Annotated in this window: 65 protein-coding genes and 1 pseudogene (1 of these 66 running past the window's edge); 56 read left to right on the forward strand and 10 right to left on the reverse strand. The window is 72.3% G+C overall.

Annotated elements, in window-relative coordinates; genetic code table 11:
• Together AB6N23_RS00885 and AB6N23_RS00890 are read right to left on the reverse strand one after the other, a co-directional pair.
• A pseudogene (locus AB6N23_RS00885) lies at positions 1-415 on the reverse strand (hypothetical protein); the annotation flags it as partial.
• Positions 412-819, reverse strand: a complete 408-nt coding sequence (locus AB6N23_RS00890; RefSeq protein WP_378207491.1) for a DUF4383 domain-containing protein — start codon at positions 817-819, stop codon at positions 412-414. The gene AB6N23_RS00890 and the pseudogene AB6N23_RS00885, both read right to left, overlap by 4 nt.
• A gap of 515 nt (positions 820-1,334) precedes the next feature.
• Here AB6N23_RS00890 and rpoB point away from each other — a divergent pair.
• The 8 genes from rpoB to AB6N23_RS00930 all read left to right on the forward strand — a co-directional run bounded on the left by rpoB (position 1,335) and on the right by AB6N23_RS00930 (position 15,247).
• On the forward strand, positions 1,335-4,841 hold the full coding sequence (rpoB, locus tag AB6N23_RS00895; RefSeq protein WP_412863873.1) for a DNA-directed RNA polymerase subunit beta: 3,507 nt from the start codon (positions 1,335-1,337) through the stop codon (positions 4,839-4,841).
• Positions 4,842-4,968: 127 nt separating this feature from the next.
• Positions 4,969-8,838 carry a DNA-directed RNA polymerase subunit beta' gene (locus AB6N23_RS00900; RefSeq protein ID WP_378207497.1) on the forward strand — a complete coding sequence of 1,290 codons (3,870 nt, stop codon included), beginning with the start codon at positions 4,969-4,971 and terminating at the stop codon, positions 8,836-8,838.
• 437 nt (positions 8,839-9,275) lie between these two features.
• On the forward strand, positions 9,276-9,644 hold the full coding sequence (gene rpsL, locus AB6N23_RS00905; protein ID WP_013117883.1) for a 30S ribosomal protein S12: 369 nt from the start codon (positions 9,276-9,278) through the stop codon (positions 9,642-9,644).
• Between the two features lie 5 nt (positions 9,645-9,649).
• Complete coding sequence (gene rpsG / locus AB6N23_RS00910) at positions 9,650-10,120, forward strand: 30S ribosomal protein S7 (RefSeq protein ID WP_089798424.1); 471 nt, start codon at positions 9,650-9,652, stop codon at positions 10,118-10,120.
• Between the two features lie 93 nt (positions 10,121-10,213).
• Positions 10,214-12,316 (forward strand): elongation factor G, encoded by a 2,103-nt coding sequence (gene fusA, locus AB6N23_RS00915; RefSeq protein ID WP_378207500.1) that lies wholly within the window; start codon positions 10,214-10,216, stop codon positions 12,314-12,316.
• Between the two features lie 121 nt (positions 12,317-12,437).
• Complete coding sequence (tuf, locus tag AB6N23_RS00920) at positions 12,438-13,631, forward strand: elongation factor Tu (protein WP_378207503.1); 1,194 nt, start codon at positions 12,438-12,440, stop codon at positions 13,629-13,631.
• Between the two features lie 235 nt (positions 13,632-13,866).
• Positions 13,867-14,475, forward strand: a complete 609-nt coding sequence (locus AB6N23_RS00925; protein WP_412863877.1) for a recombinase family protein — start codon at positions 13,867-13,869, stop codon at positions 14,473-14,475.
• 319 nt (positions 14,476-14,794) lie between these two features.
• Complete coding sequence (locus AB6N23_RS00930) at positions 14,795-15,247, forward strand: hypothetical protein (protein ID WP_412863879.1); 453 nt, start codon at positions 14,795-14,797, stop codon at positions 15,245-15,247.
• Positions 15,248-15,357: 110 nt separating this feature from the next.
• Here the strand turns inward: AB6N23_RS00930 and AB6N23_RS00935 are convergent, their stop codons facing one another.
• Positions 15,358-15,771, reverse strand: a complete 414-nt coding sequence (locus AB6N23_RS00935; protein WP_412863881.1) for a hypothetical protein — start codon at positions 15,769-15,771, stop codon at positions 15,358-15,360.
• Complete coding sequence (locus tag AB6N23_RS00940; RefSeq protein WP_412863883.1) at positions 15,768-16,100, reverse strand: PadR family transcriptional regulator; 333 nt, start codon at positions 16,098-16,100, stop codon at positions 15,768-15,770. Before AB6N23_RS00940 ends, AB6N23_RS00935 begins: the two co-directional genes overlap by 4 nt.
• Positions 16,101-16,460: 360 nt before the next feature.
• Here AB6N23_RS00940 and rpsJ point away from each other — a divergent pair, with 360 nt between their 5' ends.
• The 37 genes from rpsJ (at position 16,461) to AB6N23_RS01125 (ending at position 40,064) form a co-directional block, all read left to right on the forward strand.
• Positions 16,461-16,769, forward strand: a complete 309-nt coding sequence (rpsJ, locus tag AB6N23_RS00945) for a 30S ribosomal protein S10 (RefSeq protein WP_129336914.1) — start codon at positions 16,461-16,463, stop codon at positions 16,767-16,769.
• A 23-nt stretch (positions 16,770-16,792) separates the two neighbouring features.
• Positions 16,793-17,452, forward strand: a complete 660-nt coding sequence (rplC, locus tag AB6N23_RS00950) for a 50S ribosomal protein L3 (protein ID WP_378206725.1) — start codon at positions 16,793-16,795, stop codon at positions 17,450-17,452.
• 5 nt (positions 17,453-17,457) lie between these two features.
• Positions 17,458-18,147: a 50S ribosomal protein L4 gene (rplD, locus tag AB6N23_RS00955; protein WP_378206722.1), complete on the forward strand. Its 690-nt coding sequence runs from the start codon at positions 17,458-17,460 to the stop codon at positions 18,145-18,147.
• Positions 18,144-18,446, forward strand: a complete 303-nt coding sequence (gene rplW / locus AB6N23_RS00960; protein WP_378206719.1) for a 50S ribosomal protein L23 — start codon at positions 18,144-18,146, stop codon at positions 18,444-18,446. The genes rplD and rplW overlap by 4 nt, the downstream gene beginning before the upstream one ends.
• Positions 18,447-18,469: 23 nt before the next feature.
• Positions 18,470-19,306 carry a 50S ribosomal protein L2 gene (gene rplB, locus AB6N23_RS00965; RefSeq protein WP_135973043.1) on the forward strand — a complete coding sequence of 279 codons (837 nt, stop codon included), beginning with the start codon at positions 18,470-18,472 and terminating at the stop codon, positions 19,304-19,306.
• Between the two features lie 12 nt (positions 19,307-19,318).
• A complete protein-coding gene (gene rpsS, locus AB6N23_RS00970; protein WP_136519176.1) occupies positions 19,319-19,600 on the forward strand; it encodes a 30S ribosomal protein S19 in 282 nt (93 codons plus the stop codon).
• A 53-nt stretch (positions 19,601-19,653) separates the two neighbouring features.
• Positions 19,654-20,031: a 50S ribosomal protein L22 gene (gene rplV, locus AB6N23_RS00975; RefSeq protein ID WP_135973041.1), complete on the forward strand. Its 378-nt coding sequence runs from the start codon at positions 19,654-19,656 to the stop codon at positions 20,029-20,031.
• The gene (gene rpsC / locus AB6N23_RS00980; protein WP_412863887.1) at positions 20,031-20,867 is read left to right on the forward strand and encodes a 30S ribosomal protein S3; all 837 of its coding nucleotides are present in this window, start codon (positions 20,031-20,033) and stop codon (positions 20,865-20,867) included. The genes rplV and rpsC overlap by 1 nt, the downstream gene beginning before the upstream one ends.
• A 3-nt stretch (positions 20,868-20,870) precedes the next feature.
• Complete coding sequence (gene rplP, locus AB6N23_RS00985; protein ID WP_412863889.1) at positions 20,871-21,287, forward strand: 50S ribosomal protein L16; 417 nt, start codon at positions 20,871-20,873, stop codon at positions 21,285-21,287.
• The gene (gene rpmC, locus AB6N23_RS00990; protein WP_140457303.1) at positions 21,287-21,523 is read left to right on the forward strand and encodes a 50S ribosomal protein L29; all 237 of its coding nucleotides are present in this window, start codon (positions 21,287-21,289) and stop codon (positions 21,521-21,523) included. The genes rplP and rpmC overlap by 1 nt, the downstream gene beginning before the upstream one ends.
• 7 nt (positions 21,524-21,530) lie before the next feature.
• Entirely contained in the window at positions 21,531-21,818 is a 288-nt protein-coding gene (gene rpsQ / locus AB6N23_RS00995; RefSeq protein ID WP_378206708.1) for a 30S ribosomal protein S17, read from the forward strand.
• A gap of 178 nt (positions 21,819-21,996) precedes the next feature.
• On the forward strand, positions 21,997-22,365 hold the full coding sequence (gene rplN, locus AB6N23_RS01000; RefSeq protein ID WP_013770175.1) for a 50S ribosomal protein L14: 369 nt from the start codon (positions 21,997-21,999) through the stop codon (positions 22,363-22,365).
• Positions 22,366-22,367: 2 nt separating this feature from the next.
• Positions 22,368-22,709 carry a 50S ribosomal protein L24 gene (gene rplX, locus AB6N23_RS01005; RefSeq protein ID WP_378206705.1) on the forward strand — a complete coding sequence of 114 codons (342 nt, stop codon included), beginning with the start codon at positions 22,368-22,370 and terminating at the stop codon, positions 22,707-22,709.
• On the forward strand, positions 22,709-23,281 hold the full coding sequence (gene rplE, locus AB6N23_RS01010; RefSeq protein WP_378206702.1) for a 50S ribosomal protein L5: 573 nt from the start codon (positions 22,709-22,711) through the stop codon (positions 23,279-23,281). Before rplX ends, rplE begins: the two co-directional genes overlap by 1 nt.
• A gap of 1 nt (position 23,282) precedes the next feature.
• A complete protein-coding gene (locus tag AB6N23_RS01015; protein ID WP_135973034.1) occupies positions 23,283-23,468 on the forward strand; it encodes a type Z 30S ribosomal protein S14 in 186 nt (61 codons plus the stop codon).
• Positions 23,469-23,545: 77 nt separating this feature from the next.
• Positions 23,546-23,944: a 30S ribosomal protein S8 gene (gene rpsH / locus AB6N23_RS01020; protein ID WP_378206697.1), complete on the forward strand. Its 399-nt coding sequence runs from the start codon at positions 23,546-23,548 to the stop codon at positions 23,942-23,944.
• Between the two features lie 24 nt (positions 23,945-23,968).
• Complete coding sequence (gene rplF, locus AB6N23_RS01025) at positions 23,969-24,508, forward strand: 50S ribosomal protein L6 (protein ID WP_378206694.1); 540 nt, start codon at positions 23,969-23,971, stop codon at positions 24,506-24,508.
• A 3-nt stretch (positions 24,509-24,511) separates the two neighbouring features.
• Positions 24,512-24,883 carry a 50S ribosomal protein L18 gene (gene rplR, locus AB6N23_RS01030; RefSeq protein ID WP_155376666.1) on the forward strand — a complete coding sequence of 124 codons (372 nt, stop codon included), beginning with the start codon at positions 24,512-24,514 and terminating at the stop codon, positions 24,881-24,883.
• A 34-nt stretch (positions 24,884-24,917) separates the two neighbouring features.
• Complete coding sequence (gene rpsE, locus AB6N23_RS01035) at positions 24,918-25,559, forward strand: 30S ribosomal protein S5 (protein ID WP_378206689.1); 642 nt, start codon at positions 24,918-24,920, stop codon at positions 25,557-25,559.
• Entirely contained in the window at positions 25,559-25,741 is a 183-nt protein-coding gene (gene rpmD, locus AB6N23_RS01040) for a 50S ribosomal protein L30 (protein ID WP_013117860.1), read from the forward strand. Before rpsE ends, rpmD begins: the two co-directional genes overlap by 1 nt.
• 2 nt (positions 25,742-25,743) lie before the next feature.
• Positions 25,744-26,415, forward strand: a complete 672-nt coding sequence (rplO, locus tag AB6N23_RS01045; protein WP_412863958.1) for a 50S ribosomal protein L15 — start codon at positions 25,744-25,746, stop codon at positions 26,413-26,415.
• Positions 26,416-26,926: 511 nt separating this feature from the next.
• The gene (locus tag AB6N23_RS01050; RefSeq protein ID WP_412863895.1) at positions 26,927-28,852 is read left to right on the forward strand and encodes a prealbumin-like fold domain-containing protein; all 1,926 of its coding nucleotides are present in this window, start codon (positions 26,927-26,929) and stop codon (positions 28,850-28,852) included.
• Between the two features lie 101 nt (positions 28,853-28,953).
• Positions 28,954-29,622 carry an alternate-type signal peptide domain-containing protein gene (locus AB6N23_RS01055; protein WP_412863897.1) on the forward strand — a complete coding sequence of 223 codons (669 nt, stop codon included), beginning with the start codon at positions 28,954-28,956 and terminating at the stop codon, positions 29,620-29,622.
• A gap of 107 nt (positions 29,623-29,729) precedes the next feature.
• The gene (locus AB6N23_RS01060; protein WP_412863899.1) at positions 29,730-30,386 is read left to right on the forward strand and encodes a signal peptidase I; all 657 of its coding nucleotides are present in this window, start codon (positions 29,730-29,732) and stop codon (positions 30,384-30,386) included.
• On the forward strand, positions 30,383-31,003 hold the full coding sequence (locus AB6N23_RS01065; RefSeq protein ID WP_412863901.1) for a hypothetical protein: 621 nt from the start codon (positions 30,383-30,385) through the stop codon (positions 31,001-31,003). The genes AB6N23_RS01060 and AB6N23_RS01065 overlap by 4 nt, the downstream gene beginning before the upstream one ends.
• Complete coding sequence (locus AB6N23_RS01070) at positions 31,000-31,764, forward strand: hypothetical protein (RefSeq protein ID WP_412863903.1); 765 nt, start codon at positions 31,000-31,002, stop codon at positions 31,762-31,764. Before AB6N23_RS01065 ends, AB6N23_RS01070 begins: the two co-directional genes overlap by 4 nt.
• The gene (locus AB6N23_RS01075) at positions 31,761-32,597 is read left to right on the forward strand and encodes a hypothetical protein (protein ID WP_412863905.1); all 837 of its coding nucleotides are present in this window, start codon (positions 31,761-31,763) and stop codon (positions 32,595-32,597) included. The genes AB6N23_RS01070 and AB6N23_RS01075 overlap by 4 nt, the downstream gene beginning before the upstream one ends.
• 227 nt (positions 32,598-32,824) lie before the next feature.
• On the forward strand, positions 32,825-34,123 hold the full coding sequence (gene secY / locus AB6N23_RS01080; RefSeq protein WP_378202407.1) for a preprotein translocase subunit SecY: 1,299 nt from the start codon (positions 32,825-32,827) through the stop codon (positions 34,121-34,123).
• On the forward strand, positions 34,120-34,701 hold the full coding sequence (locus AB6N23_RS01085; RefSeq protein ID WP_378202410.1) for an adenylate kinase: 582 nt from the start codon (positions 34,120-34,122) through the stop codon (positions 34,699-34,701). Before secY ends, AB6N23_RS01085 begins: the two co-directional genes overlap by 4 nt.
• A gap of 4 nt (positions 34,702-34,705) precedes the next feature.
• A complete protein-coding gene (map, locus tag AB6N23_RS01090) occupies positions 34,706-35,548 on the forward strand; it encodes a type I methionyl aminopeptidase (protein ID WP_412863908.1) in 843 nt (280 codons plus the stop codon).
• 284 nt (positions 35,549-35,832) lie between these two features.
• Positions 35,833-36,054 carry a translation initiation factor IF-1 gene (gene infA, locus AB6N23_RS01095; RefSeq protein ID WP_012877432.1) on the forward strand — a complete coding sequence of 74 codons (222 nt, stop codon included), beginning with the start codon at positions 35,833-35,835 and terminating at the stop codon, positions 36,052-36,054.
• A gap of 65 nt (positions 36,055-36,119) precedes the next feature.
• Positions 36,120-36,233 carry a 50S ribosomal protein L36 gene (rpmJ, locus tag AB6N23_RS01100; RefSeq protein ID WP_013117849.1) on the forward strand — a complete coding sequence of 38 codons (114 nt, stop codon included), beginning with the start codon at positions 36,120-36,122 and terminating at the stop codon, positions 36,231-36,233.
• 171 nt (positions 36,234-36,404) lie between these two features.
• Positions 36,405-36,785, forward strand: a complete 381-nt coding sequence (gene rpsM, locus AB6N23_RS01105) for a 30S ribosomal protein S13 (RefSeq protein ID WP_378202416.1) — start codon at positions 36,405-36,407, stop codon at positions 36,783-36,785.
• A 77-nt stretch (positions 36,786-36,862) separates the two neighbouring features.
• Positions 36,863-37,264 (forward strand): 30S ribosomal protein S11, encoded by a 402-nt coding sequence (gene rpsK, locus AB6N23_RS01110; protein WP_013117847.1) that lies wholly within the window; start codon positions 36,863-36,865, stop codon positions 37,262-37,264.
• A gap of 211 nt (positions 37,265-37,475) precedes the next feature.
• Positions 37,476-38,489: a DNA-directed RNA polymerase subunit alpha gene (locus tag AB6N23_RS01115; RefSeq protein WP_378202419.1), complete on the forward strand. Its 1,014-nt coding sequence runs from the start codon at positions 37,476-37,478 to the stop codon at positions 38,487-38,489.
• Positions 38,490-38,550: 61 nt separating this feature from the next.
• Positions 38,551-39,087 (forward strand): 50S ribosomal protein L17, encoded by a 537-nt coding sequence (gene rplQ / locus AB6N23_RS01120; protein ID WP_412863912.1) that lies wholly within the window; start codon positions 38,551-38,553, stop codon positions 39,085-39,087.
• Between the two features lie 179 nt (positions 39,088-39,266).
• On the forward strand, positions 39,267-40,064 hold the full coding sequence (locus AB6N23_RS01125; RefSeq protein WP_412863914.1) for an alpha/beta fold hydrolase: 798 nt from the start codon (positions 39,267-39,269) through the stop codon (positions 40,062-40,064).
• A gap of 66 nt (positions 40,065-40,130) precedes the next feature.
• On the opposite strand, the gene AB6N23_RS01130 is transcribed toward AB6N23_RS01125, so the two are convergent.
• The 3 genes from AB6N23_RS01130 to AB6N23_RS01140 form a co-directional block, all read right to left on the reverse strand.
• Positions 40,131-40,628: a hypothetical protein gene (locus AB6N23_RS01130; RefSeq protein ID WP_412863916.1), complete on the reverse strand. Its 498-nt coding sequence runs from the start codon at positions 40,626-40,628 to the stop codon at positions 40,131-40,133.
• Between the two features lie 20 nt (positions 40,629-40,648).
• Positions 40,649-41,017: a hypothetical protein gene (locus AB6N23_RS01135; RefSeq protein WP_412863918.1), complete on the reverse strand. Its 369-nt coding sequence runs from the start codon at positions 41,015-41,017 to the stop codon at positions 40,649-40,651.
• Between the two features lie 299 nt (positions 41,018-41,316).
• Positions 41,317-42,081 carry an ROK family protein gene (locus tag AB6N23_RS01140; protein WP_378202433.1) on the reverse strand — a complete coding sequence of 255 codons (765 nt, stop codon included), beginning with the start codon at positions 42,079-42,081 and terminating at the stop codon, positions 41,317-41,319.
• Positions 42,082-42,221: 140 nt separating this feature from the next.
• Between AB6N23_RS01140 and AB6N23_RS01145 the strand changes: the two genes are divergently transcribed.
• The gene (locus tag AB6N23_RS01145) at positions 42,222-43,121 is read left to right on the forward strand and encodes a tRNA pseudouridine synthase A (protein WP_412863960.1); all 900 of its coding nucleotides are present in this window, start codon (positions 42,222-42,224) and stop codon (positions 43,119-43,121) included.
• Between the two features lie 37 nt (positions 43,122-43,158).
• Here AB6N23_RS01145 and AB6N23_RS01150 read toward each other — a convergent pair whose 3' ends face one another.
• Positions 43,159-43,659 carry a DUF5709 domain-containing protein gene (locus AB6N23_RS01150; protein ID WP_412863920.1) on the reverse strand — a complete coding sequence of 167 codons (501 nt, stop codon included), beginning with the start codon at positions 43,657-43,659 and terminating at the stop codon, positions 43,159-43,161.
• 94 nt (positions 43,660-43,753) lie between these two features.
• On the opposite strand from AB6N23_RS01150, the gene AB6N23_RS01155 reads away from it, so the two are divergent.
• The 8 genes from AB6N23_RS01155 (at position 43,754) to AB6N23_RS01190 (ending at position 51,312) form a co-directional block, all read left to right on the forward strand.
• A complete protein-coding gene (locus tag AB6N23_RS01155) occupies positions 43,754-45,436 on the forward strand; it encodes an ABC-F family ATP-binding cassette domain-containing protein (protein ID WP_412863922.1) in 1,683 nt (560 codons plus the stop codon).
• Between the two features lie 210 nt (positions 45,437-45,646).
• A complete protein-coding gene (gene rplM / locus AB6N23_RS01160; protein WP_378202442.1) occupies positions 45,647-46,090 on the forward strand; it encodes a 50S ribosomal protein L13 in 444 nt (147 codons plus the stop codon).
• A 46-nt stretch (positions 46,091-46,136) separates the two neighbouring features.
• Positions 46,137-46,625, forward strand: a complete 489-nt coding sequence (rpsI, locus tag AB6N23_RS01165) for a 30S ribosomal protein S9 (RefSeq protein WP_378202446.1) — start codon at positions 46,137-46,139, stop codon at positions 46,623-46,625.
• A 178-nt stretch (positions 46,626-46,803) separates the two neighbouring features.
• Positions 46,804-48,150: a phosphoglucosamine mutase gene (gene glmM / locus AB6N23_RS01170; RefSeq protein ID WP_412863925.1), complete on the forward strand. Its 1,347-nt coding sequence runs from the start codon at positions 46,804-46,806 to the stop codon at positions 48,148-48,150.
• The gene (locus AB6N23_RS01175; RefSeq protein WP_412863927.1) at positions 48,147-48,824 is read left to right on the forward strand and encodes a peptide deformylase; all 678 of its coding nucleotides are present in this window, start codon (positions 48,147-48,149) and stop codon (positions 48,822-48,824) included. Before glmM ends, AB6N23_RS01175 begins: the two co-directional genes overlap by 4 nt.
• Before the next feature lie 41 nt (positions 48,825-48,865).
• Positions 48,866-49,669 (forward strand): glutamine amidotransferase, encoded by an 804-nt coding sequence (locus AB6N23_RS01180; RefSeq protein WP_412863929.1) that lies wholly within the window; start codon positions 48,866-48,868, stop codon positions 49,667-49,669.
• 93 nt (positions 49,670-49,762) lie between these two features.
• Positions 49,763-50,473, forward strand: a complete 711-nt coding sequence (locus AB6N23_RS01185; protein ID WP_412863931.1) for a DedA family protein — start codon at positions 49,763-49,765, stop codon at positions 50,471-50,473.
• Positions 50,474-50,694: 221 nt separating this feature from the next.
• Positions 50,695-51,312, forward strand: a complete 618-nt coding sequence (locus tag AB6N23_RS01190) for a hypothetical protein (protein WP_412863933.1) — start codon at positions 50,695-50,697, stop codon at positions 51,310-51,312.
• A 48-nt stretch (positions 51,313-51,360) separates the two neighbouring features.
• Here AB6N23_RS01190 and coaA read toward each other — a convergent pair whose 3' ends face one another.
• A complete protein-coding gene (gene coaA / locus AB6N23_RS01195) occupies positions 51,361-52,320 on the reverse strand; it encodes a type I pantothenate kinase (protein WP_412863935.1) in 960 nt (319 codons plus the stop codon).
• 119 nt (positions 52,321-52,439) lie between these two features.
• Here coaA and glmS point away from each other — a divergent pair, with 119 nt between their 5' ends.
• On the forward strand, positions 52,440-54,296 hold the full coding sequence (glmS, locus tag AB6N23_RS01200) for a glutamine--fructose-6-phosphate transaminase (isomerizing) (protein WP_412863937.1): 1,857 nt from the start codon (positions 52,440-52,442) through the stop codon (positions 54,294-54,296).
• Positions 54,297-54,372: 76 nt separating this feature from the next.
• Positions 54,373-54,729: a holo-ACP synthase gene (locus AB6N23_RS01205; RefSeq protein ID WP_412863939.1), complete on the forward strand. Its 357-nt coding sequence runs from the start codon at positions 54,373-54,375 to the stop codon at positions 54,727-54,729.
• 376 nt (positions 54,730-55,105) lie between these two features.
• Here AB6N23_RS01205 and AB6N23_RS01210 read toward each other — a convergent pair whose 3' ends face one another.
• On the reverse strand, positions 55,106-55,208 hold the 3' end of the coding sequence (locus AB6N23_RS01210) for an LLM class F420-dependent oxidoreductase (RefSeq protein ID WP_412863941.1). 884 nt of this gene lie beyond the right edge of the window; only the last 103 of its 987 coding nucleotides appear in the window; its start codon lies beyond the right edge, outside the window — the gene reads right to left on this strand; the stop codon is at positions 55,106-55,108.

The following is a 55,208-nucleotide window of genomic DNA, read 5'->3' on the forward strand; positions in this document are numbered from 1 at the left end:
CGCCCAGGCCCAGCGCCGCGAGCTCGGCGGTGCCGGCCTGCGCGGTGGCCAGGCCGACCAGGAGCGCGGCGGCACCGGCCGCGGCGACGAGCGGGCCGCCGACGAGCAGGTGGCGCCCGGACCCGCGCAGCGCGAGGACGGCCGTCGCGAGCGCCGCGGCGCCCAGCGGCAGCAGCAGCGCGGAGGCGGCGGCGTGATGGCGGAGGTGCTCGGCGCCGAGGCCGATCAGCACGAGACCGGTGCCGAGGGCGGCGACGGCGCCCCACGTCCGCGCCACGAAGGCGGCGGTGCGCTCCGCCGGCCACGCGTCGTGCCCCCCTGCCGGACGGCCCGCCGTCCCCGCGGGTGCGGGGGCGGCGGGCCGGCGGTGGGTCGACGCGTGCCGGGGGAGCGGGCTCGCCCCGGCGGTGCTCACGCGGTGCGCGTGCGGTCCGCGGCGGCCTTGTCGGCCGTCAGGGCGACGCCGAGCAGGATGATCGCCGTACCGAGGTGCAGCACGTTGTCGGCGCCGTTCAGCGCGAGGATGTTGGCCTCGCTCTCGATGATGAACAGGCCGAGGATGCCGACCAGCAGGTAGACCGCACCGACGACGATGTTCATCCGGCGGGCCGAGGCCACCGTGCGCGACGAGGCGAGCAGGGCGATGCCGATGGCGAGGTGGACGATGTTGTGCAGCGGGTTCACCTCGAAGCCGAGCAGCGGCTCGCCCTCCTGGCCGGCGAACGGCACGCCGCCCGTCACCAGGAAGCCGGCGAGGCCGACGAGCGTGTAGACGGCACCGAAGATGGTGGCGACGAGACGGTTCGGGGACTGCGACATGGGTTCCCTCTCTCCCGGGGCGCCTGCCCCTGTCGTCCGGCTGTGACCAGCCGGGACGCCACCGGAACCGGTGACGTCGCTGTGCGTTGGGAGCGTACGAGCGGGCCCCGCGGACCGCACGGCGAACGGGCGGACCGGGGGTCGGCACGCGGTGCGCGGCGCGCCGCCGGGCGGCCCGGCTTCCCGCCGCCGCGTGGCGTGTGCCACCATGTGACCGGCGACGACGGTGTCGCGGATCGGCGGCACGCTCTCCCGCACGGGGCGCGTGGCGTCGCACGAGGACCTCGGGGTCGACCCGGCGGCGACGGAGCCGCGCAGGCGTCGGCTGTGGGGGGTTTACTTGGCACGCCCGGGCGGGTATGCTAGCGCTTTGCGCTGGCCTGTGTCCGCGACCCCGTATAACCCGAGCCCCTCCCCGTCGTTCGTGCGCGACGAGGACGGGCTCGCACGGCCGGGGGGTCGCGACCAGCCGGGTCACGCGCAGCGTGCACTCCATCCGCAGGGAAGGACCCCCCTTGGCTGCCTCGCGCACCCCTTCTGCTCCGTCCGCCGACGCGATCGCGAACCGCACCGCATCCCGCCGCATCTCCTTCGCCAAGATCTCCGAGCCGCTCGAGGTCCCGGACCTGCTGGGTCTGCAGACCGAGAGCTTCGACTGGCTCCTCGGCAACGAGCGCTGGCAGGCCCGTGTCGCGGCCGCCCTCGAGGCGGGGCGCACCGACGTCCCGGAGACCGCCGGCCTGGAGGAGATCTTCGAGGAGATCTCGCCGATCGAGGACTTCGGCGGGACCATGTCCCTCTCCTTCCGCGAGCACCGCTTCGAGCCGCCGAAGTACACGGCCGAGGAGTGCAAGGAGAAGGACTTCACGTACGCCGCGCCGCTGTTCGTCACGGCCGAGTTCGTCAACTACACCACCGGCGAGATCAAGTCGCAGACCGTGTTCATGGGTGACTTCCCGCTCATGACCGAGCGCGGCACGTTCATCATCAACGGCACCGAGCGCGTCGTCGTGTCGCAGCTCGTCCGTTCGCCGGGCGTCTACTTCGAGCGCGTCGCCGACAAGACGTCGGACAAGGACGTGCTCACCGCCAAGATCATCCCGAGCCGTGGGGCGTGGCTCGAGTTCGAGATCGACAAGCGCGACAACGTCGGCGTGCGCGTCGACCGCAAGCGCAAGCAGAACGCGACCGTGCTGCTCAAGGCGCTCGGCATGACCGAGGGCGAGATCCGCGAGGAGTTCGCCGACTACCCGGCCGTGCTCGACACGCTGGACAAGGACCACGTCCAGACGCAGGACGAGGCGCTGCTCGACCTCTACCGCAAGATCCGCCCGGGCGAGCCGCCGACCGTCGAGGCCGGCCGCGCGCTGATCGAGAACTTCTACTTCAACCCCAAGCGCTACGACCTCGCCAAGGTCGGCCGCTACAAGCTGAACAAGAAGGTCGGCCAGGACGCGCCGCTCAGCGACTCGGTCCTGTCGCGCTCGGACGTCGTGGCGACGATCAAGTACCTCGCGGCCCTGCACATCGACCGCACGTCGCTGCCCGGCACGCGCGGCGGCGAGGCGATCGAGTTCCGCGTCGAGACGGACGACATCGACCACTTCGGCAACCGCCGCATCCGTGCGGTGGGCGAGCTCATCCAGAACCAGGTCCGCACCGGCCTGTCCCGGATGGAGCGCGTCGTGCGCGAGCGCATGACGACGCAGGACGTCGAGGCGATCACGCCGCAGACCCTCATCAACATCCGCCCCGTCGTCGCCTCCATCAAGGAGTTCTTCGGGACGAGCCAGCTGTCGCAGTTCATGGACCAGAACAACCCGCTCGCGGGCCTGACGCACAAGCGGCGTCTGTCGGCCCTCGGCCCGGGTGGTCTGTCCCGCGACCGCGCCGGCATGGAGGTCCGTGACGTCCACCCGTCGCACTACGGCCGCATGTGCCCCATCGAGACCCCCGAGGGCCCGAACATCGGCCTCATCGGCTCGCTCGCCACGTACGGGCGCATCAACCCGTTCGGCTTCGTCGAGACCCCGTACCGCAAGGTCGTCCAGGGTCGCGTGACGGACGACGTCGACTACCTGACGGCCGACGACGAGGACCGCTACGTCATCGCGCAGGCCAACGCCCCGCTCGAGGCGGACGGCACGTTCGCCGAGGACCGCGTCCTGGTCCGCACCAAGGGCGGCGAGGTCGAGTTCATCCCGGCCGGCGAGGTCGACTACATGGACGTCTCGCCGCGCCAGATGGTGTCGGTCGCGACGGCCCTCATCCCGTTCCTCGAGCACGACGACGCGAACCGTGCCCTCATGGGCGCGAACATGCAGCGCCAGGCCGTGCCGCTGGTCCGCTCCGAGGCGCCGCTCGTCGGCACCGGCATGGAGCGGCGTGCGGCCGTCGACGCGGGCGACGTCATCGTCGCGTCGAAGCCGGGCGTCGTCACCGAGGTGTCGGCCGACCTCATCACGGTCGCGAACGACGACGCCACCACGTCGACGTACCGCGTGGCGAAGTTCCGCCGCTCGAACCAGGGCACGAGCTACAACCAGCGCGTGCTCGTCGACGAGGGCGCCCGCGTCGAGGTCGGCTCCGTGCTGGCCGACGGCCCGGCGACGGACGAGGGCGAGCTCGCGCTCGGCCGCAACCTGCTCGTCGCGTTCATGTCGTGGGAGGGCCACAACTACGAGGACGCGATCATCCTGTCGCAGCGCCTCGTGCAGGACGACGTCCTCTCCTCGATCCACATCGAGGAGCACGAGGTCGACGCCCGCGACACGAAGCTCGGCCCCGAGGAGATCACGCGGGACATCCCGAACGTCTCCGAGGAGGTCCTGGCCGACCTCGACGAGCGCGGCATCATCCGCATCGGCGCCGAGGTCGCGGCGGGCGACATCCTCGTCGGCAAGGTGACGCCCAAGGGCGAGACCGAGCTGACCCCCGAGGAGCGCCTGCTCCGTGCGATCTTCGGCGAGAAGGCGCGCGAGGTCCGCGACACGTCGCTCAAGGTGCCGCACGGCGAGTCCGGCACGGTCATCGAGGTGCGCACGTTCAGCCGCGACGACGGCGACGAGCTGCCCGCCGGCGTGAACGAGCTGGTCCGCGTGTACATCGCGCAGCGCCGCAAGATCACGGACGGCGACAAGCTCGCCGGCCGCCACGGCAACAAGGGCGTCATCTCCAAGATCCTGCCCGTCGAGGACATGCCGTTCCTCGCGGACGGGACCGCGGTCGACGTCGTCCTCAACCCGCTCGGCGTCCCCGGCCGCATGAACGTCGGCCAGGTCCTCGAGACCCACCTCGGGTGGGTCGCGAAGCAGGGCTGGGACATCCAGCTGGCCGAGGGCGAGGTGCAGTGGACCGAGGGCGTCCCCGAGGTCGCGCACCGCTCGCAGCCGGGCAACCCGGTCGCGACGCCGGTGTTCGACGGCGTGCCGGAGGAGACCCTCACCGGTCTGCTCTCGTCGACGCTGCCGAACCGCGACGGCGAGCGCATGGTCGCGGGCGACGGCAAGGCGCGGCTGTTCGACGGCCGCTCCGGCGAGCCGTTCCCGGAGCCGGTGTCCGTCGGCTACATGTACATCCTCAAGCTGCACCACCTCGTGGACGACAAGATCCACGCCCGGTCGACCGGCCCCTACTCGATGATCACGCAGCAGCCGCTGGGTGGTAAGGCGCAGTTCGGCGGCCAGCGGTTCGGCGAGATGGAGGTGTGGGCCCTGGAGGCGTACGGCGCCGCCTACACGCTGCAGGAGCTGCTCACCATCAAGTCGGACGACGTCCCGGGCCGCGTCAAGGTCTACGAGGCGATCGTCAAGGGCGAGAACATCCCGGACTCCGGCATCCCGGAGTCGTTCAAGGTCCTGCTCAAGGAGATGCAGTCGCTCTGCCTGAACGTCGAGGTGCTGTCCTCGGACGGCGTGTCCATCGACATGAAGGAGAACGACGACGAGGTCTACCGCGCCGCGGAGGAGCTCGGCATCGACCTGTCGCGGCGCCCGAACGCCAGCAGCATCGAGGAGATCTGAGGCCGAGCCCCCGCCCGGTACGCACCGCACCCCTCGGGTGCGACGTGGTCCGGGCGGGGCGCCGACACCCCTGTTGCAGATGTACCGGAGCGCCGAACGGCCCCGGAACGCGTAGGAAGTAGGAACCTTGCTCGACGTCAACGTCTTCGACGAGCTGCGCATCGGCCTGGCCACGGCCGACGACATCCGTGCCTGGTCGCACGGCGAGGTGAAGAAGCCCGAGACCATCAACTACCGGACCCTCAAGCCGGAGAAGGACGGTCTCTTCTGCGAGAAGATCTTCGGTCCCACCCGGGACTGGGAGTGCTACTGCGGCAAGTACAAGCGTGTCCGCTTCAAGGGCATCATCTGCGAGCGCTGCGGCGTCGAGGTGACGCGCTCGAAGGTCCGCCGTGAGCGCATGGGCCACATCGAGCTGGCCGCGCCGGTCACGCACATCTGGTTCTTCAAGGGCGTGCCCAGCCGGCTCGGCTACCTGCTCGACCTGGCGCCGAAGGACCTGGAGAAGGTCATCTACTTCGCGGCCTACATGATCACGTGGGTCGACGACGACGGCCGTGCCGAGGACCTCCCGAACCTCCAGAACGAGATCGACCTGGAGAAGAAGGAGATCGCGGACCGCCGCGACAACGACATCAACACCCGTGCCGCCAAGCTCGAGGCCGACCTGGCCGAGCTCGAGGCCGAGGGTGCCAAGGCCGACGCGCGCCGCAAGGTGCGTGACTCCGCCGAGCGCGAGATGGCGCAGCTCCGCAAGCGTGCGGACGCCGAGCTGGACCGCCTCGAGCAGGTCTGGGACCGCTTCAAGAACCTCAAGGTCGCGGACCTCGAGGGCGACGAGATGCTGTACCGCCAGCTGCAGGACCGGTACGGCAACTACTTCGAGGGCTCGATGGGCGCCGCGGCGATCCAGAAGCGCCTCGAGGCGTTCGACCTGGACGCCGAGGCCGCCTCGCTGCGCGAGACGATCCGCTCCGGCAAGGGCCAGCGCAAGACCCGCGCCCTCAAGCGCCTCAAGGTCGTCAACGCGTTCCTCACGACGAACAACTCGCCGACGGGCATGGTCCTCGACGCGGTCCCGGTCATCCCGCCGGACCTGCGCCCGATGGTCCAGCTCGACGGCGGCCGCTTCGCCACGTCGGACCTGAACGACCTGTACCGCCGCGTCATCAACCGGAACAACCGCCTCAAGCGGCTCCTGGACCTGGGCGCGCCGGAGATCATCGTCAACAACGAGAAGCGGATGCTCCAGGAGGCCGTGGACTCGCTGTTCGACAACGGCCGCCGCGGCCGCCCGGTGACGGGCCCCGGCAACCGTCCGCTCAAGTCGATCTCCGACATGCTCAAGGGCAAGCAGGGCCGGTTCCGCCAGAACCTGCTCGGCAAGCGCGTCGACTACTCGGGCCGTTCGGTCATCGTCGTCGGCCCGCAGCTCAAGCTGCACCAGTGCGGCCTGCCCAAGCAGATGGCGCTCGAGCTGTTCAAGCCGTTCGTGATGAAGCGCCTGGTCGACCTGAACCACGCGCAGAACATCAAGTCGGCCAAGCGCATGGTCGAGCGCGCGCGCCCGGTCGTGTGGGACGTGCTCGAGGAGGTCATCACCGAGCACCCGGTGCTGCTGAACCGCGCACCCACGCTGCACCGTCTGGGCATCCAGGCGTTCGAGCCGCAGCTCGTCGAGGGCAAGGCCATCCACCTGCACCCGCTCGTGTGCGCCGCGTTCAACGCGGACTTCGACGGCGACCAGATGGCGGTCCACCTGCCCCTGTCGGCGGAGGCGCAGGCCGAGGCCCGCATCCTCATGCTGTCGAGCAACAACATCCTCAAGCCGTCGGACGGCCGTCCGGTGACCATGCCCTCGCAGGACATGATCATCGGCCTGTACCACCTGACGAGCGACAAGGAGGACGCGCTCGGCGCGGGCCGCGCGTTCAGCTCGGTCTCCGAGGCGATCATGGCGTTCGACCAGGGCAGCCTGGACCTGAACGCCGTGGTGAAGATCCGCTTCGACGACCTGGTCCTCGGCGAGGGCCAGGAGCCCGAGGGCTTCGAGCCGGGTCAGACGCTGCTGTTCGAGACGACGCTCGGCCGCGCGCTCTTCAACGAGCTGCTCCCGGTCGACTACCCGTACGAGAACGGCGTCGTCGACAAGAAGCGCCTGTCGGTCATCGTCAACGACCTCGCCGAGCGGTACCCGAAGGTCGAGGTCGCCGCGTCGCTCGACGCCCTGAAGGAGGCCGGCTTCCGCTGGGCCACCCGCTCGGGCGTCACGATCGCCATCTCGGACGTCGCCACGCCGGCGGCCAAGAAGGAGATCCTCGAGGAGCACGAGGCGAAGGCCGCGCGCGTCCAGGGCCAGTACGAGAAGGGCCTCATCACGGACGACGAGCGTCGTCAGGAGCTCATCGAGATCTGGACGAACGCCACCGACAAGGTCGCCAAGGCGATGCAGGCCAACTTCCCGGCCCGCAACACCGTCTACCGCATGGTCGGCTCGGGCGCGCGAGGCAACTGGATGCAGGTCCGTCAGATCGCGGGCATGCGTGGCCTCGTCGCCAACCCGAAGGGCGAGATCATCCCGCGCCCGATCAAGGCGAACTACCGCGAGGGCCTGTCCGTCCTCGAGTACTTCATCGCGACGCACGGCGCCCGCAAGGGTCTGGCGGACACCGCTCTGCGGACCGCCGACTCGGGCTACCTCACGCGTCGTCTGGTGGACGTCTCGCAGGACGTCATCGTCCGCGAGGAGGACTGCGGCACCGAGCGCGGCCTGACCATGCCGATCGGCGTGGCGACCGCGGACGGCACGCTGCGCCGCCACGACAAGGTCGAGACGTCCGTGTACTCGCGGACGCTCGCGACCGACATCGAGGTGGAGGGCGAGGTCATCGGCCACGCCGGTGACGACGTCGGCGACGTCCTGCTCGACCGTCTCCTCGAGACGGGTGTCACCGAGCTCAAGATCCGCTCGGTGCTCACGTGCGAGTCGCGCGTCGGCACGTGCGCCAAGTGCTACGGCCGGTCGCTCGCGACCGGCAAGCTCGTCGACATCGGCGAGGCCGTCGGCATCATCGCGGCCCAGTCGATCGGTGAGCCCGGCACGCAGCTCACGATGCGTACCTTCCACACCGGTGGTGTGGCCTCCGCGGACGACATCACGCAGGGTCTGCCGCGTGTCCAGGAGCTCTTCGAGGCCCGCACCCCCAAGGGTGAGGCGCCGATCGCGGAGTTCTCGGGCCGCGTGGCGATCGAGGAGGGTGACCGCTCGCGGCGCATCGTCCTCACGCCGGACGACGGCTCCGAGGAGATCGCGTACCCGATCACCAAGCGCTCGCGCCTGCTCGTGCAGGACGGCGACCACGTCGCGGTCGGCACGCAGCTCGTCCAGGGCGCCGTGGACCCGAAGAAGGTCCTGCGCATCCTCGGCCCGCGTGCGACGCAGAAGCACCTGGTCGACGAGGTGCAGGAGGTCTACCGCTCGCAGGGCGTGGACATCCACGACAAGCACATCGAGGTCATCGTGCGGCAGATGCTCCGCCGCGTGACGGTGCTCGACTCCGGCGAGACGGGCCTGCTGCCCGGTGAGCTGGCCGAGCGCGGTCGCTTCGAGGACTTCAACCGTCGCGCCGTGTCCGAGGGTGGCCAGCCGGCCTCGGGCCGTCCGGAGCTGATGGGCATCACGAAGGCGTCGCTCGCGACGGACTCGTGGCTGTCCGCCGCCTCCTTCCAGGAGACGACGAAGGTCCTCACCGAGGCCGCGATGTCGAGCCGGTCCGACCCGCTGCTCGGCCTCAAGGAGAACGTCATCCTCGGCAAGCTCATCCCGGCGGGTACCGGTCTGTCCCGGTACCGCAACGTCGAGGTGGAGGCGACCGAGGAGGCGAAGGCCGAGCTGTACCCGGCCTTCGGCTACGACGAGATCGACTTCCCCGCCCTGGGCCTCGGCTCGGGCGAGGCGATCCCGCTCGAGGACATCGACTTCGGCGACTACCGCTGATCGAGCTCACGCTCGACCCCGAGGGGCTCGTCGGCTGCGGCCGGCGGGCCCCTCGGGCCGTCCGGGGCGGTTCGGGGCAGTCCGGGGGACGCGCCGGGCGCCGCACGGCGTGGCCGGGGTCTCTTTGACGCCCCCCGACACGCCAGGTAACGTAGGACACCGTGCCCGCGCCGTCGGGCCCTTGTGCGTGCACTCGACCCGAGGTCCTCAGGGACCGGGTCGACGTGGCACCGGGTGGTTCCCCTCCCGTTCGGACCGGCCTCGTGAGGCCGGACGCCGCGCGGGGGAGCGGGGCGACACGCCCGGGCGCGGGGGTCGGTGCGGGACGCAAGACCGACCGGGGTAGTCGTGCGACGGGCGACGATCCGGGGCAAGCCGGCCGTCCAGGGTGACGGGTGCCGGTCAGACCAGAGAACACCGAACAGTTCGGAGACGTAGTGCCTACGATCCAGCAGCTGGTCCGCAAGGGCCGGCAGGCGAAGACGAACAAGTCGAAGACGCCTGCCCTCAAGGGCTCCCCCCAGCGTCGCGGTGTCTGCACCCGCGTGTACACGACCACCCCGAAGAAGCCGAACTCCGCGCTGCGCAAGGTCGCGCGTGTCCGTCTCTCGTCGGGCATCGAGGTCACGGCCTACATCCCGGGCGTCGGCCACAACCTGCAGGAGCACTCGATCGTGCTCGTGCGCGGCGGCCGTGTGAAGGACCTGCCGGGTGTCCGCTACAAGATCGTCCGTGGCGCGCTCGACACGCAGGGCGTGAAGAACCGCAAGCAGGCGCGCAGCCGCTACGGCGCGAAGAAGGGCTGAGACAGATGCCTCGCAAGGGTCCCGCTCCGAAGCGGCCGCTGATCGTCGACCCCGTCTACGGGTCGCCGGTCGTCACGCAGCTCATCAACAAGGTCCTCCTCGACGGCAAGAAGACCGTCGCGGAGTCGATCGTCTACGGCGCCCTCGAGGGCGTCCGCGAGAAGACGCAGTCCGACCCGGTCGTCGTGCTCAAGCGCGCGCTGGACAACGTGCGTCCCTCCATCGAGGTCAAGTCCCGCCGCGTCGGTGGTGCGACCTACCAGGTGCCGATCGAGGTCCGCCCCGTGCGCGCGACCACGCTGGCGCTGCGCTGGCTCACCGACTTCTCGCGCGCCCGTCGCGAGAAGACGATGACCGAGCGCCTCATGAACGAGATCCTCGACGCCTCCAACGGCCTCGGTGCCGCGGTCAAGCGCCGTGAGGACATGCACAAGATGGCCGAGTCCAACCGGGCCTTCGCGCACTACCGCTGGTGACCTCGCGGCCCGACGCCGCGGGCCGCCCGACTCAGGGTGCACGCGGCGTCGGGGCCGGCACCGATCAACAGCCAACCGACAAGGGGCTATCACGTGGCACTGGACGTGCTGACCGACCTCACGAAGGTCCGCAACATCGGCATCATGGCGCACATCGATGCCGGCAAGACCACCACCACCGAGCGGATCCTGTTCTACACCGGGGTCAACTACAAGATCGGTGAGACGCACGACGGCGCGTCGACGATGGACTGGATGGAGCAGGAGCAGGAGCGCGGCATCACGATCACGTCGGCCGCGACGACCTGCTACTGGAAGAACAACCAGATCAACATCATCGACACGCCCGGCCACGTCGACTTCACGGTCGAGGTGGAGCGCTCGCTGCGCGTGCTCGACGGTGCCGTCGCCGTGTTCGACGGCAAGGAGGGCGTCGAGCCCCAGTCCGAGACGGTGTGGCGCCAGGCCGACAAGTACGACGTGCCGCGCATCTGCTTCGTCAACAAGATGGACAAGCTCGGCGCCGACTTCTACTTCACGGTCGACACGATCGTGAACCGGCTCAAGGCCAAGCCGCTGGTCATCCAGCTGCCGATCGGCTCCGAGAACGACTTCATCGGCGTCGTCGACCTGGTCGAGATGCGCGCCCTGGTGTGGCGCGGCGAGACCGCGCTGGGCGAGAAGTACGAGGTCGAGGACATCCCCGCCGACCTCCAGGAGCGCGCCGAGCAGTACCGCAGCGAGCTCGTCGAGGCCGTCGCCGAGACGTCCGAGGAGCTGCTCGAGAAGTACCTGGGCGGCGAGGAGCTCACGGTCGCCGAGATCAAGGCCGGCATCCGCCAGCTGACGGTCTCGTCGCAGGCGTACCCCGTGCTCTGCGGGTCCGCCTTCAAGAACAAGGGCGTGCAGCCCATGCTCGACGCGGTCATCGACTACCTCCCGACGCCGCTCGACGTCCCCGCCGTGCAGGGTCACGACGTGAAGGACGAGTCGGTCGTCGTCGAGCGTCACCCCGACGCGACGGAGCCGTTCTCCGCGCTGGCCTTCAAGGTCGCGGCGCACCCCTTCTTCGGCAAGCTCACCTACGTCCGGGTCTACTCGGGCAAGGTCGAGCAGGGCGCCCAGGTGCTCAACTCGACGAAGGGCAAGAAGGAGCGCATCGGCAAGCTGTTCCAGATGCACTCCAACAAGGAGAACCCGGTCGCCGAGGCGCAGGCCGGTCACATCTACGCCTTCATCGGCCTCAAGGACGTCACCACCGGTGACACCCTGTGCGACCCGGCCGCGCCGGTCGTGCTCGAGTCGATGACCTTCCCGGAGCCCGTCATCGACGTGGCGATCGAGCCGAAGACGAAGGGTGACCAGGAGAAGCTCTCCACGGCCATCCAGAAGCTCGCCGAGGAGGACCCGACGTTCCGCGTCCGCCTGGACGAGGAGACCGGCCAGACCGTCATCGGCGGCATGGGCGAGCTCCACCTCGACATCCTCGTCGACCGCATGCGTCGCGAGTTCAAGGTCGAGGCGAACGTCGGCAAGCCGCAGGTCGCGTACCGCGAGACCATCCGCCGTGCGGTCGAGAAGATCGACTACACGCACAAGAAGCAGACGGGTGGCTCCGGCCAGTACGCGAAGGTCCAGATGACCTTCGAGCCGCTGGACCCGGCCGAGGGCGAGCTGTACGAGTTCGAGAACAAGGTCACCGGTGGCCGCATCCCGCGCGAGTACATCCCGTCCGTCGACGCGGGCATCCAGAGCGCGATGCAGCTGGGCGTCCTCGCGGGCTTCCCGCTCGTGGGCGTGAAGGCGATCCTGCTCGACGGTGCGGCGCACGACGTCGACTCCTCGGAGATGGCGTTCAAGATCGCCGGCTCGATGATCCTCAAGGAGGCCGTCCGCAAGGCCGACCCCGCCCTCCTCGAGCCGATCATGGCCGTCGAGGTCCGGACGCCCGAGGACTACATGGGCGACGTCATCGGCGACCTCAACTCGCGCCGCGGCATGATCCAGTCCATGGAGGACGCGACCGGCGTCAAGGTCGTCCGCGCCCAGGTGCCGCTCTCCGAGATGTTCGGCTACGTCGGCGACCTGCGGTCCAAGACGCAGGGCCGTGCCGTGTACTCGATGCAGTTCGACAGCTACGCCGAGGTTCCTCGGAACGTTGCCGACGAGATCATCAAGAAGACCCGGGGCGAGTAGTCCCACAGGTCGAACCCCGCAGTACCAGCAACACATCCGACCCGTAGGACCGCACGCCGAGCAGGTACCGTCAGGTGGCTGCCGTCGGGCAATCTCTACCAAGTCCTGAGGAGGACACCCAGTGGGCAAGGCGAAGTTCGAGCGGACCAAGCCGCACGTCAACATCGGGACCATCGGTCACGTCGACCACGGCAAGACGACGCTGACCGCTGCGATCTCGAAGGTGCTGCACGACAAGTACCCCGACCTGAACCCCTTCACGCCGTTCGACGAGATCGACAAGGCGCCGGAGGAGAAGCAGCGCGGTATCACCATCAACATCGCGCACGTCGAGTACCAGACGGAGAAGCGCCACTACGCGCACGTCGACGCGCCGGGTCACGCCGACTACATCAAGAACATGATCACGGGTGCGGCGCAGATGGACGGCGCCATCCTCGTGGTGGCGGCGACCGACGGCCCGATGGCCCAGACGCGTGAGCACGTCCTGCTCGCCCGTCAGGTCGGCGTGCCCTACCTGCTCGTCGCGCTCAACAAGTCCGACATGGTCGACGACGAGGAGATCCTCGAGCTCGTCGAGATGGAGGTCCGCGAGCTGCTGTCGTCGCAGGGCTTCGACGGCGACGACGCCCCCGTCGTGCGCGTCTCGGGCCTCAAGGCGCTCGAGGGCGACCCGACCTGGGTGAAGTCGGTCGAGGACCTCCTCGACGCCGTCGACGAGAACGTCCCGGACCCGGTCCGCGACATCGACAAGCCGTTCCTCATGCCGATCGAGGACGTCTTCACGATCACCGGTCGTGGCACCGTCGTCACGGGCCGCGTCGAGCGCGGTCAGCTCAAGGTGAACGAGGAGGTGGAGATCGTCGGCATCAAGGAGAAGGCGATCAAGACCACCGTCACCGGTGTCGAGATGTTCCGCAAGCTGCTCGACTACGCCGAGGCCGGCGAGAACGTCGGTCTGCTCCTCCGCGGCACGAAGCGCGAGGAGGTCGAGCGCGGCCAGGTCGTCGTGAAGCCGGGTTCGATCACGCCGCACACCGAGTTCGAGGGCCAGGTCTACATCCTGGCCAAGGACGAGGGCGGCCGTCACAACCCGTTCTACGGCAACTACCGTCCGCAGTTCTACTTCCGCACGACGGACGTCACCGGCGTCATCACGCTGCCCGAGGGCACCGAGATGGTCATGCCCGGTGACAACACCGAGATCCACGTGAACCTCATCCAGCCCATCGCCATGGAGGAGGGCCTCGGCTTCGCCATCCGCGAGGGTGGCCGCACCGTCGGCTCGGGCCGGGTCACGAAGATCCTCAAGTGATCACCGCCCCTCGGGGCTGATCGCGACGCAGGGCCCGGGAGCCTCGGCTCCCGGGCCCTGCTGCGTCCCCGGAGCCGTCCACGCCCACGGCGCGGCCCTGTCGGTCGGCGGACGACCTCCGTAGGCTCGGTCCCACGTGCACACGCGGCCCGGGTCCGGGCCGCGCGCCGGCCGACGGGGGCCACCCACCGGCCGGTGTCAGGGGGCTGGTGCTCGAGGGGGCGACGTGGTTGTCGTGGGGTACGTACGTGTCGAGACGTCGGAGCAGGAGGCGGCGCGGGAGCTGGCCGAGCTGCGGCGTGCCGGGGCCGAGTTGGTGTTCGTCGACCACGGTGGCGCCGGCCCGGGGCCGTCGCAGTGGGACGTGTGCCTCGAGCGCCTGCGCGCCGGGGACACGTTCCTGGTGTGGCGGCTCGACCGGGCCGTCAGCTCGGTCGCCGGGGCGCTGCGCGTGGTGACGGACCTGCACGACCGGAAGGTGCACCTGCGGTCGCTGTGCGAGCCGGAGATCGACACCGCGGCGTCGCACGGGCCGTCGTTGGTCGCCTTCGCCGCGTCGCTGTCCGCGCTGCACGTGGCTCGGGTGCGGGCCCGGTCCCGCGCCGGGCAGGACGCCGCGCGGCGGGAGGGGAGGCCGCCGGGCAGGCCGACGGTGATGTCGCCGGAGCGGCTCGTCGCGGCGCGGGCGCTGCGGGCGGCGGGGCAGAGCCACACCGCCATCGCCCGCGCGCTGGGCGTGAGCCCGTCGACGGTCGGGCGTGCGCTGGCCCGGGAGGACGACGACGTCGTGCGGTGTCCCGTCATGCGAGACGAGGCGGGCGCGCCCGCAGGCGCCGAGGTGTGACGTGGCTCACACTTGGCTCGGTCGCCGCGAGGGCGACGGGTTCCGCCGATCGCCCGTCCGCGCCACCCGGCGCGGCACGGTTGTGACGCGCCGGTGGCGCGCCCGTCGACGCCGGGCCGCCGGCGGCGGGGCGCCGCCGTGCAGAACCGTCGGTCACAACGGCCGCCCCGGAACCCCGGCGTCCACGTTGTGGGGCGTGCGCACCCTGCGCGGGGCCGCCCGGCACGTCCGGTTCGCCCCTTCCGTACGCCCTGCGGTGCCTGGTCGGCTGTCGCCAGGCCGGTGACCACCGGCCGTCGGGCCAGCCCAGGAGGAACGCATGTCCGTCCGCCGCAAGATCGCCGCAGGAGTCCTCGTCGCCAGCCTCGGTTCCGGCATCGGCATCACCGCAGCCCTGCCGGCGACGGCCGCGCCGGCGCCCGCCGTGGTCGCCGTCTCGTCGGTCAGCACCTCCGGCACGACCGCGCCGGTGCCGCTGCCGGCCCGGTCCGTCGTCGGCCTGACGCCGGGCTCGGGCATCGCCGCCCCCGGTGGCACCGCCGCGACGCCGAACGTCCCGATCTGGATCCGGGTCGCCGTCCAGGCGGCGCTCCAGGTCATCAAGTCGCGGTCCATCGCGACGTACCGCCAGATCATCGCCTACGTGGAGCGCGGTCGGACCGCGTTCGTGTCGTGGTGGAACACGGGCGTCCCGGCGTGGGTCAAGGGCCTGCTCGGCGGCATCAGCGGCAACGCGATCTACGACGCCATCAAGTGGATCCTCGGCCTCTGAGCCGCGTCCTCGCTCGACGTGACGGCCGTCGTCGGTCCCTCGGGGCCGGCGGCGGCCGTCGCCGTGCCGGGCGGTCCGTGCCGGCCGGCGGGGCCCGGGTGCCCCGTCGCTCAGGCGTCAGGCGTCGGCGTGCCGCGCCGCACGGGTCGTGACGCACGCGCGAGGTGCAGGACGAAGGCGATCAGGAGCCCGAGCAGCAGGATGCCGAGCGCGGGCAGCAGCACGACCCGGTCCATCCCGTCGGTCCGCTCCCAGGTGCCGGTGGCGTAGAGCGCGAGGGCGACCGCGACCCACAGCAGGGCGGCACACGCGGCGAGGCCCGCGGGGAGGCCGCGACGCCGGCGCGGGGCGCCCGCGGGGAAGCGTGCCGCGTACTGCTCGGCGGTGCCGAAGTACGCGACGGGGTCGCCGCCGGTCGCCACGTACTCGTCGACCTCCGCGACGATGTCCGCGACCTCCGCCTCGGGCACGTCGCGCAGGCGGAGGTGGAAAGCGAGGTCCTGGGCGTAGCTCATGGTCGTCACTCCGGGAGTCCTAGGCGCGTGACCTGCTGGAGCAGGTCCGACGCGGTGCGGCGGTCGTGGGCGAGGCGCTCGGCGCCCAGGTCGGTGAGGTGGAAGACCTTGCGGGCGGGACCGGGGCCGCTCACGTCCCAGGTGGACGAGACGAGCCCGTCCTTCTCGAGGGACCGCAGGAGCGGGTAGATCGTGCCGCCGTTGGCGCCGCCGACACCCACCGTGCGCAGGTCCGCGATGAGCGCGTACCCGTGACGCGGTGCGCGCGACAGGAGCGCGAGCGCGAGCACGGGGGTCAGCGCGCGACGCAGGCCCTCGGTGGTGTCGGTGGCCGTCATGGCTCCATCGTGGCCCGCACTATGTCGATCGTCAACCTAGTGCGGGTGTCGGAGCTCCGCGCCGGCCGGACGGGTCGCCACCGCGGGGGAGAGGCGTCGGTCACGGTGGTTGGCCTTCTGGGCCGGTGTCTGGCAGACTGTCGGGGTTGCCCGCTAGGGGTGTGCGTTCGCGCGCGCCCCCGGCCAGGGCGACCAGACGTGGCGGACGCGTGGACCCCGGGGCAGCTCGGCGGTGGGCGTTCGCAACCACGACCCCCGTCCCGGGAACGGTACGCAGCGCTCAGGTGCGTCGCGAGAAGCGACACGCCCGAGTGCGGGGGTCGGACGGACCGGTATCGAGAGAGAGAAGTAGACGACGCCATGGCGGGACAGAAGATCCGCATCCGGCTCAAGTCCTACGACCACGAGGTCATCGACAGCTCGGCGCGCAAGATCGTCGACACGGTGACTCGCGCTGGTGCGTCGGTCGTGGGCCCGGTGCCGCTCCCGACGGAGAAGAACGTCTTCGTCGTGATCCGGTCGCCCCACAAGTACAAGGACAGCCGCGAGCACTTCGAGATGCGCACGCACAAGCGGCTCATCGACATCATCGATCCCACGCCGAAGGCCGTCGACTCGCTCATGCGTCTCGACCTGCCGGCGGACGTGAACATCGAGATCAAGCTCTGACGCTGGGAAGGGACTGATCTTTCATGGCTACCCAGCAGAACGCGCGCCCCGTCACGGCGGTGCTCGGCACGAAGCTCGGCATGACCCAGGTGTGGGACGACGCAGGTCGCCTCGTGCCGGTCACGGTCGTCGCCGTCGGGCCGAACGTCGTGACGCAGGTCCGCTCCGCTGAGACCGACGGCTACGCCGCGGTGCAGCTGGCCTCCGGCCAGATCGACCCGCGCAAGGTCACCAAGCCGCTCAAGGGCCACTTCGAGAAGGCGGGGGTCACCCCTCGTCGGCACGTGGTCGAGGTGCGGACGTCGAACGCGGCCGAGTTCACGCTCGGCCAGGAGATCACCGCCGGCGTGTTCGAGGCCGGCCAGGTCGTCGACGTCGTCGGCACCACCAAGGGCAAGGGCACGGCCGGTGTGATGAAGCGTCACGGCTTCTCCGGCGTCGGCGCCTCCCACGGTGCGCACCGCAACCACCGCAAGCCCGGCTCGATCGGCGGCGCCTCGACGCCGTCGCGCGTCTTCAAGGGCCTGCGGATGGCCGGTCGGATGGGCGTCGCCCGTCAGACCACCCAGAACCTGACCGTGCACGCGGTCGACGCGGAGAAGGGTCTGCTGCTCGTCAAGGGCGCGGTTCCCGGCCCCAAGGGCGGCGTCGTCCTCGTGCGTTCCGCTGCGAAGGGTGCGTGACCTCCATGAGCGACACGCTGACCGTCGACGTCCTGGACGAGAAGGGCCAGAAGGCCGGCACGGCCGACCTGCCCGGTGACGTCTTCGACGCGACCACGAACGTCCCGCTGATCCACCAGGTGGTCGTCGCGCAGCTCGCTGCGGCGCGCCAGGGGACCCACGACACGAAGAACCGTGGCGAGGTCCGTGGTGGCGGCAAGAAGCCGTACAAGCAGAAGGGCACCGGCCGCGCCCGTCAGGGCTCGACCCGCGCCCCGCAGTTCGCGGGTGGTGGCGTCGTCCACGGCCCGACGCCGCGTGACTACTCGCAGCGGACGCCGAAGAAGATGAAGGCCGCGGCGCTCCGCGGTGCTCTCTCGGACCGTGCGCGCGCCGGCCGCGTCCACGTCGTGACGGGCTTCGCGCCCGGCCAGGTGCCGTCGACCAAGGCCGCTCTCGCGGTGCTCGACAACCTGTCCGGCCGCAAGAACGTCCTCGTGGTCGTCGAGCGCCAGGACGAGATCACCTGGAAGTCGCTGCGCAACGTCGAGCGCGTGCACCTGCTCGTCGCCGACCAGCTCAACACGTACGACGTCCTCATCTCGGACGACGTGGTCTTCACGCAGGGCGCGCTCGACGCGTTCCTGGCCGGCCCCGCCAAGGGTGCCAAGGCCGTGGCCACCGAGTCCGAGGCGGCTCAGGAGGAGACGAAGTGACCGCCGTCGGCAAGGACCCGCGCGACATCCTGATCGCGCCGGTCGTCTCCGAGAAGAGCTACGGCCTGCTCGACGAGGGCAAGTACACCTTCCTCGTCGACCCGCGTGCCAACAAGACCGAGATCAAGATCGCCGTCGAGCAGGTCTTCGGCGTCAAGGTCGACTCGGTCAACACCGCGAACCGCCAGGGCAAGTCGCGCCGGACCCGGTTCGGCATCGGCCGCCGCAAGGCCACGAAGCGTGCGATCGTCACCCTCCGCGAGGGCTCGATCGACATCTTCGGCGGACCGGTCGGCTGAGGCCCGGAAGGATCTGAGGACTCATGGGAATCCGTAAGTACAAGCCGACGACGCCGGGCCGCCGTGGCTCGTCGGTCGCCGACTTCGTCGAGATCACGCGCTCCACGCCGGAGAAGTCGCTGGTCCGCCCGCTGCACAAGACCGGTGGCCGCAACGCCACGGGTCGCGTGACGACCCGCCACCAGGGTGGCGGCCACAAGCGTGCGTACCGCGTCATCGACTTCCGCCGTCACGACAAGGACGGCGTGCCGGCCAAGGTCGCGCACATCGAGTACGACCCGAACCGCACGGCGCGCATCGCGCTGCTGCACTACGCGGACGGCGAGAAGCGCTACATCATCGCGCCGAACAAGCTGTCGCAGGGCGACGTCGTCGAGGCCGGTCCCGGCGCCGACATCAAGCCCGGCAACAACCTGCCGCTGCGCAACATCCCCACGGGTACGGTCATCCACGCCATCGAGCTCCGCCCCGGTGGCGGCGCGAAGATCGCGCGCTCGGCCGGCGCCTCGGTGCAGCTCGTCGCGAAGGACGGCCCGTACGCGCAGCTGCGCATGCCGTCCGGCGAGATCCGCAACGTCGACCTGCGCTGCCGCGCGACGGTCGGCGAGGTCGGCAACGCCGAGCAGTCGAACATCAACTGGGGCAAGGCCGGCCGCATGCGATGGAAGGGCAAGCGCCCCACCGTCCGCGGTGTCGCCATGAACCCGATCGACCACCCGCACGGTGGTGGTGAGGGCAAGACCTCCGGTGGCCGCCACCCGGTGAGCCCGTGGGGTCAGCCCGAGGGTCGTACCCGTCGTCCGAACAAGCCGAGCGACAAGCTCATCGTGCGCCGTCGGCGCACCGGCAAGAAGCGCTGATAGGAGCCCGAGATGCCTCGCAGCCTCAAGAAGGGCCCGTTCGTCGACGACCACCTGCAGAAGAAGGTCGACGCGCAGAACGAGGCCGGCACGAAGAACGTCATCAAGACGTGGTCGCGTCGCTCGATGATCACGCCCGACTTCCTCGGCCACACCTTCGCGGTCCACGACGGCCGCAAGCACACGCCCGTGTTCGTGACGGAGTCGATGGTCGGGCACAAGCTCGGCGAGTTCGCCCCCACGCGGACGTTCCGCGGCCACGAGAAGGACGACCGGAAGGGCCGTCGCCGCTGACCCCCGGTCAGCTGGTGACGCCCTGACGGCAGAGAACAGAGAGCAGGACAGCGATGGAAGCCAAGGCGAAGGCGCGGTTCGTCCGCGTCACGCCCCAGAAGGCCCGCCGCGTCGTGGACCTCATCCGTGGCAAGCAGGCGGCCGAGGCCGTGGCGGTGCTGAAGTTCGCGCCGCAGGCCGCGGCGGAGCCCGTCCTCAAGACGGTGCAGTCCGCGGTCGCGAACGCGGTCGAGGGGGCCAAGCGCAACAGCGAGCGGCTCGACGAGACGAACCTCTACATCTCCGAGGTCTTCGTCGACGAGGGTCCGACGCTCAAGCGGTTCCGGCCTCGCGCGCAGGGTCGCGCGGGTCGCATCCTCAAGCGCACGAGCCACATCACGGTCGTGGTGGCCGAGCGCGAGACGACGAGCACGAAGGGACGGGCCCGCTAGTGGGACAGAAGGTCAACCCGCTCGGGTACCGCCTGGGCATCACGACGGATCACCGCTCGCGCTGGTTCGCCGACTCGACGAAGCCGGGTCAGCGCTACCGCGACTACGTCCGCGAGGACGTCCAGATCCGCAAGCTCATGTCGACGGGCCTCGAGCGCGCCGGCATCGCCAAGGTGGAGATCGAGCGCACGCGTGACCGCGTCCGCGTCGACATCCACACCGCCCGCCCGGGCATCGTCATCGGGCGTCGTGGGGCCGAGGCCGACCGCATCCGCGGCGAGCTCGAGAAGCTCACGGGCAAGCAGGTCCAGCTGAACATCCTCGAGGTCAAGAACGCCGAGATCGAGGCCCAGCTGGTCGCCCAGGGCATCGCCGAGCAGCTCGCGAGCCGCGTGTCGTTCCGCCGCGCCATGCGCAAGGGCATCCAGTCCGCGCAGCGCGCCGGCGCCAAGGGCATCCGTGTCCAGGTCTCCGGCCGCCTCGGTGGCGCGGAGATGAGCCGCACGGAGTTCTACCGCGAGGGTCGTGTGCCGCTGCACACGCTGCGGGCGAACATCGACTACGGCTTCTTCGAGGCCCGCACGACCTTCGGCCGCATCGGCGTGAAGGTGTGGGTCTACAAGGGTGACGTCACCGAGCGCGAGTGGGCGCAGCAGCAGGCCACGCAGGCCCCGCGCCCGTCGCGCGGTCCGCGCGGCGACCGCGGCGACCGTGGTGACCGTGGCCCGCGTGGCGGCGGTCGTCGCCCCGAGCGTCAGGACGCCCCCGCCCCGGCCGCCGAGCAGTCGGCGCCCGCGGCGGACAGCGCGCCCACCGAGTCCGGAACGGAGGCCTGAGCCGTGCTGATCCCGCGCCGGCTGAAGCACCGCAAGCAGCACCACCCGACGCGCCGCGGCGCGTCGACGGGTGGCACGACGATCTCGTTCGGCGAGTACGGCATCCAGGCTCTCGAGCCCGCCTACGTCACGAACCGGCAGATCGAGGCTGCGCGTATCGCCATGACCCGCCACATCAAGCGTGGTGGGAAGGTCTGGATCAACATCTACCCGGACCGTCCCCTCACGAAGAAGCCCGCCGAGACCCGCATGGGTTCCGGCAAGGGCTCGCCCGAGTGGTGGATCTCCAACGTCAAGCCCGGTCGAGTGATGTTCGAGCTCGCCGGCGTCCCGGAGCCGCTGGCCCGTGAGGCCATGCGCCGTGCGATGCACAAGCTCCCGATGAAGACACGTTTCATCGTGCGCGAGGGGGGTAACTGATGGCCATCGGAACCAAGGACCTGGCTCCCAGCGAGCTGGACACCTTCGACGACGAGAAGCTGGTCGCCGAGCTGAAGAAGGCCAAGGAGGAGCTCTTCAACCTCCGCTTCCAGTCGGCGACGGGCCAGCTCGAGAGCCACGGGCGCCTCAAGGCGGTCCGCCGCGACATCGCGCGCATCTACACGATCCTGCGCGAGCGCGAGCTCGGCATCCGTACCGCCCCGAGCGCGGAGTGAGGCCCTGATGACGAAGCACGAGCACACCACCGCCACGACCGACCACCGGGCATACCGCAAGACGCGCCGTGGTTACGTCGTGAGCGACAAGATGGACAAGACCGTCGTGGTCGAGGTCGAGGACCGCGTCAAGCACCCGCTGTACGGCAAGGTCATCCGCCGCACCAGCAAGGTCAAGGCCCACGACGAGCAGAACAGCGCCGGCATCGGCGACCTGGTCGAGATCATGGAGACGCGGCCGCTGTCCGCCACCAAGCGGTGGCGCGTGGTCGAGGTCCTCGAGAAGGCCAAGTAAGACCCGTTCCCGGACCTCCCGGTCCGGCACGCACGACAGTTGCCCGCGACGCGGGCGCGCCCCGCTCGGGGCCGCCCGCGTCGTGTGCACCACGGCAACCATCCGTTCGGCCAGGCTCGGCGGCCGTCCTCCGGGGCGGTGCGGTACGAGAACCCGCCAGACGACAGGAGAGAGCTAGATGATCCAGCAGGAGTCGCGACTGCGTGTCGCCGACAACACGGGTGCCAAGGAGATCCTCTGCATCCGTGTGCTCGGCGGCTCCGGCCGTCGCTACGCCGGTATCGGTGACGTCATCGTCGCCACCGTCAAGGACGCGATCCCCGGCGGCAACGTCAAGAAGGGCGACGTCGTCAAGGCGGTCGTCGTGCGCACCCGCAAGGAGCGCCGGCGTCCCGACGGCTCGTACATCAAGTTCGACGAGAACGCCGCGGTGATCCTCAAGAACGACGGCGAGCCGCGCGGCACCCGCATCTTCGGCCCGGTGGGCCGCGAGCTGCGCGACAAGAAGTTCATGAAGATCATCTCGCTGGCGCCGGAGGTGCTCTGACCATGGCGAAGATCAAGAAGGGCGACCTCGTCGTCGTCATCTCGGGCCGCGACCGCGGCCAGCAGGGGCGTGTCCTCGAGGTCCTCCCGGAGACGCAGCGCGTCGTCGTCGAGGGTGTCCAGCGCGTGCAGAAGCACACGAAGGCCGGCCAGTCGTCCCGCGGCACCCGCACGGGCGGCATCGAGACGATCGAGGCCCCCATCCACATCAGCAACGTGATGCTGGTGGACCCGGAGACCAAGAAGGGCACCCGGGTCGGCTACCGCACCGAGCAGGTCGAGCGCGACGGACGCACGCGCACCGTGCGTGTCCGCGTCGCCAAGCGCTCCGGTAAGGACATCTGATGACCGAGACCACCATCGAGGCCCCGGCCCAGCCGCGCCTCAAGACGCGCTACAACGACGAGATCAAGCCGGCGCTGTTCGAGCAGTTCTCGCACGAGAACATCAACCAGGTCGCGCGGCTCGTCAAGGTCGTCGTGAACATGGGTGTCGGCGACGCCGCCAAGGACTCGAAGCTGATCGAGGGCGCGATCCGCGACCTCACGCAGATCACGGGTCAGAAGCCGCAGGTCACCAAGGCCCGCAAGTCCATCGCGCAGTTCAAGCTGCGCGAGGGCATGCCGATCGGCGCCCACGTGACGCTGCGCGGCGACCGCGCCTGGGAGTTCCTCGACCGCCTGCTGTCGATCGCGCTGCCGCGCATCCGTGACTTCCGCGGTCTGTCCCCGGCCCAGTTCGACGGGCACGGCAACTACACGTTCGGCCTCGTGGAGCAGTCCGTGTTCCACGAGATCGACCAGGACAAGATCGACCGGGTCCGCGGCATGGACATCACCATCGTCACGACCGCCACCACGGACGACGAGGGGCGCGCGTTCCTCAAGCTCCTCGGCTTCCCGTTCAAGGAGAACTGACATGGCGAAGACCGCCCTCATCCACAAGGCGGCCGCGAAGCCGAAGTTCGCGGTCCGTGCCTACACGCGCTGCCAGCGGTGCGGTCGTCCGCACTCGGTGTACCGCAAGTTCGGCCTGTGCCGGATCTGCGTGCGGGAGATGGCCCACCGCGGCGAGCTCCCCGGCGTGACCAAGAGCAGCTGGTAAGTACCACCGGACGTCGGTAGGTCCGCGCCCCCGCCAGCGGGGGCGCGGATACCCCGGCGAGAAAGGGCTGACGCCCGATGACCATGACCGACCCGATCGCAGACTTCCTGACGCGTCTGCGCAACGCGAACTCGGCGCACCACGACACGGTGACGATCCCGTTCTCGAAGCTGAAGAGCCACATCGCCGAGATCCTGCAGGCCGAGGGCTACATCTCCGGCTGGACCGTCGAGGACGCCCCCGTGGGCAAGAACCTCACGATCACGCTGAAGTACGGCCCGAACCGCGAGCGTGCGCTCGCCGGCGTGAAGCGCGTGTCCAAGCCGGGCCTGCGCGTGTACGCCAAGTCGACCAACCTGCCGAAGGTGCTGGGCGGCCTCGGCGTGGCGATCCTGTCCACGTCGTCCGGCCTGCTGACCGACAAGCAGGCCCAGAAGAAGGGTGTGGGCGGGGAAGTCCTCGCCTACGTCTGGTAAGCCCGAGACGAGAGGAGAACAGCCATGTCCCGAATCGGCAGGATCCCCGTCCCGGTGCCGTCCGGTGTCGACGTGACGATCGACGGCCAGCTCGTGACGGTGACGGGTCCCAAGGGGACTCTCACGCACACCATCCCGGCCCCCCTCGCGGTGGACCGTGACGACGCCGGCGCCCTCGTGGTGACGCGTCCCGACGACGAGCGCCTCTCGCGCTCGCTGCACGGCCTCACCCGCACGCTGCTGGCCAACCTGGTCACGGGCGTGACGGAGGGCTACACCAAGAAGCTCGAGATCGTCGGCACCGGTTACCGCGTGACCGCGAAGGGCGACACCCTCGAGTTCGCCCTCGGCTTCAGCCACCCGGTCACGGTCGAGCCCCCCGCGGGCATCGCCTTCGCCGTCGAGACCCCGACGAAGTTCTCGGTCCAGGGCATCGACAAGCAGCAGGTGGGCGAGGTCGCCGCGAACATCCGCAAGATCCGCAAGCCCGAGCCGTACAAGGGCAAGGGCGTGCGGTACGCGGGCGAGAACGTGCGCCGCAAGGTCGGAAAGGCTGGGAAGTAAGCCATGGCGATCAGCATCAAGGGCAAGGGCAAGTCGATCGCCCGTCGCCGCCGCCACCTGCGTCTGCGCAAGAAGGTCGTCGGCACCGCCGCTCGTCCGCGCCTCGTCGTGACCCGCTCCGCGCGGCACATCACGGCCCAGGTCGTCGACGACGGCATCGGTCAGACCGTGGCCTCGGCCTCGACGCTCGAGGCGGACCTGCGGGGCGCCGAGGGCGACAAGACGGCGAAGGCGCGCAAGGTCGGCGAGCTCGTCGCCGCGCGTGCGAAGGCGGCCGGCGTCGAGTCGGTCGTGTTCGACCGCGGCGGCAACAAGTACCACGGCCGTGTGGCCGCGGTCGCCGACGGCGCCCGTGAGGGCGGTCTGGCCCTGTGACGACGAACTCCGCATCGAAGAAGAGGACTTTCTGATGGCTGCTCCTCAGCGCAGCAACACCGGTGCCGGCGGCACCGGCGGCGACCGCCGAGACGGCGGCCGTCGTGACGGCGGGCGGCGCGGTGACGCCGCCGAGAAGAGCGCGTTCGTCGAGCGCGTCGTGACGATCAACCGTGTCGCGAAGGTCGTCAAGGGCGGCCGTCGCTTCAGCTTCACCGCGCTCGTCGTGGTGGGCGACGGTGACGGCACGGTCGGCGTCGGCTACGGCAAGGCCAAGGAGGTGCCCGCGGCGATCGCCAAGGGTGTCGAGGAGGCGAAGAAGAACTTCTTCCGCGTCCCCCGCATCCAGGGCACCATCCCGCACCCCGTCCAGGGCGAGAAGGCCGCGGGCGTCGTGTTCCTGCGCCCCGCGTCCCCGGGTACCGGTGTGATCGCCGGCGGTCCGGTGCGTGCGGTGCTCGAGTGCGCCGGCATCCACGACGTGCTCAGCAAGTCGCTCGGGTCGTCCAACGCGATCAACATCGTGCACGCCACGGTCGAGGCCCTGCGCTCCCTCGAGGAGCCCGAGGCCGTGGCCGCCCGTCGTGGGCTGGCCCTCGACCACGTCGCCCCGGCCTCCCTCCTGCGTGCGCAGGCGGAGGGTCGCGCGGCGGCAGCTGCGAAGGTGGGTGCGTGATGGCCCGTCTCAAGGTGACCCAGACCCGGTCCGCCATCGGCGGCAAGCAGAACCAGCGCGACACGCTGCGCACCCTGGGCCTGAAGCGGATCGGCGACGTCGTCGTCAAGGAGGACCGCCCCGAGATCCGCGGCATGGTCAAGACGGTGACGCACCTCGTCGCGGTCGAGGAGGTCGAGTGACCATGGCCGACGACAAGAAGAAGGCCGACGACACGGCCGTGGAGTCGACGGAGGAGGCCCCCAAGGCCGCCGCCAAGAAGACCCCGGCGAAGAAGGCTCCGGCGAAGGCCGCGACGACCGAGGCCGCTGCGGCCGAGGAGAAGCCGAAGGCGACCCGCAAGCCGGCCGCCACGAAGGCCGCCGCGGAGGAGCCGAAGGCCACGACGGGTGGCGCGACCACCGAGGGTGCCGGCGGCACGCTCAAGGTCCACCACCTGCGTCCGGCCCCCGGCGCCAAGACCGCCAAGACCCGCGTGGGTCGTGGTGAGGCGTCGAAGGGCAAGACCGCGGGTCGCGGCACCAAGGGCACCAAGGCCCGCTACCAGGTGCCGTCGGCCTTCGAGGGCGGGCAGATGCCGATGCACATGCGGCTGCCCAAGCTCCGTGGCTTCAAGAACCCGTTCCGCGTCGAGTACCAGGTCGTGAACCTGGACAAGATCGCGGCGCTGTACCCGCAGGGTGGCGACGTCACCGTCGCCGACCTGGTCGCCAAGGGCGCGGTCCGCAAGGGCCAGCCCGTCAAGGTGCTCGGCACCGGCGAGCTGACGGTCAAGGTCTCCCTCGCGGTGGACGCGTACTCCGCGTCCGCCAAGGAGAAGATCGAGGCCGCCGGCGGCAGCGTGGCGCAGGGCTGACGCCCTCGTAGCAGTAGGACCCCTGAAGCGGGCGGTCCCGGGAGTGATCCCGGGACCGCCCGCTTCGGCGTACCGGGTTTGAGCCGATGCATGGGTATGCGGCACACTGCATCGAAGCGTTTGTGCGGTGTGGCGCGCGTCGGTGTAGCGTGCCGCCACGTTGTGATGCGGGTCATGATCGGCGGAGGAATGGCCGGCCTGGTGAGCGATGACGCTCCTGGACGAACGTTCATGTCGCCGAGTAAGAACCAGTCACGACCTAGCCCGTCCGCGCCACCGTCGTGTGACCGCGCTCCCATCGCCTAGGACTTTCCACCCGGCGAATCGCCCTCAGTGTCGTGATCGTCGCCCGTCGTCCTGATCGTCTTTGTTGGACACGCGTCCTGCTCCTGGCTGACTAGAGGAACCAGAGACGGGGCGACCTCGACGAGATCGCTCGAACCGCCTCCGGTCGTCGAACAGACCAGGGGGCAGGGCCATGCGGCAGGACACGACGAGCAGGCGGCGCGCGATGCGCCGCAGCTCCGTGCTCGTGGCGCTCGGCATGGCCCTGGGCGCGGTCGTCGCGCCGGTCGCGCAGGTGGCGACGGCGACGCCGGCGGCGGCGGCCACGACCCCGATGAGTTCCGTCGAGGCCAGTCTCACCGGTCACCGAGGCACCAACGGCAGCAACGTGGACGACGGGACGACAGCGGCGAACTGCGTGCGGTTCGCCGGGCCGACCACCACGGGCGGCACCGGGTGGAGCACGGGCGAGGTAGCTGCTGCTCACGGCGCGCAGCGCATCGACACGCAGAGGCGCAGCCGCAACAGCTGGTTCAGCGCGTGGGGCCCGTGGGGCGCGATCCAGCAGGGGAACACGTTCCGGTGCCCGTCCACGATCGGCCGGGGCTTCATCGGCGACGGCTCGCAGAGTGACCTCTTCGGCAACGAGGAGACGCGAGAGGTCAGCCAGGGTCAGAGCGTCCTCGGTCTCACGCCGTCCCCGGCAGGCACCGTCACCACGGGCGGTCCCTTCCTCCTGGCGACGCTCCGTCACTACAACAACCCCATCACGTCGGGTGCCAACTACTTCGAGGGCACGAGCGGCTTCCGGTTCAACCTGGGCGCCACTCCTGTCCTGATCAGCTCGAGCTACCGTCTGCACGAGACGCCCAACGCGAGCAACCCCTCGACGGACCGGGCGAGCGATGACATCGTCCTGTTCAACGGGCTCGTCGGTCCGCGGGCGGTCACCGTCAACGGCCTCTCGTACAGGCTGACGGTCGACGGGTTCACGACGATGACCACGGGCTCGACGGCGTGCGGCGGCACCCCCAGCGGCTCCTTCTCCAACCAGGTCCAGACGGTCGAGCAGACCACTACGGTCGCGTGCCTGTGGGCGCGTCTCGACGTGGTCCGCGACCTCCAGGTCGTCAACGTCACGCAGTCGGCCGGTGCGCAACCGGCAGCGGTCCCTGCGATGGCGTTCGCCTCCACGAGCACGGTGCCCGGCACGTTCTGGGCGACCGGCAAGACCCTCACGCCGTCGTCGACCGTGGCGCCGAACAACAGCTCCAGCGCCATCGGCAGCGTGCAGAGCGGTGAGACGGTCACCATCTCCAAGCCGGCGCTCCAGCCGGGCTGGGAGCTGACCAGCGTGGCGTGCCTCGACGGGACGACGCCGGTGGCGGCGGAGGTCGCGCAGTTCTCGACGGCGACCGGCCGACTCACCGTCAACGAGCTCCCCGCCCCGCCGACGGGAAGCACGGCGCCCGTCGTCTGCACCTTCGTCCACACCTACGTCGCGCCGACGACCCTCACGCTGATCAGCACCACCACGACGGGCACCACGACCGCAGCCGCGGCCGGCTGGGGTTTCACCGTCCGCGAGGGCACGACCGTGCTCGCGACCGGCACCACGGCAGGGTCCCCGGCGAAGCTCGACGTCACCTCGCTCGGCTCGCTCGCCGCGAACCGCACGGTGACCGTCGCGGAGACGGTGCCCGCCGGGTACGTCGTCGACAAGATGACGTGCACGAGCACGAAGCCGGGCTCGACGCCGGTGGTCACGGCCAACCCCGTGCAGCTGCCGCTCGAGCGGGGGTGGAGCTACACCTGCACCGCCGACAACCTGACGACCGGCGTGACCGTCACCAAGGAGGCGTTCGCGGACGCTGCGCGCACCCAGGCGCTTCCCACGGGGGCGCAGCGCACGGCCGGCACGACCGTCTACTGGCGCTACACCGTCCGGAACACCGGCCAGGCGACGCTCGCCCGGGTCCGGCTCCAGGACGACGTCACGGCGACCACGAACGCGACGGCCACGACGCCCGCCGCCTCCACCTCGGGCCGCACCACGATCACCTGCCCCGGCCTCCCCGCCGCGCAGGTGGTGACGATCGCCTCGATCGCGCCCGGCGCATCGGTGGTCTGCACCGCCTCCGGCGTGATGTGACCCCCTCGACCTTCCTTCCCTCGATCCACACAACCCACGGGACGCCCGCCCGGACGCCCCATGACTCGCCTCCGGGCGGACCTCCTCAGAAAGGCACGACCATGAACAACAAGACCAAGGGCATCATCGCCGGCGCCGCCGGCATCGCACTCCTCGCCGGTGGCGCGACGTTCGCGACGTGGTCCGACACGGTGAACGTGGGCGGCGGCGAGATCGAGTCCGGCAAGCTGGACGTGGCGATCGTCAACACCCCGCAGTGGTTCGACGTGTCGGCCGACCGCGCCGACGGCACGGCCGCCGCGACGCCGGTCACGCAGCTCCGTGGCCACCAGGTCGACCTGAGCTCGTGGAAGATCGTCCCCGGCGACGCGGTCGAGGCGACCTACGCGTTCGACGTCGCGCTCGAGGGTGACAACCTCGCCGCACAGCTCCGCCTGGCGAACATCAACGCCCTCGCGACCAACGGCGGCACCGCCACCTACAAGGTCTACACGGCCGACGCCACGTCCCCGACCGGCTACCGGGACATCTCCGCGTCCGTCACGGCGGGCGGCGTGCTGACGTTCGTCGGCGCGGACGCGGGCACGGGCCTGAAGAACCCCAGCAACATCACGGTGAACGCGGACGCCACGGCCGACGTGTACGTCGTCGTCACCGTCGGGTTCGACGCGAACCTGCAGGAGAACCAGAACGCGATCGTCGCGGCCATGAACGGTGTCGGCGTGAGCCTGACGCAGGTCCGCGGCGCGGCGGACGTCGCCGGCTTCTGATCCACCCCGTGCGGTGGGCCGGGCACCACGCCCGGCCCACCGCACGACCGCAGGCGGCCCACCGCCTGCACCGCACGGCACGACCACACGCAGCAGGGGAGACCACGATGACCGCCACGCGCCCCACGAGGGACGGCTGGTTCGCCGGTGTCCTCTCGGCCGTCACGACCGCCCTGCTGCTCGTGGTGCTGGCGCTCGCGGTCGCCCTCGCGGTCGTGCCGCGCGCGCTCGACGGCGCCGCGCTGACGGTGCTCACCGGCTCCATGGTGCCCACCTACGACCCGGGTGACGTGGTCGTGGTCCGCGGCGTCAAGGACGCCCAGGCGGAGGTCCAGGTCGGGGACGTCATCTCGTTCCAGCCGCTGCCCGACGACCCGACCCTCGTCACCCACCGTGTGGTCGAGGTCCGCTCCACCACCGACGGCCCGCGCTGGGTCACCCGCGGCGACGCCAACGGCGCCGACGACGAGCCCCTGCAGGCCAAGCAGATCAAGGCGGAGGTCGTCTACCACGTGCCCTACGTCGGGCACGCGACGCTCGCGGTGGGGCAGCACCGCTCGACCGTCGTCATCGGCGCGGCGATCGCGCTGTTCGCCTACGGTGCCTTCATGGTCCTGCGCCCCGAGCGCACGCCCGCCGCCGAGGAGCCCGCCGTCGACGAGCCCGCCGTCGACGAGCCGGTGCCCGCCCTGACGGAGCCGGGGATCGCGGAGCAGCGGACGTCCGACGAGGCGCCCGTCGCGGCGCCGGGGGCGGCGCGATGACCGCCCGCCGCCGCCTCGCCCTGCTCGCCACGGGTCTCGTCGTCCTCGCCGGCGTCTCCGCGGGCCTCACCTACGCCTTCTGGTCGACCGAGGCGTCCGCGTCGGTCGGCATCGTGCGCTCCGGCAACCTCGACCTGCAGCTGGTCGGCGCGCCCACGTACACCGAGACGAGCCCGGGCGTGACGCCCCACGGCATCGCGCTGCGGAACGACGGCCGCACCATCGAGCACCTGGCCACGCCCGGCGACGGGTTCGTCATGTCGCAGCAGTTCCGAGCGCTCCTCGACGGCGACAACATCCGCGCCCGGATGACCGTGACCTGGGAGACGCCGCCGTCGTTCCCGACAGGCGTCTCGGGCACGTACCGGGTGACGTCGTCGACGGGCGCGAGCAGCGGCGAGACGCCGCTCGGCACCGCTCTGACCCTGCCCGGCACGCCGGCCAACATCTCCGCGCCGAGCAGCACGTGGACCCTCACCGTGACCCTGACCTGGGGCGGCCAGGACGTCGTCGTGCAGGGCGCACCCACCGCGACCACCCCGACGACGTACGCCGACCTCGGCCGGTTCCACGTCGACCTGCGGCAGGTCCGCGACGGCGACGGGTTCCGCTCGTGACGGCCCCGGACGGCACCGTCCCCTCGGCGACGACCGACGGCGAGGGAGCCCGGCCGCGCCGTCGGCGTCTGCGCGGCCTCGTCGTCGCCGCGGTGGCCGTCGCGCTCGCCGTCGGCACCGGCATCACCGCCGGGAGCACCGTCGCGCTGTGGCGCGACCGCGAGACCTTCAGCGTCCGGATGCCCGCCGGCGTCGTGGCGTTCGGCGCCCGCACCGTCACGGCGCCCGCCACCGCGACGGACTGGGCGACCGGCACCGGCGACCCCGTCGAGGCCGTGTTCGGGCCCGGCCAGGCGGCGACGCTCTACGACACCGGGTCCGCCGCCGTCCTCTTCCAGGTGGACTCGCTGGCGCAGGGCCACCGCGGTCTGCGCTACACCGTCACACCGACGGTGTCGGGCGGTGTCTTCGGCGCCGCGACGCTGCGCCTGTTCACGGTGACGAGCCCGGCGCTCTGCGTGCCGGGCGCGACCGGCACCCCGGCGACCGCCTCCACGCCCTGGCAGCCCGGGTACAGCACGGCCACCGCGCTGCGGGCGGAGTACTGGTGCCTCGTCGCGACCTTCGACAAGGTCCGGGGTGCGTACGCCAACACCGCGTCGGTGGTCGGCGACGTGCAGACGTCCACCGGCACGGTGACCGACGCCGTGCGGGCGCAGGCGAGCTGGGCGGCGCAGGTCCTCAAGGCGATCAACCCGGCGACCGAGCCCGCGCACCGCCTGACGTTCCGGTACGAGACCTTCCGAGGTCCGACGCCGTGAGCGCGGCCCGACGCGTCGGCGCGGTCGCCCTCCTCGCGGTGGCGCTCCAGCTGGGCGCCCCCGCAGCGGCGCGCGCCGCGGCGTACGACGACGCCCTCGCGACCGCGTGGGACGGCCCGACGGTGCACCTCGCGTGGGACGGCACCACGTACGCGAGCAGCACGACGTCGTTCGTCGGTTCCCAGGTCGCCGTCCCCGGCGACGTCGCGGGGCGGACCCTCACGGTCCGCAACGACGGTCCCACCGACGCGATGCTGCGCGGCTGGGTCACCGACGTGCGGCTCCTCGACCCCGACGCCCCCGACCTGGACCCCTGGACGGGTGCGTCCCTCGGCGACTTCTACTCCGACCTCACGCTCGCCTGGCGCACGGCGTCAGACGACGGCTCCGCCTCGTTCCGGGCGCTGGCCGCGCGTGAGCGCACGCCGGTCGTGGAGGTGCCGCTCGCGCGGGGTGCGTCGACGCAGGTCACGGTCGTGTCGGCCTTCCCGGTGGAGGCGACGTCGGGCAACGGGGCGAACGTCGCGCCGCGCGAGGCGCGGTTCTCGGTGCTGCTCGAGCTCGCCGGCCGGCCGGGCGCCGGGCCGGGGGAGCCGACGGCCGCGCCCACCGGCGACCCCGGCCCGGCACCGACCCCCGGAGGCGCCGGCTCGGACGGCCGCGGGGGCCCGGTGGCGGCGACCGGCGCGACCGGCAGCGGCGTCGCCGTGGCGACGGACCCGCTGGCCACCACCGGTGCGGAGGCCCTGCGCCTCGCGCTCGTCGCGGTGACGGCGGTCGGCGCCGGCGGGCTGCTGCTCGGCGCGGTGCGGCGGCGGCGCGAGGAGCGGTGACGCGGACGCCGTGACGGCGGACGCGGTACGGGTATCCTCGGGGACGCTCTGCGGCATCGCTGCCGCGGGCCGGCCGGGTACGGGGCCGTCATGGGTCCCGCCGTCGGACGTCCGTCCCGGGCACGTGCCGGGGTGACTGGACGTTCGGGGTAGTGTGGCGCGCGGTCTTCGCCGCGGCGCGGCGGCAACGGGTCGGTCTCGCCGGCCTCATTCCAGCAGGAGGACAGGTGCTCAGCGCATTCGCACGGGCGTTCCGGACGCCCGACCTGCGGCGCAAGCTGCTCTTCACCATCGGCATCATCGTGGTGTTCCGCATCGGTTCGTTCCTGCCGACGCCGGGTGTCAGCTACCCGAACGTCCAGGCGTGCATCGACCAGACGGCCGACGCCAACGACCTGCTCGGGCTGGTGAACCTGCTCAGCGGCGGTGCGCTGCTGCAGCTGTCGGTGTTCTCGCTCGGGATCATGCCGTACATCACCGCGAGCATCATCATCCAGCTGCTCCGCGTGGTGATCCCGAAGTTCGAGGAGCTGCACAAGGAGGGGCAGTCCGGCACCGCGAAGCTGACGCAGTACACGCGGTACCTGACCATCGGCCTCGCCGTCCTGCAGTCGACGACGATCATCACGTTCGCGCGCAGCGGCAACCTGTTCCCGGGCTGCTCGGTCGACGTCATCCCCGACGACTCGCCGCTGGTCCTGCTCATCATGGTCATCGCCATGACCGCCGGTACCGGCCTGGTCATGTGGCTCGGCGAGCTCATCACCGAGCGCGGCGTCGGCAACGGCATGTCGCTGCTCATCTTCGTCTCGATCGCGGCGACCTTCCCCGGCGCGATGTGGTCCATCGCGGGCGGCGCCGGCGGCGTCGGCAAGTTCATCGTCGTCATGGCGATCGTCGTGCTCGTCATCGGCCTGGTCGTGTTCGTCGAGCAGTCGCAGCGGCGCATCCCGGTGCAGTACGCCAAGCGCATGGTCGGCCGCCGCATGTACGGCGGCTCGAGCACCTACATCCCGATCAAGATCAACATGGCCGGCATCATCCCGGTCATCTTCGCGTCGTCGCTGCTCGCCATCCCCGCGCTGATCGCGCAGTTCGGCGACGCGACGGCCGGCTGGGTGCAGTGGATCAGCGTGTACATCGCGGACCCCGAGGCGCCGCTGCACATCGCCATCTACATCCTGCTGATCATCTTCTTCTGCTACTTCTACACGGCGATCACGTTCAACCCCGACGAGGTCGCGGACAACATGAAGAAGTACGGCGGCTTCATCCCGGGCATCCGCGCCGGACGCCCGACGGCCGAGTACCTCGACTACGTCATCACGCGCATCACCGCACCGGGCTCGATCTACCTGGCGCTCGTCGCCCTGATCCCGACGATCGCGTTCATCGTCCTCGACGTCGGCTCGAACATCCCGTTCGGCGGCGCGTCGATCCTCATCGTGGTCGGCGTCGGCCTCGAGACGGTGAAGCAGATCGAGTCGCAGCTGCAGCAGCGCCACTACGAAGGGTTCCTCCGTTGAGCGCACGTCTCGTCCTGCTCGGCCCGCCCGGAGCGGGCAAGGGCACGCAGGCCGCCCGTCTCGCCGAGCAGCTCGGCGTGCCGGCGATCTCGACCGGCGACATCTTCCGCGCCAACATCAAGGGCGGCACGGAGCTGGGCCGCAAGGTCCAGGACATCACCGCCTCCGGCGCCCTCGTGCCGGACGAGCTGACGAACGAGCTGGTCCGCGACCGGCTCGCGCAGGCGGACGCCGTCGACGGGTTCCTCCTCGACGGCTACCCGCGGAACGTCGCGCAGGTCGCCGCGCTCGACGAGATGCTCGCCGCGGCGGGCGTCGGCATCGACGCGGCCGTCGAGCTGACGGTCGACCCGCAGGTCGTCGTCGACCGGCTGACCAGGCGCGCCGCGATCGAGGGCCGCGCGGACGACACGGAGGACGTCATCCGCCACCGGCTCGACGTCTACGCCGAGCAGACCGCGCCCATCGCGCAGGTGTACGCGGCGCGCGACCTGCTGGTGCAGGTCGACGGGCTCGGCGAGGTCGACGAGGTCACGCAGCGGCTGCTCGACGCGCTGCGGGCCGCGCAGTCCGCCTGAGCGCATGTTCGGCCGCGAGCGGATCGAGTACAAGACGCCCGAGCAGGTCGCCGTCATGCGGCGCGCCGGGCTGGTCGTCGCGGACGCGCTCGACGCCGTCCGTGCGCGCGTCGCGCCGGGCGTGACCACGGCCGACCTCGACGCCGTCGCGGAGGACGTCATCCACCGCGCCGGCGCGACGCCGTCGTTCCTCGGGTACCACGGGTACCCCGCCTCGCTGTGCGTGTCGGTCAACGAGGAGATCGTGCACGGCATCCCCGGTGCCCGGGTGCTGCAGCCGGGTGACGTGGTCTCCGTCGACTGCGGGGCGGTCGTCGACGGCTGGCACGGCGACTCCGCCTTCTCGGTCGTCGTCGGCGACGGCGACCCGCACGACCACGAGCTCGTCACCACCACCGAGGACGCTCTGTGGGCCGGCATCGCCGCCCTCGCGCGCGCCGACCGGCTCGGCGCGGTGGGGGAGGCCGTCGAGGAGGTCGTCGAGGCGGCGACGGCCGCCGGCCGGAACGGCGGCACGCCGTTCGGGATCGTCGAGGACTACGTCGGGCACGGCATCGGCACCGCGATGCACCAGCCGCCCGACGTGCCGAACTACCGCACGCGCGACCGCGGGGCCAAGGTCCGGCCGGGCCTCTGCGTCGCCGTCGAGCCGATGCTCGTGCGGGGTGCCGAGGCCAACCACACGCTCGCGGACGACTGGACCGTCGTCACCGACGACGGGTCACGGGCGGCGCACTGGGAGCACACCGTCGCCGTGCTCGAGGACGGCATCGTCGTGCTCACCGCGCGGGACGGGGGAGCCGAGCGCCTCGGCGCGCTGGGCGTGCAGGTCGCGTCGCTGGCCTGACGCCGGCCGCGCCGCGCCGGGACCGGGGGCGACGGGATCGGACCCGCGCGGACCGGCCCCGACCGCCGTGCGACCGGCCAGCCGGGGACCTCCGCCGGCCGTCCTCCGGAGCCGTCACGATCGTGCGCCGGATGGCGTATAGTTGCCGGTTGGTTGTGTGCGCCGTCCGGACGGACGGGCCGCGCGCGCCGTCCACACTCTCGGCGAGAGGTCCGGCCAGGCCGGGCCTCGCGGCAGCGCGTGGTCACAGCACAGCACGAGAAGAACGACAGTTAGCGGAGGACATGGCCAAGAAGGACGGCGTCATCGAGATCGAGGGCAGCGTGATCGAGGCGCTCCCCAACGCGATGTTCCGCGTGGAGCTCGCGAACGGCCACAAGGTGCTCGCCCACATCTCGGGCAAGATGCGTCAGCACTACATCCGGATCCTCCCCGAGGACCGGGTGGTCGTCGAGCTCAGCCCGTACGACCTGTCCCGCGGGCGCATCGTCTACCGCTACAAGTAACCCACCCCATCGACACGCCGTCGGCCGAGCCCACCGGGCACCGCACGGCGGCGGAGGAACACGCGATGAAGGTCAAGCCGAGCGTCAAGAAGATCTGCGACAAGTGCAAGGTGATCCGCCGGCACGGTCGCGTCCAGGTGATCTGCGAGAACCTGCGCCACAAGCAGCGCCAGGGCTGAGCAGCCACCTGAACCACCCGGCCCGCTAGGGCCAGCAAGCGCACCGCCGCTCCGTGAGCGGGCCCTCGGGCCCCGCGCACGGCGAACCCCCGGCTCGGAGGCCGGGGCCCGCGAACCACACGCGGGAGGACGGTGCGGCAGACCTCCGAGGCACTACAGGAGCCACCAGGCATGGCACGTCTCATCGGTGTCGACCTCCCCCGCGAGAAGCGGGTCGAGATCGCGCTCACCTACATCTTCGGGGTCGGCCGCACGCGTGCGCAGCAGACCCTCGCCGCCACGGGCATCAGCCCGGACGCCCGGGTCAAGGACCTCGGCGACGCCGAGCTGGTCGCGCTGCGCGACTACCTCGAGGGCAACTACAAGCTCGAGGGTGACCTGCGCCGCGAGGTCGCCGCCGACATCCGCCGCAAGGTGGAGATCGGCAGCTACGAGGGCCTGCGTCACCGCCGCGGCCTCCCGGTGCGCGGTCAGCGCACCAAGACCAACGCGCGTACCCGCAAGGGCCCGAAGCGCACCGTCGCCGGCAAGAAGAAGGCCGGGCGCAAGTAAGGCGCCGGGCTGGTCGCGCCCGCCGCTGACCGCCCCGCCGTCGGCCCACCGACCCGCAGACCCCGAGAGAAGAAGAGATGCCTCCCAAGTCCCGCACCGCCGTGCGCAAGCCGCGCCGCAAGGAGAAGAAGAACGTCTCCCACGGCCAGGCGCACATCAAGAGCACGTTCAACAACACCATCGTGTCCATCACGGACCCGTCCGGCGCCGTGATCGCCTGGGCCTCGTCCGGCCAGGTCGGCTTCAAGGGCTCGCGCAAGTCGACGCCGTTCGCCGCGCAGCTCGCCGCCGAGGCCGCCGCGCGTCGTGCGCAGGAGCACGGCATGCGCAAGGTCGACGTCTTCGTCAAGGGCCCCGGCTCGGGCCGTGAGACGGCGATCCGCTCGCTGCAGGCGACCGGCCTCGAGGTCGGCTCGATCCAGGACGTGACGCCGCAGGCCCACAACGGCTGCCGTCCGCCGAAGCGCCGCCGCGTCTGACCCGTCGACGGCCGGGACGGTGCCCCTCGGGGCCGTCCCGGCCCTCGCACGTCCGCCCCGCCGTCGTCCCGCCTCGCGGTGACGACGGCGGAGGGCGGACGGCACGACCGGACCACGACCGTCGCCCAGGACGTGCGGACCGAGCCACGTCCCGGCCAGCAGTACCTGCGGAGCGTCATATGGCGGACGCCCGCGGAGAGGAAACCCCACCGTGCTCATCGCACAGCGTCCCACCCTGACCGAAGAGGTCATCTCGGAGCACCGCTCGCGGTTCTCCATCGAGCCGCTCGAGCCCGGCTTCGGCTACACCCTCGGCAACTCCCTGCGCCGCACCCTGCTGTCGTCCATCCCGGGCGCCGCCGTCACGTCCATCCGGATCGACGGCGTGCTGCACGAGTTCTCGACGATCCCGGGTGTCAAGGAGGACGTCACCGAGATCATCCTCAACATCAAGAACCTCGTCGTCTCCTCGGAGAACGACGAGCCCGTCGTGATGTACCTGCGCAAGCAGGGTGCGGGTGTCGTCACCGCCGCGGACATCGTGCCGCCGGCGGGCGTCGAGGTGCACAACCACGACCTGCACCTCGCCACGCTGAACGACAAGGGCAAGCTCGAGATCGAGCTGACGGTCGAGCGCGGCCGCGGCTACGTGTCGGCGAACCAGAACAAGTCGCTCGACGCGGAGATCGGCCGGATCCCGGTCGACTCGATCTACTCGCCGGTGCTCAAGGTGACCTACAAGGTCGAGGCGACCCGTGTCGAGCAGCGCACCGACTTCGACAAGCTCATCGTCGACGTCGAGACCAAGCCGGCGATCAGCCCGCGCGACGCGCTCGCGTCCGCCGGCAAGACGCTGGTCGAGCTGTTCGGCCTCGCCCGCGAGCTGAACGTCGAGGCCGAGGGCATCGAGATCGGCCCGTCGCCGACCGACGCGGCCCTGGCTGCCGACCTCGCGCTCCCGATCGAGGACCTGCAGCTGACGATCCGCTCGTACAACTGCCTCAAGCGCGAGGGCATCCACACCGTGGGTGAGCTCGTGGCACGGTCCGAGGCGGACCTGCTCGACATCCGCAACTTCGGTGCGAAGTCCATCACCGAGGTCAAGGAGAAGCTGGCCGAGCTGGGCCTCACGCTCAAGGACAGCCCGCTGGACTTCGACCCGACCGCGTCGGGCGCGTACTACGGGGACGACGAGACCGACTTCGTCGAGGACGAGCAGTACTGACGACCGTCGGCCCGGGCCCACGGTCCGGCGTCGCCCTTTCTGATCCCAAGGAGTAGAGACCATGCCCACGCCCACCAAGGGTGCCCGGCTCGGTGGCAGCCCGGCGCACGAGCGGCTGATCCTCGCGAACCTCGCGACGGCGCTGTTCGAGCACAAGCGCATCACGACGACCGAGGCGAAGGCCAAGCGCCTGCGCCCGCTCGCGGAGCGGCTCATCACGTTCGCGAAGCGCGGCGACCTGCACGCGCGCCGTCGCGTGCTGACGGTCGTCCGTGACAAGGGCGTCGTGCACACGCTGTTCACGGAGATCGCGCCCGTCGTGGCCGACCGCCAGGGTGGCTACACGCGCATCACGAAGATCGGCGCCCGCAAGGGCGACAACGCGCCGATGGCCGTGATCGAGCTCGTGCTCGAGCCGCTCTCGCCGAAGCAGGCCGTCGTCAAGGAGGCCACGCAGGCCGCCAAGAAGGCCGCCCCGGTCGAGGAGGCCCCCGCCGAGGAGCCGACGACGGACGAGGCCGCCACGGACGAGGCCGCCACGGACGAGGCGCCCGCCGACGCCCCGGCCGACGAGGAGACGCAGGCCGACAAGGCCTGACCTCCCGCAGCAGCACCCGAGGGCCCGGACACCGCACGGTGTCCGGGCCCTCGCGCGTGCGCCCCGCGCGTGGCCGACCGACGCCGGCCTCACCGACCTCGCCCCGCCCCGGCCGGACGGGCTCCCGCCCGACGAGTCCCGGCCTGCGCCGTCCGGCCCTCCCTCGGTAGCGTCGGGCCATGGCCGCCCGCCCGACACCCGTCGTGCTCGTCCACGGCCTGCGCGCGTCCCGGACGATGTGGCGGGCCCAGGCCGAGGCGCTGGAGGCCACGGGGCGCACCACGCTCGCCGTCGACCTGCCGGGCCACGGGCGCCGGCTGGGGGAGCGGTTCACGCGCGCGGGCGCGGTGGCGGCCGTGCGGGACGGGGTCGACGCGGTCGGCGGTCGCGCGGTCGTCGTCGGCCTCTCGCTGGGCGGCTACACGGCCGTCGAGCACGCCGCGCGGCACCCCGAGCAGGTCGCCGGGCTCGTGGCCGCGGCGTGCTCGACGCGCCCGCACGGCCTCGCGCTGCGCGCGTGGGGCGCCGCGGCGTGGGGGTTCGCACGGCTGCCCGACCGGGGTGCGGCGGTCAACCAGTGGCTGGTCGACCGCACCATGCCGCCCACGGCGGCGGCCGACGTGGGCGCGGGCGGGTTCGCGCTCGACGTCGTGACGGACACGCTGCGGGAGATGGCCGGCGCGACGCCGGTGGCGGACCTCGCGCGGGTGACGGCGCCGGTGTGGCTCGTCAACGGGCGCTGGGACCACTTCCGCGGCGAGGAGGCGCGCTTCCTCGCGGCGTGCCGGGACGGGCGGCTCGTCGTCGTGCCCGGTGCCACGCACCTCGTGAGCCTCGTGCAGCCCGTGCGGTTCACGCGCGTGCTGCTGGAGGCGCTGGAGGAGGTCGACGCGCGCGAGGCGCAGGGTGCGGCGGTGGCCCGGCCGGGTGCAGTGCGAGCGGGCGGCGTGCGAGGGGCGGCCCGTCCCACGACCTGACCCGTCGTCGGACGTCGCTCGGGCCCGGCGGCCGCGTGCTCGGGCACCACGCCGCGGGCGGTGTGCTCAGGCCGGGGGGGAGGCCTGCCGCACCGCGACGGCGTCCGCGCGGTGCGCCTGCGCGAGCGTCTCCCGCCGTGCGGGCACGGCGGGCGTCGGTCCCGTGCGCGCGGGCGCGGGTCCGGCCTGCGCCCGCCGCGCGGCCCGCAGGGGCGCGAGGACGGCCTCCGCGTCGACCGTGCGCAGGAGCGGGTCGGCGGTGCGGCGCGCGAGCGCGGTGTTCCACTGCGGCGGACCCACGAGCACGACGACCAGCCCCGCAGGGTCGTGCACGGCGTAGAAGGTGGCGTCGGACGTCTCGACCACCGCCCGCACGGGCTCCGCGCCGGCCGTGTCGACGAGCGCGAGGGTCGTGGCGACGGCGCGCGCGGCGACGACGCGCTCGGCCGGGGCGTCGCCGTCCGCCAGCACGACCCGGTCCACGGGGTCGAGGGCGATGACGTGCGCGACGTCCGCGACGGCCTCCTGGAGGCCGTCGAGGACGTCACGGAGCTGGTCGGTCATGGGTGCGCCGGACCGGGGGCTCAGAGCTCGAGCTGGTCCTCGAGCGCCTTGAGCGCGCGGCGGGCGAGGGCCAGGTTGGCCCGCCCGCGGTCGAGGACGAGGTACGAGAAGACGCCGGCGAGGTCGGGCCGCGACGACAGCCGGATGAGGTGGTACTGGCCGGACAGCGTGATGAGGATGTCCTCGATCTGCTCGTCGAGCCCGAGGCTGTCGATCGCGCGCAGCTTGGCGCGGATCACCTCGGTGTTCACGGCGGCGGCGAGCTCGAGGTCGAACGGCACGACGTTGCGCGTCGCGAGGGCCATGCCGCTGCCGAGGTCGACGAGGGCGATGGCGAGGGCGCCGTCGAGGTCGAGGACCTGCTGCAGGGCGGCGTCGGGCGTGGCCATGGTGGTGGCCCCTTCTTCTGGTGGAGGCGTCCGGGGGTCCCCCGGCGTGGGCGTGGGCGCGTTCCCAACCCGCGCCTCGATCATCGTGAGCGGGTGGTCCGCGGGCGGCAACAGGGCGTCCCGGCCGGATCGTGCGGGTTGTCCGCATCCGCGCCGGGTTCGTCCCGGACCGTCCTCCCGGGTTTCACCCGCGCCGCGCCGGGGGTCACCCGATCGCCTGGAGGCGCACCGCGGTGGTCACGCGGCTCCGTCACGGGCGTCGGCCGTGCCCGTGAGACGGGTGCCCGCGGGTGGTCGCCTCAGCCGGCGAGCGCCCAGGCGCGCACGCCGCCGACGATCCCGGCCTGGTTCGGTACGACGACGACGTCGTCGCCCAGCCGCTCGAGCGTCGCCGCCGTGATGGCGCGCGCGTTGCCGCCGCCCAGGTAGAGCCGGTCCCAGTGGAAGACGGGTCGGAACCCCTCCACGACACGGCGGACGCGCCGCGACCACAGCCCGTCGCCGAGCCGTGCCCGCTCGTGCTGCCCGACGTACGCGTCGTACGTGGTGCCCCAGCGCACGGGGGCGTGCGACAGCTCGAGGTGCGGCGCGATGCGTCCCCCGTCGAACAGCGCCGAGCCGAGCCCCGTGCCGAGCGTGAGCACGAGCTCCAGCCCCGTGCCGGAGACGACGCCCGCACCGTGCACCTCGGCGTCGTTCAGCACCAGGGTGGGGACCCCGAGGCGGGCCTCGAGCAGCGCCCGCACGTCGCAGCCCTGCCAGGCCGCGACGAGCTCGGGCAGGACGGCGGTCCGCGGCCCGGACCGGGTCACGTAGTGCGGCGTCGCGACCACGACGCCGTGCCGGATCATCCCGGGCACCCCGACGGTCGCGCGCCCGGCGGGCGGCAGGTCCGCCGCGATGGCCGCGATCGTCTCGACGAGCCGCTCGGGCGGCAGCGGGTAGGGCGTGGGCACGCGGACGGCCGGGACGTGCAGCGTGCCGGCGGCGTCGAGCACCGACGCCTTGATGCCGCCGCCGCCGCAGTCGACGGCGAGCGTGTACGGGTCGGACGCGGGCGGCACGCCGACCACGGTAGCGCCGCGGTTAGCGTGGGCCCGTGCGCAGCGAGGACGAGGTCGGGACCGACGACGCGACGGCCGGGGCCCCGCCGGGCACGGCGGCGACCGACGTGCCGGACCGCACCGGCGCCCCCGGCGCCGACGTGCTGCGCCTCCGGCTCGACCTCGCCTACGACGGCTCCGACTTCTCGGGGTGGGCCCGCCAGCCGGGTCTCCGCACCGTGCAGGGCACCCTCGAGGATGGCCTCGCGACGGTGCTGCGCACGGGCCCGCGCGGCGAGCCCGCGCCCCGCGTGACGGTCGCCGGCCGGACGGACGCGGGCGTGCACGCCCGCGGGCAGGTCGCGCACGTCGACGTCACGGCGGACGCGCTCGCGGCGGCGCGCGGCCGCTCGGACCGCGAGGCCGTCGACGCGCTCACGAGCCGGCTCGGGGGCGTGCTGCCCGCCGACCTCGTCGTGCACCGCGTCACCCGTGCACCGGACGGCTTCGACGCCCGGTTCGGCGCGCTGCGCCGCCGGTACGCCTACCGGGTCGTGGACGACGCGGCCGCTCGGGACCCGCTGCGCCGCGCGTGGGTGCTGTGGCACCGGCACCGGCTCGACGTCGCCGCGATGGACGAGGCGGCGCGGCGCCTCGTGGGTCGGCACGACTTCGCGGCGTACTGCAAGCCGCGCCCGGACGCCACGACGATCCGCACGCTGGAGGAGTTCACGTGGCGCCGGCCCGCGGACGGCCCGGACGCGGGGCTCGTCGTCGCGCACGTGCAGGCCGACGCGTTCTGCCACTCCATGGTCCGTGCGCTCGTCGGCGCGAGCCTGGCCGTGGGGGAGGGGCGACGCGGCGTGGACTGGCCGCACGCGCTCCTGGTCGGGCGGCGACGGGAGGGCGGGGCGACCGTCGTCGCGCCGCACGGGCTCACGCTCGAGGAGGTCACGTACCCGGCGGACGGGGAGCTCGCGGAGCGGGCCGGACGCACGCGCGCCCGGCGCGGGGCCCACGAGGTCGAGGGCGCGCCCGCGCCGGGCGGCTGCTGCGGCTGACGTGCGGACGCCGGCGCGAAGGGCGGCGCCGGACCGGTCAGAGGCGGTCGTCGGGCGACGTCTCGTCGTCGCCGGTGACCTCGTCGTCGTCCGCCGTGGCGGGTGCGTCGGGGTACGCCTCCTCGTAGTCCTCCTCGAGCACGTGCACGGCGGCCTCCTCCGCGGTCGCGGCACCGCCGGCGACGCCCGCGTCGACCGCGAACTCGCTCGTGCCGCCCGCGTCGACGGCGTCCGTGTCCTCGACGATCCGGCCGGCGCGGAGCTCGTCGCGGTCCGGCGGCGGGGGCGTGGTGGCGTCCCACACCTCGGGCTCCTCCTGGGCGACGCGCTGGTCGAGCGTCTCGCCGCGCGCCTCCTCCCAGTGCGTCTCTCCGAACCGGCTCGACGCCGGGCGGTCGCGCTCCGGCGGGACGATCCACTCGTCGAGCAGGTCGCCGGTGCCGCGGTCGGACATCGAGTCCTCACCGGGCAGCTGGTTGCTGTCGCCCTCGGACCCGAGGGCGGGGTCGGTGCTGGTGGCCGGGGTGTCCTCGCTCATGCCACGACCCAAGCACCGCCCGGGGCACCTCGCCACAGCAGCGGCCGGGGATATGGGGTTGGGGCCCGGCGGCCCGCGCGGGGACACTGCCCGCATGGGTCACCTCGAGGTCGCGGGCGTCGGCTGGACGCTCCCCGACGGCCGTCCGCTGCTGGACGACGTGTCGTTCCGGGTCGGCGAGGGGCACCGCACGGCGCTCGTCGGCCCCAACGGGATCGGGAAGTCGACGCTGCTGCGGGTCGTCACGGGTGAGGTCGAGCCGCACGCGGGCGCCGTCGTGCGCAGCGGCGGGCTGGGCGTCATGCGCCAGGAGGTGGGGCGCATCGACGACGACCGGACGGTGCGCGACCTGCTGGCGTCGCTGGCGCCGCCGGCGGTGCGGGACGCGGCGACGGAGCTGACGGCCGCGGAGCTGCTCATGATGGAGCGCGACGACGAGCCGACCCAGCTGCGGTACGCCCAGGCGCTCGCGGACTGGGCGGACGTCGGCGGGTACGACGCGGAGGCGGGCTGGGACCTGGTGACCGACGCCGTGCTGTCGCTGCCGTTCGAGCGCGCGCAGCACCGCGACGTGCGGACGCTGTCCGGCGGCGAGCAGAAGCGGCTCGTGCTCGAGGCGCTGCTGCGCGGCCCGGACGAGGTGCTCGTCCTCGACGAGCCCGACAACGCGCTCGACGTGCCGACCAAGCGCTGGCTCGAGGACCGCCTGGTCGCGTCGCCGAAGACGGTGCTGCTGGTCAGCCACGACCGGGAGACGCTCGCGCGTGTGGCGACCCACGTCGCGACGCTCGAGCCGACGGCGGTGGGCGCGCGGGCCTGGGTGCACGGCGGCGGCTTCGCGACCTACGCCCGCGCCCGCGAGGAGCGGCGCGCGCGGCTGGAGGAGCTGGCGCGGCGGTGGGACGAGGAGCACGCGAAGCTGCGCGAGCTCGTGCTCACGCTCAAGACGAAGGCGGCCTTCAACGACGGGCTCGCGTCCCGCTACCAGGCGGCGCAGACGCGCCTGCGCAAGTTCGAGCAGGCGGGGCCGCCGGTGGTGGTGGCCCGGGACGAGCGCGTGCGGGTGCGCCTGACGGGCGGGCGGACCGCCAAGCGGGCGGTGGTCGCGCAGGGCCTCGAGCTGACGGGTCTCATGCAGCCGTTCGACCTCGAGGTCTGGTACGGCGAGCGGGTGGCCGTGCTCGGCTCGAACGGCTCGGGCAAGTCCCACTTCCTGCGGCTGCTGGCGGCGGGCGGCACCGACCCCGCGCCCGAGCACGCGCCGGCGGGCGACCTGCACCCGGCGCCCGTCGCGCACACGGGCACGGTCGTGCTCGGCTCGCGCGTGCGGCCGGGGTGGTTCGCGCAGAACCACGTGCACCCGGAGCTGGCGGGCCGCACCCTGCTGGACGTGCTGCACCGCGGCGACGGGCACCGGTCGGGCATGGGGCGGGAGGCCGCGAGCCGCGCCCTCGACCGGTACGGGCTCGTGGCGGCCGCCGAGCAGCGCTACGAGACGCTGTCCGGCGGCCAGCAGGCGCGGCTGCAGATCCTGCTGCTGGAGCTGGCGGGTGCGACGCTGCTGCTGCTCGACGAGCCGACGGACAACCTCGACCTGCAGTCCGCGGAGGCGCTCGAGGCGGGGCTGGCCGCGTTCGACGGGACGGTGCTGGCAGTCACGCACGACCGGTGGTTCACGCGCACGTTCGACCGGTTCCTGGTGTTCGGCGCGGACGGCGAGGTGGTCGAGACGCCGGAGCCGGTGTGGGACGTGGGACGGGTCGCACGCGCGCGCTGACGACGCCTTTTGCCCTGCGTCCCCCGGGCCGGTACTCTGGGTGGTCGTTGTGCGTCCCCTGTCGCGCACCGGTGGCTTCTCACCACTGCGTGCCGATGGCCGTCCTGGTGCGATCCCACTCGCCGGGCCGGGATGCTCCGACAGCCATCTCGGTCGGTCGCCCCTGCGCGCCCGGCCATGACACGCAACACGAGACAGAGGCCCACACCCGTGCGCACGTACACCCCGAAGCCCGGCGACGTCGAGCGGAACTGGTACGTCATCGACGCGTCCGACGTCGTCCTCGGCCGCCTGGCCACCCACGTGGCCACGCTGCTGCGCGGCAAGCACAAGCCGACGTTCGCGCCCCACGTCGACGGCGGCGACTTCGTCATCGTCGTGAACGCCGAGAAGATCGCCCTGACCGGCAACAAGCGCGAGACCAAGCTCGCCTACCGGCACTCCGGCTACCCGGGCGGCCTCCGTGCCACCCGCTACGCCGACCTCCTCGAGAAGCACCCCGAGCGTGCCATCGAGAAGGCCGTCCGCGGGATGCTGCCCCGTACGACCCTCGGTCGTCAGCAGCTGAGCAAGCTCAAGGTCTACGCCGGCCCCGAGCACCCGCACGCAGCCCAGCAGCCGAAGCCGTTCGAGCTGACCCAGGTGGCGCAGTAGGCCCCGGGCTGCTGCGGCAGTGACGAACACAGAACGCGAGGACATCGTGGCTCAGACCACCGTCGAGAACGACTACGAGGGCGACGAGACGCCCACCAGCTACACCTCGGAGAGCTCCGCTCCCGTCGGGCGCGGGCAGTCCCTGACCGCTCCCGGCCAGGCGCTCGGCCGCCGCAAGGAGGCCGTCGCGCGCGTCCGCCTCATCCCCGGCACCGGCCGGTGGACGATCAACGGCCGCCAGCTCGAGGAGTACTTCCCCAACAAGGTGCACCAGCAGCTGGTCAACAGCCCGCTGAAGGCCGTGGACGTCGAGGGTCGTTTCGACGTCGTCGCCCGCATCACCGGCGGCGGCGTCTCGGGCCAGGCCGGTGCCCTGCGCCTCGGCATCGCCCGTGCGCTCAACGCGATCGACGCGGAGCACAACCGCCCGGCGCTCAAGAAGGCCGGCTTCCTCACGCGTGACGCACGCGTGGTGGAGCGCAAGAAGGCCGGTCTGAAGAAGGCGCGCAAGGCGCCGCAGTACTCGAAGCGCTGATCCAGCGCTCGCTGCCGATGGCCCCGCGGGTCTGCCGACCTGCGGGGCCATCGGTGTGCTCGGGGGTCCCCGCCGGACGTGCGGCGCATGTGCGCCACGCCGCGCCGGGACCCGGAGGGACCACTGACGCCCGACGTACCGTGGACGCGGCCGCCGGGCGGGACGAAGGAGTCGTGTGATGGGTCGACTGTTCGGCACGGACGGTGTCCGGGGCCTCGCGAACCGCGACGTGACGGCCGAGCTCGCGCTCGACGTCTCGGTCGCCGCGGCGCACGTGCTCGCGAGCCGTGGCGCGTTCGAGGGGCACCGCCCCCGCGCGGTGGTGGGACGCGACCCGCGCGCGTCCGGGGAGTTCCTCTCCGCGGCGGTGGCCGCGGGCCTCGCCTCCGCCGGGGTCGACGTCGACCTCGTGGGCGTGCTGCCCACGCCCGCGGTGGCGTTCCTCACCGGCAAGCGCGGCGTCGACCTCGGCGTGGTGCTCTCCGCCTCGCACAACCCGATGCCGGACAACGGCATCAAGTTCCTCGCCCGCGGCGGCCGCAAGCTCGAGGACGACGTGGAGGCGGCCATCGAGGCACGCCTCGGCGACGACTGGGACCGCCCCGTGGGCGCCGACGTCGGCCGGATCCGCGTCGACGTGGGCCTGGCCGGCCAGCAGTACGTCGAGCACCTCGTGGGCACCATCGGCACGCGCCTCGACGGCCTGCGGATCGTCGCGGACTGCGCCAACGGCGCCGCCAGCGAGGTCGGCCCCGCCGCCCTGCGCGAGGCCGGCGCGGACGTCGTCGTCATCAACGCGTCCCCGGACGGCCGCAACATCAACGAGGACGCCGGCTCCACGCACCCCGAGCCGCTGCAGGCGGCGGTCGTCGCGGCGCACGCGGACCTGGGCGTCGCGTTCGACGGCGACGCGGACCGGTGCCTCGCGGTGGACGCGCAGGGCGACCTCGTCGACGGCGACCAGATCATGGGCGTCCTCGCGATCGCGCTGCACGAGCAGGGTGCGCTGCCGCACGACACCCTCGTCACGACCGTGATGAGCAACCTGGGCCTGCGGCTCGCGATGCAGGCCGCCGGGATCGCGACCGTCGAGACGGCCGTCGGCGACCGGTACGTGCTCGAGGCCATGCGCCAGGGCGGCTACGGCCTCGGCGGCGAGCAGTCGGGCCACATCATCATGGCGGAGCACGCCACCACCGGCGACGGCGTGCTGACCGCGCTGCAGCTGGCGGCGCGCGTCGCGTCGACGGGCCGCACGCTCCAGGAGCTCGCGGGCGTCGTCCGGCGCCTGCCGCAGACGCTCGTCAACGTGCCCGGCGTCGACCGCGCGCGCACGGACGACGGCCCCCTGCGCGACGCCGTGCAGGCCGCGGAGAAGCAGCTCGACGGCACGGGCCGCGTGCTCCTGCGCCCGTCCGGGACCGAGCCGCTCGTGCGGGTCATGGTCGAGGCCGGCACGCAGGAGGAGGCCGACCGCGTCGCGCACGAGCTCGCCGGCGTGGTGCGCGAGCGCCTGGCGCTGTGACGGACGACGCCGCCCGCACGGCACTGCGGACGCTGACGACGCAGGTGCTCGAGCGCGCCCGCGCCGCCGGGCCCGACGCCGTGGCGCCCATCGTGCAGGCGGGGCACCCGGCCCTGCGTACGCCGGCGCTGCCCTACGACGGGCAGCTCGCCGACGCCGAGCTCGGTGAGCTCGTCGCGCTCATGCACCGCACCATGCGGGCCGCGCCGGGCGTCGGGCTCGCCGCGCCGCAGATCGGCCTGCCGCTCGCGCTCGCCGTCGTCGAGGACCCGGGCGTGCCGGACCCCGATGTGGCCGCCGCGCGCGAGCGTACCCCGGTGCCGGCCCGCGTGCTCGTCAACCCGACGTACGCGCCCGTCGACGACGAGCGCGTCGCGTTCTACGAGGGCTGCCTGTCGGTGGTCGGCTACGTCGCCGTGGTCGCCCGGCCCCGCCGCGTGCGGCTCACGTGCCTGGACGAGCACGGCGCGGCCGTCGACGAGGTGCTCACGGGCTGGCCGGCGCGCATCGTGCAGCACGAGACGGACCACCTGCGCGGCACGCTGTACCTGGACCGCGCCGAGACGCGATCGTTGGCGGCCACGGACGGCCTCGGCGCACACTGGGCGTCGGAGCCGGTCCCGCACGAGGCCGCGCGCACCCTCGGGTTCGCGCTGCCCCCGCACGCCGGCTGAGGTCCGGGCGCCCGTCCCGGTCCGTCCCGCCGGAGGTGCGCGTGCGACCGTTCCTGTTCCTCGGCGTGCGTCCCGAGGACGCCGCCGCCGACGACGAGTACGCCGCCATGCTGCGGTGCACGGGCCTGAGCGAGGCGACGCTGCGGCGCGTGCGGCTCGAGGCCGCGCCGCTGCCGGACGTGGACCTCGACGCGTGGTCGGGGATCGTCCTCGGCGGCGGACCGTTCTGCGTCAGCGACCCCGAGGACGCCAAGTCGCCCGTGCAGCGGCGGGTCGAGGCCGACCTCGCGCGGCTGCTCGACGCGGTGGTGCCCGCGGACGCGCCGTTCTTCGGCGCCTGCTACGGCATCGGCACGCTCGGCCGCCACCAGGGCGGGCTCGTGGACCGGAGCCACCCCGAGCCCGTCGGCGCGGTGACCGTCGAGCTGACCGCGGCCGGTCGCGCCGACCCGGTGCTCGGCTCCGCGCCGCCGACGTTCGGCGCGTTCGTCGGGCACAAGGAGTCGTTGACGGTGCCGCCGCCGCACGCGGTCGTGCTCGCGTCGTCGGCGGGCGCCCCGGTGCAGGCGTTCCGGGTCGGGCGGCACGTGTACGCGACGCAGTTCCACCCCGAGCTGGACGTGGCCGGGCTGACGACGCGCGTCGAGGCGTACCGGTACGACGGGTACTTCGCGCCGGAGGAGGCGGCGGACGTCGTGGGGGCGGCGCGGGCGAGCGGCGTGCAGGTCCCCGGGGTGCTGCGCGCGTTCGTCGACCGGTACGCGCGCCCCGACCTCCTCCCGGGGAACGACACCGCGTCGCCGGGCGTTCACCCACGGACGGAGATCCGGGCGGCTCAGGGCTGAATCGGGGGGAAACCCCATGTCCTCGCCGTCGCGCGGGCCCTAGCGTGGGTCGTGCCGACCTCACCGAGGGGTGGGGGACGAGGGGAGCAGGACGTGGAGCAGTGGACGCTGGAGCTGGCGGGCTCGCCGTGGATCTTCCCGGTCCTCTACGCCTTCGCGACCATCGACGGGTTCTTCCCGCCGATCCCGAGCGAGTCGGTCGTCATCGCGCTGACGTCGCTGTCCGTGTCCACGGGCCGCCCGCTGCTGTGGCTCGTGGTCGTGGTGGCCGCGCTCGGCGCCTTCACGGGTGACCAGATCGCGTACCAGATCGGCCGGCACGTGCGGATCCGCGAGCTGCGGTGGTTCCGCGGCCGGCGCGGCCACGCGGTGCTCGACTGGGCGGAGCGGGCGCTCGCGACCCGTGGCGCCGCGTTCGTCATCGCCGCCCGCTACATCCCCATCGGCCGCGTCGCCGTCAACATGACGGCGGGCGCCCTCGGGTTCCGCCGCTCGCGCTTCGTGCTGCTCACCGGCATCGCCGCGGTGACCTGGGCGCTGTACTCGACGGCGATCGGCGTCGGCGCCGGCCACGTCCTCGGGCACGACAACCCGGTGCTCGGGGTCGTCGTCGGGGTGGTCGGCGGTCTCGTGATCGGCCTGGTCGTCGACTGGGTGCTCCGCCGGGTGACCGGTCTGTCGGCGCACCACGCCGAGCGCCGGGCGGGCGGGTCGGTGACACGGGTCCAGCGCGACGCGCTGCCCGCCGACGACGAGGAGGGTGTCACTGCGGCCCCCGTCGTCCGCGGCACGTCGGCGGCCTGACCGCCGGTCAGCGGCCGTCACGGTCGGTCGAGGTCACGATGACCTCACGATCGGGTGCGCTGTGACAACGATCCGGTATCGGCCGACCGGGTGACGTCCGCACCGGCCTAGGCTCACCCTCGGGGCGACTCCGGCGTCGTCCCTCCCCGCCCACGCGAGGCCCCCGGACCACGGGGGTCCACCGTCGTGCGCCCGGGGACGGAGCGGCACGGGGTGGACGGATGCGCAGGGGGCGGGGGGCGACGTGGGCGCTGCTCACGGCCGTCGTCGTGCTGCCCACCGCCGCCGCGTGCGCGCCGGGCGGCGGACCCGCGGGGGCGGCCGCGTCCGCGTCGCGGACGGCGCAGGTCCGCGCCGAGGCCAGCTGCCTCGTCCCCGAGGTGCTCCGCGCGCTCGCGCTCGAACCGCTCCCCGTGCCGACGGCGTCGCCCGCACCGCCCGTCGACCGGGGGACGCCCCCGGACGGGTTCGTCGCCGACACCGTGCTCGTGTGCGGGCGCGGCGAGCCACTGCGCGACAGCGCCGGCACGTGGCACTCCGTGACGTCGACCCGGCTCGAGGGCGACCTGACGGAGCTGCTGCGGCTCGTGGAGCGCCGCGCCACCCCGGAGCCGTGCGCGACCGGACCCGCGCCGCAGGTGTGGCTCGTCGACGCGCTCGACGACGCCGTGCTGCTGCCCGAGGGGCTCGCGTGCGCCGGCGACGGCGACGCGGTGGGCGGTGCGCTCGCGGAGCTCGACGTCGTGCGGCGCACGGAGGAGCCCGTGGTCCTCGCGGTCCCGGCCGACGCGGGTGCGCTCGGCCCGGGCGCACCCGGGGCGCGCGCCGCGGCGCCCTGACCCCTCCGGTCCGGCTGCCCGACCCCGCGGCGCCCGGCCCCTCCGGCGTCAGAGCTTGCGCAGGCGCACCCGCTGCACGGCGTGGTCGGGGCCCTTGGTGAGGACGAGCGTCGCGCGGGACCGCGTCGGCAGGATGTTCTGCTCGAGGTTCGGCGCGTTGATCGAGCCCCAGATCTCCTCGGCCCGCGCGACGGCCTGCGCGTCCGTCAGCGACGCGTACCGGTGGAAGTACGACTCCGGCCGCGCGAACGCCGTCGCCCGCAGCGACAGGAACCGGTCGACGTACCACTGCTTCACGTCGGACGTGCGGGCGTCGACGTAGATCGAGAAGTCGAAGAAGTCGCTCAGCGCGAGGTTCGACGCACCCTCGGCGGTCGGCCGTGCCGGCTGCAGCACGTTCAGCCCCTCGACGATGAGCACGTCCGGCTGGCGCACCACGACCTCCGCGCCCGGGACGATGTCGTACGTCAGGTGGTCGTACACCGGCACCGTCACCTCGGGCCGGCCCGCCTTCACCTTCGACACGAAGCGCAGCAGCGCGCGCCGGTCGTACGACTCGGGGAAGCCCTTGCGCTGCAGCAGGCCGCGTCGCTCGAGCTCGGCGTTCGGGTGCAGGAAGCCGTCCGTGGTGACGAGCTCGACGTGCGGCGTCGCCGGCCAGCGGGCGATCAGCTCGCGCAGCAGCCGCGCCGTCGTCGACTTGCCGACCGCGACCGACCCCGCCACGCCGATGACGTACGGCGTGCGGCCGACGTCCTCGCGCAGGAACGTGCTCGTCGCGCGGTGCAGGCCGCGCGTGCCCTGGATGTACAGGTCGAGCAGCCGGGACAGCGGCCGGTAGATCGCGTCCACCTCGGCCAGGTCGATCGGGTCGCCGAGCCCGCGCAGGCGCGCGACGTCGGCGTCGGTGAGGGGGAGCGGGGTCGACGCGGACAGGCGGGTCCACGCCTCGCGGTCCAGGTCGACGTACGGGGTGGCGGGCACCACGGTGGGGGGCGACGTCGGCACCCGTCGATTGTGGCGCACCGGGGGACCGCCGCCCGTCGGGGCGCGTCGCGGCCCGGCGTGACGGGCGGCACGCGCCCGTCCGGACCGCCGACGACCGCCCAGTCGTTAGGATCGTCGCCATGTGCGGGATCGTCGGGTACGTCGGGAGCCAGCAGCCGAGCGGTCGACCCCTGGAGGTCGTCCTCGAAGGGCTGCGGAGGCTGGAGTACCGGGGGTACGACTCCGCCGGTGTCGCGCTCGTGTCGCCGGGGGCGTCGCTCGCCACCGCGAAGAAGGCGGGCAAGCTCGCCAACCTCGTCGAGGAGATCGACTCCCACCCGATGCCCGCGGCCACCGCGGCGATCGGCCACACGCGGTGGGCGACGCACGGCGGCCCGACCGACGTGAACGCGCACCCGCACGTGTCGGACGGCGTCGCCGTGATCCACAACGGCATCGTCGAGAACTTCGCGACGCTCAAGGCGGAGCTCGAGGTCGCCGGCGTCGCGTTCACGTCGGAGACCGACACCGAGGTCGTCGCGCACCTCGTCGCGCGGCAGTACGCGCAGACGCCCGACCTCACCGTCGCGCTGCGCACGGTCGCGCAGCGGCTGCACGGCACGTTCACCCTGCTCGCCGTGCACGAGGACGACCCGACGACGGTCGTCGGCGCGCGGCACGACTCCCCGCTGGTCGTCGGCCTCGGCGACGGCGAGAACTTCCTCGGCTCGGACGTCAGCGCGTTCATCGCGTCCACGCGCGACGCCCTCGAGCTGGGCCAGGACCAGGTCGTCACCATCACGCCGACCGAGGTCACCGTCACCGACTTCGCCGGCACGCCCGTCGAGGCCCGCCGGTTCACGGTCGACTGGGACGCCAAGGCCGCCGAGAAGGGCGGCTTCCGGTCCTTCATGGACAAGGAGATCCACGACCAGCCGCAGGCGGTCGCGGACACGCTGCTCGGCCGCACCGACACGACCGGCCGGCTGGTGCTCGACGAGATGCGGATCGACGAGTCGGTGCTGCGCGCCGTCGACAAGATCGTCGTGGTGGCGTGCGGCACGGCCGCGTACGCCGGGCACGTCGCCAAGTACGCCATCGAGCACTGGTGCCGCATCCCCGTCGAGGTCGAGCTCGCGCACGAGTTCCGCTACCGCGACCCGGTCGTCGACGAGCGCACGCTCGTCGTCGCCGTCTCGCAGTCCGGCGAGACGATGGACACGCTCATGGCGGTCCGGCACGCGAAGGAGCAGGGTGCGACGACCCTCGCGATCGTCAACACCCACGGCTCGACGATCCCGCGCGAGTCCGACGCGGCGCTGTACACGCACGCCGGCCCCGAGATCGCGGTCGCCTCCACGAAGGCGTTCCTCTCGCAGATCACCGCGGCCTACCTGCTCGGCCTGTACCTGGCGCAGCTGCGCGGCAACAAGTACGCGGACGAGGTCGGGCAGGTGCTCGACGAGCTGCGCGCGATCCCCGACAAGATCCAGCAGGTCCTCGACCGGGCCGGCCGCGTGCGCGAGATCGCGCGCTGGATGGCGGACACGCAGTCCGTGCTGTTCCTCGGCCGGCACGTCGGCTACCCCGTCGCGATGGAGGGCGCGCTCAAGCTCAAGGAGCTCGCCTACATCCACGCCGAGGGCTTCGCCGCGGGCGAGCTCAAGCACGGGCCGATCGCCCTCATCGAGCCCGGGCAGCCGGTGTTCGTGGTGGTGCCGTCGCCGCGCGGGCGTGACTCGCTGCACTCGAAGATCGTCTCGAACATCCAGGAGATCCGGGCGCGCGGCGCCCGCACGCTCGTCATCGCCGAGGAGGGCGACGAGGCGGTCCGCCCGTACGCCGACGAGGTGTTCACGGTCCCGCAGACGTCCAGCCTGCTCGCGCCGCTGCTCGCGGTCGTGCCGCTGCAGATCTTCGCGTGCGAGCTCGCGACGGCCAAGGGCCTCGACGTGGACCAGCCCCGCAACCTGGCCAAGTCCGTCACGGTCGAGTGAGCGCGCGGGGGCGGGGCGTCGTCGTCGCGGGCCGCCGCGTCGGCGTCCGCCCGGCCCGCCGCGCGGGCGGCCGCGCGTGATCGTCGGCGTCGGCATCGACGTCGTCGACGTCGCGCGGTTCCTCGCGACGATCGAGCGCGTCCCCGGGCTGCGCACGCGCCTGTTCACGCCGGACGAGCGGGACCTGCCGCCCGCGTCGCTCGCCGCGCGGTTCGCCGCCAAGGAGGCGATCGCGAAGGCCCTCGGCGCGCCGCCCGGGATGAGCTGGCAGGACGCGACCGTGCGCCGGGTCGCGGGCGCGCAGCCGGTCGTGGAGATCACCGGGACCGTGCAGGCCCGCGCCCACGAGCTCGGCGTCGACCGGTTCCACCTGTCGATCTCCCACGACGCGGGCATCGCCTCGGCCGTCGTCGTCGCCGAACGCGACGCCTGACCTCGCGCGTCGCCTCGAGCGTCGCCCGGGCCGCCCCGGCGAGGTTCCGACCGGCGACGTCGCCGCCCCGGTACCGACCTCGCCGGGGACGGCGCGACCGCAGATATCGCACCGCGTCGAGCTCGTCGCATGTGCGTCGACCTCGTCACGGAGACCTGACGAGGTCGATGCTGGGGTGACGAGGTCGGCGCCGCGTGCGCCGAGGTCGCCGGTTCGGCGTCGACATCGCCGGTCGGGGGCGGCGATGTCGGCGCCGGAGCGGCGATCTCGACGGCGAGAGGGCTCGGCGGCGGGCCGGGGCGGGTGCGGGAGGCTGGACGCACGACGCCCCGGTGCTCGTCCGTGGGACGGGCGCCGGGGCGTCGGGCGGGTCGCGTCAGCGCAGGTGCGGGACGACCTCGCTCGTGAAGAGCTCGATGCCCGAGCGGTCGTACGCCGCCTCGGCGAAGTACGTGATCGCGTACGTCATGCCGAGGCCC

This window comes from Cellulomonas pasadenensis, assembly GCF_047229365.1.
Classification (GTDB): Bacteria; Actinomycetota; Actinomycetes; order Actinomycetales; family Cellulomonadaceae; genus Cellulomonas.

Bases quoted from the DNA above. Each gene is read 5' to 3' on its own strand.
- AB6N23_RS01190 (WP_412863933.1), top strand. From the start codon at position 50,695: ATGCGCAGGGGGCGGGGGGCGACGTGGGCGCTGCTCACGGCCGTCGTC.
- glmM (WP_412863925.1), top strand. From the start codon at position 46,804: ATGGGTCGACTGTTCGGCACGGACGGTGTCCGGGGCCTCGCGAACCGC.
- AB6N23_RS01015 (WP_135973034.1), top strand. From the start codon at position 23,283: ATGGCGAAGACCGCCCTCATCCACAAGGCGGCCGCGAAGCCGAAGTTC.
- rplX (WP_378206705.1), top strand. From the start codon at position 22,368: ATGGCGAAGATCAAGAAGGGCGACCTCGTCGTCGTCATCTCGGGCCGC.
- rpsQ (WP_378206708.1), top strand. From the start codon at position 21,531: ATGACGAAGCACGAGCACACCACCGCCACGACCGACCACCGGGCATAC.
- rplO (WP_412863958.1), top strand. From the start codon at position 25,744: ATGGCCGACGACAAGAAGAAGGCCGACGACACGGCCGTGGAGTCGACG.
- rpsS (WP_136519176.1), top strand. From the start codon at position 19,319: ATGCCTCGCAGCCTCAAGAAGGGCCCGTTCGTCGACGACCACCTGCAG.
- AB6N23_RS01135 (WP_412863918.1), bottom strand. From the start codon at position 41,017: ATGGCCACGCCCGACGCCGCCCTGCAGCAGGTCCTCGACCTCGACGGC.
- rplE (WP_378206702.1), top strand. From the start codon at position 22,709: ATGACCGAGACCACCATCGAGGCCCCGGCCCAGCCGCGCCTCAAGACG.
- rpsE (WP_378206689.1), top strand. From the start codon at position 24,918: ATGGCTGCTCCTCAGCGCAGCAACACCGGTGCCGGCGGCACCGGCGGC.
- rplC (WP_378206725.1), top strand. From the start codon at position 16,793: ATGGCTACCCAGCAGAACGCGCGCCCCGTCACGGCGGTGCTCGGCACG.
- AB6N23_RS00940 (WP_412863883.1), bottom strand. From the start codon at position 16,100: ATGACGGCCACCGACACCACCGAGGGCCTGCGTCGCGCGCTGACCCCC.
- AB6N23_RS01050 (WP_412863895.1), top strand. From the start codon at position 26,927: ATGCGCCGCAGCTCCGTGCTCGTGGCGCTCGGCATGGCCCTGGGCGCG.
- AB6N23_RS01060 (WP_412863899.1), top strand. From the start codon at position 29,730: ATGACCGCCACGCGCCCCACGAGGGACGGCTGGTTCGCCGGTGTCCTC.
- AB6N23_RS00890 (WP_378207491.1), bottom strand. From the start codon at position 819: ATGTCGCAGTCCCCGAACCGTCTCGTCGCCACCATCTTCGGTGCCGTC.
- rpmC (WP_140457303.1), top strand. From the start codon at position 21,287: ATGGCCATCGGAACCAAGGACCTGGCTCCCAGCGAGCTGGACACCTTC.
- rplB (WP_135973043.1), top strand. From the start codon at position 18,470: ATGGGAATCCGTAAGTACAAGCCGACGACGCCGGGCCGCCGTGGCTCG.
- AB6N23_RS01150 (WP_412863920.1), bottom strand. From the start codon at position 43,659: ATGAGCGAGGACACCCCGGCCACCAGCACCGACCCCGCCCTCGGGTCC.
- rplF (WP_378206694.1), top strand. From the start codon at position 23,969: ATGTCCCGAATCGGCAGGATCCCCGTCCCGGTGCCGTCCGGTGTCGAC.
- AB6N23_RS01125 (WP_412863914.1), top strand. From the start codon at position 39,267: ATGGCCGCCCGCCCGACACCCGTCGTGCTCGTCCACGGCCTGCGCGCG.
- rpsH (WP_378206697.1), top strand. From the start codon at position 23,546: ATGACCATGACCGACCCGATCGCAGACTTCCTGACGCGTCTGCGCAAC.
- rpsK (WP_013117847.1), top strand. From the start codon at position 36,863: ATGCCTCCCAAGTCCCGCACCGCCGTGCGCAAGCCGCGCCGCAAGGAG.
- AB6N23_RS01130 (WP_412863916.1), bottom strand. From the start codon at position 40,628: ATGACCGACCAGCTCCGTGACGTCCTCGACGGCCTCCAGGAGGCCGTC.
- AB6N23_RS01055 (WP_412863897.1), top strand. From the start codon at position 28,954: ATGAACAACAAGACCAAGGGCATCATCGCCGGCGCCGCCGGCATCGCA.
- rpsJ (WP_129336914.1), top strand. From the start codon at position 16,461: ATGGCGGGACAGAAGATCCGCATCCGGCTCAAGTCCTACGACCACGAG.
- map (WP_412863908.1), top strand. From the start codon at position 34,706: ATGTTCGGCCGCGAGCGGATCGAGTACAAGACGCCCGAGCAGGTCGCC.
- rplR (WP_155376666.1), top strand. From the start codon at position 24,512: ATGGCGATCAGCATCAAGGGCAAGGGCAAGTCGATCGCCCGTCGCCGC.
- infA (WP_012877432.1), top strand. From the start codon at position 35,833: ATGGCCAAGAAGGACGGCGTCATCGAGATCGAGGGCAGCGTGATCGAG.
- rpmD (WP_013117860.1), top strand. From the start codon at position 25,559: ATGGCCCGTCTCAAGGTGACCCAGACCCGGTCCGCCATCGGCGGCAAG.
- rplQ (WP_412863912.1), top strand. From the start codon at position 38,551: ATGCCCACGCCCACCAAGGGTGCCCGGCTCGGTGGCAGCCCGGCGCAC.
- rplV (WP_135973041.1), top strand. From the start codon at position 19,654: ATGGAAGCCAAGGCGAAGGCGCGGTTCGTCCGCGTCACGCCCCAGAAG.
- AB6N23_RS01065 (WP_412863901.1), top strand. From the start codon at position 30,383: ATGACCGCCCGCCGCCGCCTCGCCCTGCTCGCCACGGGTCTCGTCGTC.
- rpsM (WP_378202416.1), top strand. From the start codon at position 36,405: ATGGCACGTCTCATCGGTGTCGACCTCCCCCGCGAGAAGCGGGTCGAG.
- rplD (WP_378206722.1), top strand. From the start codon at position 17,458: ATGAGCGACACGCTGACCGTCGACGTCCTGGACGAGAAGGGCCAGAAG.
- rpmJ (WP_013117849.1), top strand. From the start codon at position 36,120: ATGAAGGTCAAGCCGAGCGTCAAGAAGATCTGCGACAAGTGCAAGGTG.
- rpsG (WP_089798424.1), top strand. From the start codon at position 9,650: ATGCCTCGCAAGGGTCCCGCTCCGAAGCGGCCGCTGATCGTCGACCCC.
- rplN (WP_013770175.1), top strand. From the start codon at position 21,997: ATGATCCAGCAGGAGTCGCGACTGCGTGTCGCCGACAACACGGGTGCC.
- glmS (WP_412863937.1), top strand. From the start codon at position 52,440: ATGTGCGGGATCGTCGGGTACGTCGGGAGCCAGCAGCCGAGCGGTCGA.
- AB6N23_RS01155 (WP_412863922.1), top strand. From the start codon at position 43,754: ATGGGTCACCTCGAGGTCGCGGGCGTCGGCTGGACGCTCCCCGACGGC.
- AB6N23_RS00930 (WP_412863879.1), top strand. From the start codon at position 14,795: ATGTCCGTCCGCCGCAAGATCGCCGCAGGAGTCCTCGTCGCCAGCCTC.